Here is a 42,632-nt window from a genome sequence, read left to right on the forward strand (position 1 = left end):
GACCCGACTTCGGGGGCAATCAGCCACAAGATCATGCTGCGCAAGAGCGGGGACCACGGTGCCGATCATCTGATCCTGCCGGCCACGTCGATCCTTTATGTCGAACCCGTGCAGACCGATTCCACAATCGGACGGGCGATTGCGCAAATTCACTCGCGCTAGCACCTCGTATGGAAAGGGAACAGCCCATGGTCTGGATACTGGCCGTTGTCGTGCTGCTTGTCATGCTACTGGTAATCCGCCATTTCCGGTCGGCAGGGCGTTTTGCAAAAAGCGAGGCCCTGCCCGACGCAGTGGCAAAAGCGGAAGCCTACTTCAAGTCGATGTTTCCGGACCTGCAACCCTGGTACCACCCGCAGAAGCTGGTGGAGTTCGTCTCGGCGCGACGCCGGCGCCGCGCTGCCGCCAGCCAACGCGGTGAGCAATGGGAAAATCCGCCGGGGCTGGGCGTGGCCATGGCGCGGCTGAAGCGTCATGGGGGCCGGGAACGGGTTCGCCTGGCCGACACCAACGGTACGCCACTGACCGAGTTTGTCTATGAGGATCACCCCGGCGGTGGCGTTTTGCGCGTCGGCAAGGGCAAGTTCGTATTGCGCCTGCAGGATGCAACCAACCCCGAGGTCCGCTACTGGCACCCGGAGCGCGAATTCACCTGGACGCGCAAGGGAGGCTGGCGCTTCACGACTCGGGTCGCCGAGCAGTCGTTCGACGCCGACGACCATGGCGTCCGCTGGTCCAGCGACCGGGACAGCCGTTCGTCCTCATCGTCGTCGGGCAGCCGCTTCGATGACGACAGCAGCCAAAATGGCTGGTCCAGCGACCGGGAGAGCCGTTCGTCCTCATCCTCCGGAGACACCGCGCGGATCGCTTCCGCCGGCATGCTTGCCGCTGGCGGCGCATTCGGCGGTGCCGGTGCTTCCGAAAACTGGGATCGGAATGGCGCGGCCGAGACCCGCGAGGCGAACGATGCCACAGCTTCCAGCACAGCCTATTGACGACCTGCGATGAACTGATCCAATGAAGGCGTCAAGCGATCCACTGCTGGCACGCACCGTCGCGGGCCTCCTGCCAATATGCGACCGGCGTGAACCACTGCGAGTCCTGGTGGCATCGCTGGCGCTCGGGGGGGCCGAGCGGATCGTGCTCGAATGGCTGGGCGCCGAAGCAGCACGAAAACGAACGATCGAGCTGGCCGTACTGCACCCACGACGGATCGAGTGGACGCCGCCCACCGGAATTGCTCTGCGCATGCGCAGCCAGCAGACACCGACCGCATTTCTGACAGAACTGGCCGTGCAATGGCGAACGGCGCGTGCACCGGTATCGGTGCACCTGGTCAATGATGAACTGATCGACATCCTGTGGAACGCCGGGGTGCAAACCGTGCCGGTGGTACACAACGCGCGCGCCGGCTGGCGCAACGACCCGGTGCGCTGGCGGCCGGCACAGGTGCCGCTTGCCGTCGCCTGCGCCGACGCGGTTCGCCAGGAGATGCTGGCCGATGGCTGCCAGGTGCCGGTCATGACGCTGCGCCACGTGCCGGCACTCGACCCGGCGGCAATCGATCCGGCCCTCCGGGCACGGGTGCGCGCACAGTTGCGTGTCGGATCCGATACCCTGCTGGTGGCCGCGGTCGGCGCCTTCAAGGCGCAGAAGGACTACGCCCGTGCGATCGACGTCATGCGCCACCTACGGCGGCGGCGCGAGGCGGTCCTGCTGATTCTTGGCGGGGCGCTGGATGGCGACGGCCTGGCTGAACTCGACCGCGTCGTGTCGCGGGCGTGTGCGGCCGGACTTGTGGATCACTTGCGGCTGCCCGGCTTCGTGCAGCCGATCGGACCCTACTATGCGGCCGCCGACGTACTGCTCAACGTCAGCCGCTTCGAAGGCTTCTCCATGGCGGTACGCGAAGCGCTCGTCGCCGGTCTGCCGGTGCTGGCGACCGCCGTCGGCGGTCAGGGTGAACGGGCGCACGCCGGGCTGCACCTGCTGTCGCCCGACGCGCCCGACGCCCTCATCGCCGCGCACCTGGCCGCACTGCCGGTGCGTGCTACGCTGACCGGCGAGTCGTTGCCGCGCGCACCGCGTCTGTGGTCGCTGACCACGGCCTGGCAAAGGCCCGGCACACGCCGTGTCGAGACGCTGTTCATCACCGCCAACCTGAATGCCGGCGGCGCCCAGCGCTCGCTGGTCAACCTGGTCACGCAGATCGCCGCGCAGCATCCGCTGGCCGTGGCGGTCTGCGGCGAAACAACCCAGACGGCGTTTGCCAACACCCTGGCGCAGCATGGCATCGAGACCTTCCGGCCGGCAGCGCAGGTCGATCCGTATGCACTCGCCGAATCGCTGCTCGGCTGGGCCGGGGCGCACGCTCTCCGGACCCTCTGCTTCTGGAATGTGGACCCGAAAGTCAAACTCCTGCTGGCGCGCTGCGCACCGACCGAACTGTGTCTGATCGATGTCAGTCCGGGGCATGACGCGTTTGTGGAACTGGACGGGGCAGCCGACTTCGCCGCCGCCATCGACCTCGATGCGGCGGCTTACTACGCGCGGCTGGATGTGCTGGTCCTGAAGTACCACGCGACCGACACGCCGACCTGTCGGCGCACAACGGTCATTGCCAATGGCGTGGCGACCTCCGCGCGCGCGGTGCCGGCACCGGCAGTGCCACGCTTTCTGGTGAGCGGGCGAATCGCGCCGAGCAAGCGCCTGCAAACCGTGCTGGCGGCCTTTGCGCAAGTACAACGCGATCAACCCACTGCCGAACTGCATCTCGTCGGCCAGGCCGAAGCGCGACATGCCGCCTGTCTGGCCGAACTGCGCGCGCAGGCGTCCGGGCTTGCGGTGCACTTCCGAGGCGCGGACCCCACCACGAGCTACCTCTGCGAACCATTCACCGCCGCCATCGTGCTCGGGACCCACCAGGGATCGCCCAACGCCGTTCTCGAGGCCATGGCGGCCGGCCTGCCGGTCATCGCCAACGCCAGCGGCGGTACCGGCGAGATCGTCCGTTCCGGCGAGACGGGCTGGCTGCTCCCCGAGCACTGCACGGCGGCGGAACTCGCCACGGCCATGCGTGAGTCTTTCACGCAGCCCGCACGGTCAGCGTTGCTGAGCATCGCCGGCCGCGCCTACGTGCGCGCTCATCATGGCCTGGAGACGATGGCAGCGCGTTACCTCGACCTGCTCAGATCCCCGGCTTCCTCTCGTCCCCGATGAGGTCAGCCGCCTTCGCGACCCCGCCGGCGATCGCGATCGTAGATCTCGCGCCCGGCATCGCGAATGTCGCGACGCAGGTCGCGACGCTCATCCGGGCTCAGGCGACGCGCCGGTGCGTCATCACCGCGGTGGCCGTCGCGCACCTCCGGGCGGTCGCTGGCGCGCCTCTCTCCAGCCGGCGGATGCCGATCGTAAGCACGATCGGCCTCCTTGCCGGCGTACGCCGGCAAGGAGGCCGCCAGCGTACCCAACAGTACCCCGGCAATCCGAGTCGCGATGTTCATTTCTCACTCCGCAATGGCTGCTGATCGACCCCCCCCGGCCACGGCAGCGCGCTCGCTTGCCGCTCAGGTGCCCATCAGGCCCTATTCCCCGTGGTAACGGCCGCGCCAGTCGCCGTCGTGCTTCGAATGATAGATGCGCCGCGACGCGTATTCCAGATCATTCTGCAGATCGGCGAACTCCCGGCGATTCAGATAACCATCGGCCAGATACGCCCGCTCCTTGGCCGCAATCGCCCTTTGCCCGGCCATCAGCTCGCGCATCTCGCCGCGGGTCAGCTGGCCGGACTGCCGGATGCGGGCGTGTTGGCGCTCCTGACGAGCGTCGATGTCACCGCTGCGGAAATGTCCACCCCAGGGTGCCGGCGCGGCGGGATAACGCTCGGGCGGGTAATGACGTTCGCCGGCGTACTGGCGAACCTCTCCGATGTGCGCAGTCGGACGGGGAGGATTCTGCCATTCCCCCGCCATTGCAGGGTTTCCGCCGAGCATCGTGAGTACGGCGAGCAACCCCAGACCTGATGAGCATGATACGTTCATTTTGTGTTCTCCTTTCCAGAGGCACCCTGCGGGGCCATTGATCACTGCAAACGGCAGCGCGACGGTGAGCAGTTTCACCGTTGAATGTAAGCAGACGATGAGCCGCCGGCGCCGTTTTGTAAGGAATTGTTGTAAATTGTTGTAAACAATTGTTTCCGGCGCATCCGCACTTGCATCGCCACTCTCGATCCGCGTTAGCATTGCATACATGAACGAAAGGAAAGATCGCATCCTGATCGTCGACGATGATCGGCGCCTGCGCGACCTGTTGAGCCGGTATCTTGTCGAGCAAGGCTTTGCCGTCAAGGCAGTGGAAGACGGCGAGACGATGAACCGCGCACTCGCCGCCGAGCTGTATGCCCTGATCGTACTCGACCTGATGCTCCCGGGTGAGGATGGCCTGGCGATCTGCCGGCGGCTGCGCGGGCAGGGAAACATCCTGCCGATCATCATGCTGACCGCGAAGGGTGACGAGATCGATCGCATCGTGGGCCTCGAAATGGGTGCCGACGACTACCTGGCGAAGCCGTTCAACCCGCGTGAGCTGGTCGCCCGGATTCACGCCGTGTTGCGTCGGCGACCGCCGGCGGGTCCACCCGGCAGCCCCGGCCAGGCGGGTGAGGTGCTCGGATTCGGCCGCATCCGCTTGAATCTGGCGACCCGCCGCATGCAGCGCGACGACCAGGAGATCCCGCTCACGACCGGCGAGTTTGCCTTGTTGAAAGCGCTCGTCAGCCACCCGCGACAGCCGTTGTCACGTGACACGCTGATGGAACTCGCCCGTGGCCGGGAATACGAAGTCTTTGACCGGGCGATCGACGTCCAGGTATCCCGCTTGCGCAAGCTGATCGAGGATAATCCGACGCAACCACGCTATCTGCAGACAGTGCGGGGTTTCGGTTACGTCTTCGTCCCGGACGGACCAACCAGCCCCGCTCCCTGATCATGCGCAACGCTCAATGAGGCTGCTTCCGCGCACCTTGCTATGGCGCGTTTTTCTGCTCGTCGCACTGCTGCAACTGCTGGCGGTGCTCGCCTGGTCGGCGATCTACCGCCACTTCGCGCTCGAACCACGTGCCCGGCAGACCGCGCAGATGGTGGCCAGCGTGATCAATCTGACCCGTACCGCCTTGCTCACCGCGGCGCCTTCCTTGCGGCGCGAATTGTTACTCGAGCTTTCGGAACGCGAAGGCATCCGCGTCTACCCGGCGGAAGACGACGACCGCATCGCACCGCTGCCGGACGAGGCCTTGTTGCAACAGATCGCCGTCGAAGTACGCCGGCAACTCGGCACCTCGACCCGCCTGAGCCTCGAACGCGACGAGATGCCCGGTCTGTGGATCAGTTTCGCGATCGACGACGACGACTACTGGGTGATGATGCCGCGCGAGCGCCTCGACCAGACGTTCCCCGCGCAATGGCTCGGCTGGGGCGTCGCTGCGCTCGGTTTGTCGTTGCTTGGGGCCTACCTGATCGTCTTTGGAGTGACGCGACCACTGAAACGACTCGCCCGCGCCGCAGCAACGATCGGTCGCGGCCGCTGGCCGCAACCACTACCGGAACAGGGTGCCGACGAGATCATGCTGGTCAGCCGGGGCTTCAACCAGATGTTGCGTGACCTGCAACAACTCGATCACGACCGCAACCTGATCCTGGCCGGCATCTCGCACGATCTGCGCACACCGCTGACGCGCCTGCGGCTGGGCATCGAGATCAGCGACCTCGATGCGAGCGACTGCGCAGCAATGAACGAAGATATCGAGGAAATGGACCGGGTCATCGGCCAGTTTCTCGCCTTTGCCCGACACGATGCCGGCGAGCCCTTGCAGATCCTTGATTGCAGCGCCCTGCTTCAGGAAATGGCCGACAGCTATCGCCGCCGTGGCGCGCTGGTCGAGATCCGGCTTGCCACACCACTGCCCGAAATCGCCGCGCGCCCCCTGGCACTGCGACGCCTGTTGAGCAATCTGCTCGACAATGCCCTGCAGTATGCCGGTAGCGGACAGGCGCTCGAACTCGCTGGTGGAATCACCGACGGCCGCCTCTATCTTGAAGTGCGCGATCGCGGTCCAGGCATCCCGGCGGAACAGTGCGAACGGCTCAAACGCCCATTCACCCGCCTCGACGCGGCACGCAGCCACAGCAGCGGTGCCGGCCTTGGTCTGGCCATCGTCGACCGCATCGCCCGCGCCCACGGCGGCGGTCTCGACCTGCTGCCAAATCCGGGCGGCGGCCTGATCGCGCGCGTCGAATGGCCCCTTGTTTCCCCGACCAGCAGCGCTGGCTGAAGCCGGTTCGGGCAGCGCGGTATGGTCACGCCGGTGGCCCTGAATTTCCTGTCCCTGGGGGCAACTCTCCGGCAGGCCGATGATCGGAATCATGGGGAATGAACGCACACCGCGCGAATTCCTCGAAGCCCTTGGCCGGCAGCGGGCGGCTGAACAGGTAGCCCTGATAGACATGGCAACCCTGGCCGGCTAGGAAATCTCTCTGAGCCTCGGTTTCAACGCCCTCTGCAATGACCGCCAGGCCCAGACTTTCTGCCAGGACGACGACCATCCGGGCGATCGCGGCATCGTTGAGGTCGGTGAGGATGTTTCTGATGAAACTCTGATCGATCTTCAATTGATCGAGCGGCAAGCGTTTCAGGTAAGAAAGTGATGAGTAACCGGTACCGAAATCGTCGAGCGAAAAGTGAACGCCTTTCGCCTTGATGATGGTCATCTTGGTAATGATTGCCTGCACGTCGTTCACCAGCAGGCTTTCGGTCAGCTCCAGCTTGAGTCGTTGCGGTTGGATTCCGCTACGGGCCAGCGCCGCCAGCACCTGATCGACAAAGGCATCATCGTGGAACTGACGAGCGCTTACATTCACCGCCAGGGTGAGACCGGATAGTTCGGGTCGGGCGGCCCAGGCCGCCAGTCGATCGCATGCGGTCTCCAGCACCCATTGGCCAATGGGAAGGATCAGTCGGCTTTCCTCGAGGAGGGGAATGAACTCGGCCGGCGACACCAGGCCACGCTCCGGGTGCTGCCAGCGCAACAAGGCTTCGGCACCGACGACCCGGCCGGAGGAATCCACCTGTGCCTGGAAATGAAGAAGGAACTGCTCCTTCTGGACAGCTTCGTGCAGACTGGCTTCCAGAGCCGCGCGCGCCGTCACCACCGCCTGCATCGTCGGGTTGAAGAAGCGCAGGGTATCGCGGCCCGCCCTTTTGGCGTGGTGCATGGCCGATTCCGCTCGCTGCAGCAGTTCATCGACGACCTCCTGGCGATCGGCGAACAGGGCAATGCCAATGCTGACCGTGCTGTGGTGCGCGTAGCCAGCGAGCGGATAGACCTGACTGAGCGTGGCGAGAAGCTTCTCGCCAACGCTTTCGGCCTGTCTTGCCGCCTCCTGGCCGTCGTCGCTCAGATCTTCGAGCATCACCACGAATTCGTCACTGCCAGGGCGCGACACCGTGTCACTGGCACGCACACAACCCGCCAGCCGCTGGGCGACCTGTTGCAGCACCAGGTCGGCCTGGTCACGACCGACGATGTCGTTCAGACTCTTGAAATTGTCGAGATCGATGAACAGCAACGCGCCGCCGCGACCGGTTCGCGCACTGGCAATCAGTGCGTGCTGCAACCGGTCCAGGAGCAGTCGGCGGTTCGGCAGATCGGTGAGGGAGTCGTAGAAGGCCAGATGGTCTATTCTTCGCTCTGCCGCCTTGCGCTGGGTCAGGTCGGAGAACACCGCCACGTAGTGCGATACGATATTCTGCTCATCAAATACGGCGGTTATGCTCAGCCACACCGGAAAGATTTCGCCGTTCTTGCGACGGTTCCACAATTCGCCTTGCCAGTGAGTCTCGACTTGCAGCGCCGTCCAGAGCGTTGCATAGAATGCCTCGTCCTGGCGTCCAGAACTGAGAATGCTGGGCGTCCGGCCCACGATTTCGTCGACGCTGTAACCGGTCACCCGGGTAAACGCGCCATTGACGGCCAGAATCCGCTCATCGGCATCGGTGATCATGATGCCTTCCATCGCGTTGTCGAAGACTTCCGCCGCCAGCTTGAGCTGCTTCTCGGCGGCGCGCCGAATGTCGATCTCCTCGTTCAGAGTCCGGTTCATTTCATTGAGGGCCTGCGTCCGTTCCTGAACCCGGCGGTCGAGTTCCCGGTTGGCCAATTCGACACCTTTCAGCGATTCCTCCAGCTCGGAGGACTGACGGTCGATAATCCCCTGGGCGCGCGCCACCAGCAGATAGAGCCCGCCGTAGAGCAGCGCCAGGAGACCGAAGACAATGCCGATGACGATCAGGCGGGTCTGTTCCAGATGGGCGACGAAAGTGGTGACGTCGCCGTAGATCTCGATCACCCCGACAACCCGCCCGCTCTCGTCGCGAACCGGCAGATAGGAGGAAATGACGTCGATATCGGTGACCGTGCCCTCGAAGGTGTCCATCGTGTCACGATGGTTCAGAACGCTCTCGACCCTCCCCGCACGCGCCGCCAGGAAGCCGGCATTGCCGCTCTTGTCCTCACCGGTCTGCCGGGTATCGGTGGAAAATACCGTGACGCCGTTCAAGGCGTAGACCTTGACCTTGACGACATCCGTACCTTTCATGTGCTGCGCGACCAGTTCCTGGAGGTGAGTGTCCTGTGCGCGTGCGCGCAGGGCATCGGCCGTTGCGCCGGCACTGTCATCGACGAGGATGGAAAAGTGCGGCCACAGCGCGTTGGCAAGGGCATGAGTCAGGACGACGTTGCGGCTTTCGGCAAGGTCCTTGAGGTCGTCCAGGGCAAGATGCTGGTAGCTCCAACCCAGCACCACGGCAGTAAGAACCGTACACAGCAGGCTGCTCAGCGAAAAATACCGCTTGAGCGCGAAACGCGCCCGCCCCTGGCCTTCGATGCTTGCGTGCTCCACCCTGTGCCTCCTGCCAAGCGTTGTCCATCGACGATTATTGCTTCCAAGAGTATGGCAGGACGTGCGAAGAAGCACGCGAACGGTCAGATTTCCTGGTACTCCTGGTCCGTAGCCCAGACGCAAAAAGGCCTTGCCCTCGGGCAAGGCCTTGCTCTCGACGCCAGATGGCGGCGCCGTATCACGATCACCTACTACAGCTTCGGTTGTTCGACGACCACCGCCACCGTGATCGTCGCCATGACGTCGCCGTGCAGAGCCACTTCCAGTTGGCTTTCGCCAATCACCTTGAGCGGGCCGGCTGGCATGCGAATAGCCGATTTTTCGATCTCGAAACCAAGCGCGCGCAGCCCGTCGGCAACGTCAAAGTTGGTCACCGAACCGAATAGGCGGCCGTCGACGCCGGCCTTGCGGGCGATCCGGACGACCGCTCCGCCCAGCCTTTCTGCATACGCCTGTGCCGCCGCCAGTTTTTCACGAGCGGCATTCTCCAGCTCGACCCGCTTGACCTCGAATTCCTTCAGGGCGGCCGGCGTGGCGCGCTTGGCCTTGCCCGTCGGGATGAGGAAGTTGCGGGCGTAGCCATCCTTCACCTTGAGCAGATCGCCGAGGTTGCCGAGGTTGGCGACTTTTTCCATCAGAATGATTTGCATCGTCGTCTCCTCGGTTTACTGATGATTGTCGGTGTACGGCAGCAGCGCCAGGAAGCGGGCACGCTTGATGGCCACTGACAGCATCCGCTGATAGCCGGCCTTGGTGCCGGTCAGCCGAGCCGGCATGATCTTGGCGTTCTCGGCGATGTACTCCTTGAACAAATCGACATCCTTGTAGTCGATCTCTTCCATTTTTTCAGCAGTGAAGCGGCAGAATTTGCGCCGCTTGAACAGTCCGCTGCCACGCTTCTTGACGTTCTTGTCATCCTTCTTTTTGAAGAACCTTGCCATCTTGATTTCCTTCAACAAATTCGATCGTGGTGATATGCAGTCTTGGCTGCCTGCTGTTGCGGCTCCTGGCCGCGAGAAAGCCCGTCAGTTGCAGGGCTGCTCCGGGACTGGCCGCCTGCAGCCACTGGGCCGTTGCGCCCAAGGCAATCGCCTGGATTTCGTATTCGACACGGCGGCGGCTACCGGCTTCAAGCTGCTCCGACTGATGCCCGATCAGACATTCCATGACGGGCACGCCGGCCGGCGTAAAGCGTAGCGCCTTGCGCTCGATCAGGATTCCGCTGAGTTCGACGCGATTCAGCAGTGCCTCGACAATCAGGCCAATCAGGCCGTCGGCTGGGTGGTTTCGGTTGGCGCCGGTTCTCGGACTTCAAGCAATGACCTGGATTTCTCATCCTTCATCATCGGGGACGGTGTGCTGACCGCACGCTTGGTCTTGATCGTCAGATGCCGAAGAATCGCGTCGTTGAACTTGAAGCCATGTTCAAGTTCGGTCAGCGTTGTGTCATCGCACTCGATGTTCATCAGAACATAATGCGCCTTGTGCAACTTCTGGATCGGATAGGCGAGCTGACGGCGTCCCCAGTCTTCGAGACGGTGAATCTGCCCGGCGCGGGCAGCGATCAGTGATTTGTACCGCTCGACCATCGCCGGGACCTGCTCACTTTGGTCCGGATGGACGATTAGAACGATTTCATAATGGCGCACGAACACTCCTTCTGGATAAAGCCCCCCGCCATGCGAACAGTGGGGCAAGGTGGAAAAACCGTGCATTATAGTGGGCTGATGCTTCGCTGGGCAATCTGTTTCGTCTGATCGCCCTGATCCAAATCAGTGCAGGACGATCGGTCGCGCCGCACCAGCGCAGTACGCGTCGAGCAGCGCGTCGATCGATTCTTCGTCACGCTCGTTGTCGGGAATATCGTCTATGGCCTTGCGCAAATCACGGGCCACTGAACCCTGAACGAAGAGGCTGCGGCTGGCCGCCTTGTCCACCAGCTCGAAACCCTGCTGCACCGGGTAGGCAACGATCGCGTACTGCTGACTGTTATAGACGATGTTCATGTAGGTGTACTCCTTTCCAGGTGGACGGGAACGATGCAATGCCCCGAGGGCTTGCACGGGCCTTGCAAACGCTCTTCTTCAGAGACAACCATTAGCAAGCTTCGTGCCATCCAACATTCTTCTCGGCGGTGTCAAAACGCATGATGCCATTGTCACAGGCGACGCGAATCTTGTCGCCGGCAACAAAACGTCCCTCGAGAATCGCTTTGGCCAGGGGATCCTCAAGCTGTGACTGGATCGCACGCTTCAACGGGCGAGCGCCATAGACTGCGTCGAAACCGGCTGTCGCCAGTTCTGACAGGGCGCTGTCGGCCACTTCCAGCTTCAGTTCGAGTTGCGCCAGACGCTGCTCGAGGTAAGCGAGCTGAATTCTGGCGATCGACTTGATATGCTGCTCTTCGAGCGCATGAAAAACCACCACCTCATCGATTCGGTTGATGAACTCGGGCCGGAAATAGCTCTTGACTTCACCCATCACCGCCAGCTTGATCAACTGGTAATCGTCACCCGCCATCTGTTGAATCATTTGACTACCGAGATTCGAGGTCATCACCACCACGGTATTCTTGAAGTCGACGGTCCGGCCGTGTCCATCGGTCATGCGGCCGTCGTCGAGAACCTGCAGCAGAACATTGAAGACATCCTGGTGCGCCTTTTCGACTTCGTCGAGGAGAATCACCGAATAGGGTTTGCGCCGGACGGCTTCGGTCAGATAACCGCCCTCCTCGTAGCCGACGTAACCCGGCGGCGCACCAATCAACCGGGACACCGAGTGCTTCTCCATGAATTCGCTCATATCGACGCGAATCAGGTGCTCCTCGGAATCGAAGAGGAAACCGGCCAGCGCCTTGCACAGTTCGGTCTTGCCGACTCCGGTCGGACCGAGAAAGAGGAATGAGCCGTACGGCCGATTGGGATCCGCCAGGCCGGCACGCGAGCGGCGGATGGCATTGGCCACCAGACGCACTGCCTCATCCTGACCGACGACACGCTGGTGCAGGCGCTCTTCCATTTTCAGGAGCTTCTCGCGTTCGCCCTGCATCATCTTCGAGACGGGAATTCCCGTCGCACGCGAGACCACCTCGGCGATTTCCTCGGTGCCGACTTCGGTACGCAACAGCTTGTTGTGCTGACCGCCCTCGCCCGATTTCTCGGCGACCGTCAGTTGCGCCTCAAGCTGCGGCAGCTTGCCGTACTGGATTTCGGCAACCTTGTCCCATTTGTTGTCGCGCTGCAATTGCGCCAGTTCCAGCTTGAGCTTGTCGATCTCCTCCTTGATGTGCGCACTGCCCTGCACTTGGGCTTTTTCGGCTTTCCAGATTTCGTCGAGGTCGTTGTATTCGCGTTCAAGCTTGAGCAGTTCTTCCTCGATCAGGTGCATGCGCTTCTTCGACGCTTCATCACGTTCCTTGCGCACCGCTTCGCGCTCGATCTTGAGCTGGATCATGCGCCGGTCGAGCCTGTCCATCGCCTCCGGCTTGGAATCGATCTCCATCTTGATTCGCGCCGCAGCTTCGTCGATCAGGTCGATCGCCTTGTCCGGCAGGAAACGGTCGGTAATGTAGCGGTGCGACAATTCGGAGGCAGCGACGAGCGCCGGATCGGTGATATCGACGCCATGGTGCAGCTCGTATTTTTCGCGCAGGCCGCGCAGGATGGCGATCGTCGACTCGACCGTCGGCTCGTCGATCAGCACCTTCTGGAAACGGCGTTCAAGCGCGGCATCCTTTTCAATGTATTTGCGGTACTCGTCGAGTGTCGTTGCGCCAAGGCAGTGCAATTCGCCACGTGCCAGCGCCGGCTTGAGCATGTTGCCGGCGTCGATCGCGCCTTCCGCCTTGCCGGCGCCGACCATGGTATGCAGCTCGTCGATGAAAACGATGATGCGCCCTTCTTCCTGGGCAATTTCCTTGAGCACCGCTTTCAGCCGCTCCTCGAATTCGCCGCGATACTTGGCTCCGGCCAGCAGCGCCGCCATGTCGAGACTGAGCACCTGTTTGTTCTTGAGCGTTTCCGGCACTTCGCCATTGACGATACGCTGCGCAAGCCCTTCGACGATCGCGGTCTTGCCGACGCCCGGCTCGCCAATCAGCACCGGATTGTTCTTGGTACGCCGTTGCAGAATCTGGATGGCCCGGCGGATTTCGTCATCGCGACCGATCACCGGGTCGAGCTTGCCCTGGCGGGCGCGATCGGTGAGGTCGATGCAGTACCTGCTCAGCGACTGGCGTTGCCCTTCGGCTTCCTGGGAATCCACCCCCTGCCCGCCACGCACCGAAGCCACCGCCTGTTCCAGCGACTGCTTGACCAGTCCGTGCTGTTTCGCCAGTCGACCGCATTCACCCTTGTCGTCACAGAGGGCAAGCAGGAACATCTCCGAAGCGATGAATTGGTCACCGCGTTTCTGGGCTTCCTTGTCGGTGAGGTTCAGCAGATTGGTCAGGTCACGACCGACCTGCACCTCACCGCCATGCCCCTGCACTTTTGGCAGACGACTGAGCGCCTGCGCCAGTGCCGCCTTGAGCGCCTGCACATTGACCCCAGCGCGGGCCAGCAGGGACGAAGTCGAACCGTCTTCCTGCTGCAATAGCGCCAGCAGCAGATGCTGCGGCTCGATGATCTGATTGTCGTGTCCGACCGCAAGGCTTTGCGCATCGGCCAGCGCCTGCTGGAACTTGGTGGTCAGTTTATCCAAACGCATGCTGAAATCCTCGGCAGAAGTATGTTGATGCCCGGCAAATGGGGACGGAGCGCATGAATTCAAGGATCTTTAGGTTTTGTGGCACGCGCCGGCCCGGAGGTTCGGCAGGACGGATCAACCGATCTTGTCGGCAGGGATGGCAAAGTCATGCAGTTCCCGATGCAGGAGAACTGCCGGAGCGTTGACGCGCGGGCACTGGCGGCGACTGCCGAACGGCCTGAAACCCAACAGACGCTGATAGTAGCGGGCGTGGCGCGGATTGACTTCGATCACGACGTCACTGGCGGCAAAGAACTGCTTTCCGTAGGAATGGGCCGACTGAAGCAAGGAGAACAGCAAATCCGGCGAACGGAAATCCGGGTCTATGGCCAACCTCGTCACTTCACAGAGAACCCGGTCGGGACAGCGCAGGCGGCTCAGCTCCGATGCGTAAAGACCGTCCGCCAGCAGACCGGCAGGAGAATCGCGACCCAGGGTCAGTGTCGCCATGACTTCCCCGTTGTGCCAGGCCGCGAGCGTCAGCCGATTCGGGTCGTCCACCTGCCACCCGAGCGATTCGGTGTCGTAACCGCGCCAGGCATACATCCGGCGCACCAGCATGCTGGCCATGCCGTGCTCGTGCGGCGTTCGTGCCAGGCGGGTGTCGTAGCCAGCACGACCCGGCACGAGTGTTCCCGAGAGTCGATCAGGCTGCACTCGCCGGCACGCAGCACCGACCAGACAGCGGTTCGATCCGTCCGGTGCAAGAAGCTTTTCGGGAAAACTCATGGCGCCGATGGTCATTGGCCTAACGGTCATGACCTTTCCAGATAACCCTGATCATGAAAGTCATGGCCTTCCCTCTTCCCCGACCCATCCCCCGCAAATGGGGGGAGATTTGTGAGTCGCTAATGCGACTTTCAAAGCAAGACACTTCGATCCGACCAGGCTAATTCTGGGAAAGCAGGAACGATATTCGTGCCAGGATGGATTTCGTAGACGGGGCCTTGATGATTCTTGCCGGTTGAACGGCCGGCGACGGCTGAACGGGCGCTCTCGCAACGGGAGGGAGTTGAACGGCAGATGAATTCTGGGCAAGCTCTCTGGCGGCAGAGGCGATGCCGTCAGGTGTGAGCGCAACGGGCCGGGGGGTAGAACCGAGAACCGGATAAGCCTCACGGCGGGTAATCGGCTCGCTCGGGCGGCAGACCTTGGGTTTCTTGAACACGGCTTTTCCTTTTGGGCAGGGTGACGGGGCTGACCTCCAGAGAACAGAAGCGATATTCGTGCCAGAACACGTTTTCAAAATAAAACCGTTGCTTACGTCGGATTCTTGAATCATCGGTCTAACTTTGACCCGGAACATGTCGGGAAAAAGAGACAAGCTCACCGGGCTTTATCGAGAAAGCCTGCACGGACAAGGAGTTGCCTTGTCGTCAGCCAGCGACAAGCCTGGCAAGGCATTGATCCAGTGGGCATGACGGTTCCGAGTTGCGGTTTCTGCCGGCCTGCTCGATGGCAACTTGTTGCGCAAGCGCTCTTGCCGGCGGTGTAAACTGGCAGCCTGCTTCGCACTCGAGAAGCCCGGCGGCACGCCACCCATTGCCCTGGGCGGTTGATCCTGGCGTGGCATCGACTTTCGTCGCGCCGGGTGCTGGATACCGATCGGCGCTGCCGGCATTTTCGTCGTGTCCTGCACGAAGCAGGCCCATCGCTGTTGCTCCACCATTGCCCGGAGAAGGCCTTTGCCGTGATTCGCATCTCGTTCCGCCAGAGCATGCTGGCCGGATTCCTGTTGATTGCCCTGGTCCTGAGCTGGGCAGCCGTCAGCAGCTGGTTACTGCTGGAGCAGTTTGTTCAGCAAAGCCGGCAACACGGCGAACACGCTTTGCAACTCAGTGCCTCGCTCCAGGAACTCGCTGACCGGACGGTCGGACTCGAACGCAGCGCGCGGCAGTTCACGGTCCTCAACGAACCTGTCTTGCTCGAGCGCTTTGACGAGAATGTCGCCCATGCCCTGACCGCCATAAAACGTCTGGACTCGATTCCCGCAGCGAGTTTGGGGACGCTCCCTGGCGACTGGCGTCAGGCTGTCGAACGGCTCAGCCAGGAACTTCACCAATCCGCACCACACGCCGAATTGCTCCCTTTTCTGAATCGCCTTGCCGAACTCAACAGAGCGCTCGAGCATGCCGGCCAGCGCTGGATGGACCAGCAGAATGCCGGGCTTCTGGCGGAACTGGAACAGGGCCGCCGGAGACTCACCGAGCTGGTGGCCACGGCGGTCGTCGGAGCGTTTCTGGTCGCCCTGGCGATGAACTGGTGGCTGTCCCGACCAATCGGCAGTATCGAACGAGCGATCGAACGACTTGGGGAGAGTCGCTTCGACGAACCGGTGATGGTTCCCGGTCCGGCCGATCTCAGAAGGGTTGGGCGTCGCCTGGACTGGCTGAGACAGCGCCTGGACCAACTGGAATCCGAGCGCGAGCGGACCTTGCGACAGGTCTCGCATGAACTGAAAACACCGCTGACGGCCCTGCGGGAAGGCATCGCCCTGCTGCAGGAACAGGTGCTGGGGCCCCTTGACGGGTCGCAGCAGGAAGTGGTCGATATCCTGCAGCACAATGTGATGGGTCTCCAGGGGCATATCGAAAGCCTGCTGCGGCTCAATGCGGCGTCCTTCGAGGCTCGTCGCGCATGCTTTCGGCCGCTGCCGCTGCAACAACTGCTGGCTGATGTCGTACAGGGACGGGACCTGCAGATTCAGGCACGGCAACTGACGGTGCTCTGCAACGCGCCAGCAGTCACACGGGAACTCGACGCCGAGAAGTTGTTGGTCGTTCTCGATAACCTGCTCTCGAACGCGATCGATTTCAGCCCTCAAGCCGGCATCATCCGCCTGGAAGCGGCAGTCCTCGGCAAGATCGTCCGTATCGCCTGTATCGACCAGGGACCCGGGGTAGCCAGCGACGATGCCGAAAAGATATTCCAACCCTTCGTCCAGGGGTCCCGCGCCTCACCGACTCCACGCCAGGGCAGCGGCGTTGGCTTGTCGATTGTCCGCGAACTGATGACCGCGATGGGCGGGCGGGTGATGCTGCGGCCCGCTGACGGGAAGGCGCCTGGAGCACATTTCTGGATCGAGGTGCCGTGTGAATTGTCAGCTTGAGGAGACGACTCCATGAAGGCCTACGGCATGCACAGCGGCTGGCCAGGGCTGCTCGCCGTTCTACTGCTCAGTGGCTGCACCACCTCACCGGCACCGCCGCAGGAAGCGCTGCCGACCGCCGCCGTGGCCCAGACCGAGGAAGCGGAAGCGGCGATCTTGCCGCTACTGGGCTATCTCCCACTGCTCCAGCGCATGTCGCCACCGCAACTGCTGAGGGAACGCGCGACACTGACAGTGACCCCTCCCACCCCGATCACTCAGCTCCGCTTGGCCCTGCTCCTGGGACAGCCACGCGCTGTGCAGGATCTCGTCCGGGCACTAAGCTTGCTGGAAGCTGTGCTGAAAAGCAGCGACCCGGCGGCGACCAGTCTGCACCCACTAGCCCGTGTGTTGGCCAGTCAATACCAGGAACGGCTGAAACTGGCGACACAGAACGAGAAACTCCTCCAGCAGTTGAAGGAAAGCCAGCACCGCAACGGTGAGCTCCAGGAGAAACTCGATGCCCTGAGCGATATCGAGCGCTCGCTGCCCGTTCGTCCCAGCAGCGGAAAGAAACCGCCCGGAGCCCCGCGATGAACCCCGTTCCCAAACCCCATGCCGCCCATGTTCTGCTCATCGACGATGACCCGGACCTGCTGCGACTGCTCTCGATGCGTCTGCATGTCCAAGGCTTACGGATATCCACCGCAGCCTCTGCCGAGGAAGGTCTGGCACGCATTGCCGTCGAACCCCCGCAACTGGTGATCAGCGATATCCGTCTGCCAGGCAAGAATGGGCTGGCCCTGTTCGATGAGATCCGCGCCACCCGACCGACCCTGCCAGTGATCCTGCTGACCGCCCACGGAACGATTCCCGACGCGGTGCAGGCGATGTCACAAGGTGTCTTCGGCTATCTGACCAAGCCCTTCGACAGCAAGCACCTGCTCGAAAAGATTGCACAAGCGCTGCAACTCTCGGGCGCCGGTGCAGAACACGAAACAGGCAAAGACGAGGCCTGGCGTGAGGGCATTGTCTTTCGCAGCAGCCGCATGGCCGAGTTGATCGAGGAAGCCCGGGTGGTGGCCGCTTCGGACGCCAGCGTCCTGATTCGCGGTGAAAGCGGTACCGGCAAGGAAGTTCTGGCCCGCGCGATCCACCGCGCCAGCGCACGTGCCAAGGCCCCTTTCGTGGCCATCAACTGTGGCGCGATTCCCGAGCAACTGCTCGAGTCGGAACTGTTCGGCCATGTGCGTGGGGCGTTCACCGGAGCCACCGCCACGCACCCCGGCCTGTTTCAGTCCGCCAACGGCGGGACGCTGTTCCTCGACGAGATCGGCGACATGCCTCTGGCGCTGCAGGTCAAGCTCCTGCGGGTGTTGCAGGAGCGAGCCGTGCGGCCGGTGGGCGCCACGCGTGCCGAGCCTGTCGACGTGCGGGTACTTTCCGCCACCCACCGCGACCTTGAAGCCGCCATGTCCGAAGGCCAGTTTCGCGAGGATCTGTACTACCGCCTCGACGTTGTCACCATGACACTGCCGCGCCTCGATGAGCGGCGCGAGGACATCCCGCTCCTGGCGACCTGTTTCGTGCAGCAACTGGCCAGAAAATACGACAAGCCCATCGCCGGCATCGCCCCGGAGGCCCTCGAGGCCTTGGTCAGTGCGGCCTGGCCGGGCAACGTCCGCCAGCTTTACAACGTGGTCGAACAGTCTTGCGCTCTGGCCACCACGCCGCTGATTCCATTGGCTCTGATCCAGCGCGCCCTGCGCGTCCCGACCATGGAGGCTCTGTCCTACGCCGAGGCGAAGCAGCGCTTCGAACGGAACTATCTGGTGCAACTGCTGAAACTGACCGACGGCAACGTCGCCGACGCGGCCCGCATCGCCGACCGCAACCGTACCGAGTTCTACCGTCTGCTGCAGAAGCACGAGCTTACGCCGGCGATGTTCCGCGGCCTGCCCGGCCACCTGTAAAACTGTCGAGAGTTCGAGCAAGCTCCAGATTTTCGACAGGAGGAAGAGGAGTCACCCCCCGACAGATTGCTCAGGCAATCATAGCAGTGCGCTGTCGCTTGACTTGAAGTTTTAGCCCCGTATAATGCGCACTTCCTTGGAGTCGTCAGTCATGTCGATTTCAATGAAGGCGCGTAGCTCAGCTGGTTAGAGCACCACCTTGACATGGTGGGGGTCGTTGGTTCGAGTCCAATCGCGCCTACCAAGCGCATTCTGAGTGCTGCTTTGGCATTTCGCGGATGTCCTTGGGAAAAGTATTCAATCGCAAGAACTCATGAACCAGCCGCCTACAGGCGGCTTTTTTGTTGACTGCCGGCGGGTCGCGTGCGCACCAGACGGGAAGAAAAGTCATCGCTGGCCTGACTGCGCCTGGATATGATCCTGCTGCATGTCCAGCAATCGAGACTTTGCCGCTGCCTGGCCGTGCGACCATCGCTTCCAGGCTATGCCGCTGACGCGCGATGCGCTAACATGAACCGCTGAAGCCAGAAGCTAGGCGGATGGCTGCCGCGCCATCCGTATAGGCGGCCCGAGGTCGAACCAGCGTCCTCAAGCGCTTTCCCTGATCGGTGGTCGAACAGAAACTGAAGGAGAGATGAACATGGACGAGCTTGCCGGACGAGGTGACGCAGAAACCGAGGCGATGCTGTTGTCCGCCCCGTCGGAACAATACATGTCGCCCGAGCAACTGGCTTTTTTCCGTCGGCGACTACTCGAAGAAGAACAGGTCTTACTCTCGGCAGTGAAAAAAACGGCTGACCACCTTCAGGAGAGCGCAACCAGTTCCGACTGGAACGATCGTGCCAGTGCCGAGGAAGAGCACACTCTCGAGCTGCGCGTCCGAGACCGCGAGAGAAAGCTGCTCCAGAAAATTCGCGAAGCCCTGAGACGGATTGATGAAGGCAACTACGGCTGGTGCGAGGAAACCGGCGAGCCGATCGGCATTCCCCGGCTGCTGGCGCGACCAACGGCTGCCCTCTGCCTCGAAGCCCAGGAGCGACGTGAACTGGTGAAGCGCCGTTTCGGCTGATTTCCGATGCCACAGATCACTGCCAACAATCTTCAGATCGAATACGAATCCTTCGGCGCCGAATCGGCGCCGGTGATCCTGCTGATCATGGGACTGGGCGCGCAATTGGGGCGCTGGAACACCGAACTCTGTGAGGCACTCGTCGCCCGTCACTATCGCGTGCTCCGCTTTGACAACCGGGATTGTGGTCTGTCCAGCAAACTCGACGCCGCCGGCATTCCGGAAGTGGGCCGGGCACTGCGCACCGGCACACCGTTGGTCGCACCCTACACGCTTGAGGACATGGCGGCGGACAGCGTCGGCCTGCTCGATGCACTAGGGATCGAAAAGGCGCATATCGTGGGTGCGTCGATGGGCGGCGCGATCGCGCAGATTGTCGCGGCACGCTATCCGCAGCGCACCCTGTCGCTGACCAGCCTCATGTCCACCAGCAGCCATCCCGACCTGCCGCCACCGACGCGCGAGGCTGCACAGGCGTTGATGGCCCCCCTGCCGCCGACGCGTGACAAGGAAGCGCTGATCGAAGATGCCCTCCGACGCCAGCTGGCTGTCGCCAGCCCCGATTTCCCGAGCTGTCCGGAGCGTTTGCGGCAAGTACTCACCGAAGAGCATGCGCGCGGTTTCCACCCGCCTGGAGTGGCGCGGCAATTGGCTGCCTTTCTGGCCAGTGGTGACCGGCGCGCGCTGCTGGCAACGATCAAGGCGCCCACACTGGTCCTGCACGGCGCCGACGATCCGCTGATCCCGGTTGCCTGTGGCTACGACGTGGCAGCGCACATCCCGGGAGCCAAGATCCGGGTGATCGAAGGACTGGCTCATGACCTCCCGCTGGCACTCACCGAGGTGTTTGCCGATGCGATTGCCAGCGTGGCACAAGCGGCAGAACACTGATCGATCCCCCCATCCATGCTCACATTCTCCTCTGCGGCCGCTCTGTAGAGGGGGTTGTAGCGTGCTTGCGGACGTCCCGGCACAGTGACCAGTGAACGCCATTCTCGCACCCGAACCGCTGATTTTTGTCGACCTGGAAACCAGCGGCGCCAATTTGGCGAACGACCGGATCATTGAAGTCGGCCTGATCGAAGTCGACGCGAATGGCGCACAGGAATGGAGCGTCCTGGTCAATCCCGAAATCCCGCTTTCCTCTTTCATCACCGGGCTCACCGGCATCGATGACGCCATGCTCTGCTCTGCCCCCACGTTTCGGCAACTTGCCCCGGCTCTGCTCGACCGGCTGCGCGGACGCTTGCTGATCGCGCACAATGCCCGCTTCGACTACGGCTTCCTGAAAAGCGAGTTCGCACGGCTCGGCGTGGATTTTCGGGCATCCAGCCTGTGTACGGTCAAGCTCTCACGCAAGCTGTTTCCCGAGTACCACCGTCACAGCCTCGACATCCTGATGATGCGGCATGGCCTCAGCGTTGCGGGTGCTCGTCACCGTGCGCTAGCCGACGCGCGCGCGCTCTGGGACCTGTGGCAGTGCTGGTATCGGCAACTGCCCGCCGCGACCATCGCAAGTGCGGTCGCGGCGATTGTCGGTCGCCCCGAGTTGCCACCGCAAATCGATGCTGCGCTGATCGATGACCTGCCCGAAGCGGCAGGTGCTTATGCATTTTACGGCAGGGACGGGCACCTGCTGCTGAGCAGACGCAGCAGCAATCTCCGCCAGCAGGTCCTGGCACATTTCACGCCGGACAAACGCGACACGACCCTGATCCGCGACACCTGGCAGGTCGAGTGGCGTGCTGCAGCCGGCGAGTTCGGCGCGCACCTGCGCCAACTCGAACTCGCCCGCTCAGTGCCAGAGTCTCACCCGACGGTCGGAAGTCACGCTGTGCCGCGACATGCCGCGGCCAATGAACTCTGTTCGTGGCAACTCCGGCAACACGCTCAGGGCGATTTTCGGCCGCAACTCGTTTTTGCGGAAGACATCGATTTTGCGCTGGCCGACGATCTGTTCGGCCTGTACCCGACTCGTCGCGAAGCGCTGCGCAGCTTGCGCACGCTCGCCGACGCACACCGCCTGTGCCACCGGCAGCTCGGGCTTGAAGAAACGGAACCAGGGGAAGCCTGCACCTCCTACCGGCAGAAGAACTGCCGCGGCGTCTGCATCGGCAAGGAAAGCGCCGGGTTGCACAGCGCCCGCCTGCTGACCGGGCTGGCCAAGTTCAAAGTCAAGGCCTGGCCTTACCAGGGAGCAGTGGTGCTGATCGAGCGAGATGAATTCGGCATGCGCGAGGAACTGCATCTGATCGATCGCTGGCGCTGGCTGGGCACGCTGCACAGCGAAGAAGCCCTGCAGGCGTGCCTGGCCGATGGCCCGACTGCAAGCCGCTTCGACCCCGATATCTACCGGCTCATCCACAAGGCTCTGCAGGCGGGCAAACTGCGCGTGCGTCCCTGCCCCGGATTCTCACTTTGAGCGCTCGACAGCCTCCGGATTGCCGGGATGTCCACCGGCCTTGCGCAAGAGGTCGGCGATGTCGGTATTCTCGGTCTTCAGCGCCCAGTCGATGGCCGTCGCACCCCGTTCGTTGGCAAGATTCGGGTCGGCGTTGTTCTGCAGCAGGAGTTCGACGACCTCGAGATGTCCAAAGCGAGCGGCAAACAGCAGCGCCGTCGAACCATTGGCGGTCGTTGCATTGACCTCGGCACCCTTCTTGAGCAGATAGTCGACCACTGCCGCATGGCCGTTGAAAGACGCGTAGATCAGTGGGGGCCAGCCGTACAGGTTGACGTCTGCACCCGCTTCAACCAGACGTTTGACGAACGGCAGTTTGCCCTGGTAGGCCGCCAGGCTCAGCGCGGTCTCACCGTTGCGGTTGCGGGTATTGATGCGGGCGCGACGCTTGAGCAGATAATCGAAGAAATCCAGGTTACCCCGCTGGACGGTCTGCATCAGCAGCGTATTGCCCAAGGCATCGACCGAATTGACATCCATGCCACGGTTGATCAACTGAATCGCCCAAGGCGTGTCACCGGAAATCAGAGCCTCCTCCATGTCTTCATACGCCCCGGCCGTGGCCAAGGCGGGAAGCAGCAAGGCAAACAACAACGCAATCATTTTCATTGAGGGACTTTCGTACGGGCATCAGGAAAAAGTCGGAAAAAATTGTGGGTGGTGGCGTCGACCAGGTCCTGGTAGCTCAGGCCACGCAGTTTCGCGATCTCTTCGGCAACGTGTTTCACATAGGCAGGCTGGTTGGTCTTGCCCCGATACGGTACCGGCGCGAGATAGGGGGAGTCGGTTTCAACCAACAGACGGTCAAGTGGCACACGCCCTGCTACCTCCCGCACCGTCAGCGCATTCTTGAAAGTGACGATGCCGGACATGGAAATGTAGAAACCCTGATCAAGCGCCGCTTCGGCGACCTGCCAGGTTTCAGTGAAGCAGTGCATCACCCCGCCGGCCTCGCCGGCCTCTTCTTCCTTCATCACTTGCAGAGTATCGGCGGCCGCCTCCCGCGTATGGATCACCAGCGGTTTGCCAGCAACGCGGGCGGCGCGAATGTGCGTACGGAAACGCGCTCGCTGCCACTCCGGAGCATCCTTGTGCCAGTAGTAATCCAGCCCGGTCTCACCGATGGCGATGATGCGCGGATGGCGAGCCAGTTCCACGAGTTCGTCAAGCGTTGGTTCGCGAACCCCGGTGTTCTCGGGATGAACGCCGACCGACGCCAGAATCGTTGGCCAGGCCTCGGCCAGGGCCAGCACCCGCGGCAGGTCTTCGAGCGTGACGCCGATGCACACTGCACAGCCCACACCATTCTCGTGCATCGATTCAAGCACCTGCCCGATATGGGCAGACAACTTCGGAAAATCGAGGTGGCAGTGGGAATCGACCAGCATCCCCATCAGACGGTATGGGTCGGGCGACCGGACTGCATCACGCCGCCGAGCAGTCCTTCGATGCGTCTGCGCGCCTCGATGCCACTTTCGTCGTTCTTGAAGTGCACCCCAATCCCCTGAACCTTGTTGTTATGCGCGCCGACCGGAGTGATCCAGACGACTGTACCGGCGATCGGCAATTTGGCCGGGTCCTCCATCAGAGACAACAGCATGAACACCTCATCGCCCATGCCATAGTTGCGATTGGTCGGAATGAAGATTCCACCGTTACGCAGAAGCGGCATGTACGCCGCGTACAACGCCGACTTCGAGTTAATGTTCAGCGACAATACGCTCGGGCGCGGCGCTGCGGAGGCCACTGGCTTGCTGGAGTTTGCGTCTGCCATATCCTTCTCAGGAGGTTCGGAACAGCCGTGCGTAACTCAGGAAAAATTCTTCGAGAAACAGGCGGCTGTTCAAAGGTTGCTCGCATTGGGCCTTGTATTGTATCGCCTTTCGGTGCAATGCCAAGAGCTTGCGAAGGTCGGTGGTTTGCGCCAGACCTTGCAGCAGCGGCGTCTGCCCCAGGAAATAGCGTGGCGGCAGACCCTCGCTCGCCAGACTGAGGTCGAACAGCCACTTCTGCGCCCAGTCGACAACGCGTTTCAAAGGTGCCGGGCGTTTCTCGGCCTTGACCAGCTTGTCGAGGCTGGCGGCAGCGGCCAAAGGGTCGAGTCCCTGGCCCAGCGAAACCTGCGCGAGCAGTGAATCGAGCAGCACGCGCTCGCCACTGCTGCTCAGTGCCAGCGCCAGCAGCGGCGAACCGCCAGCCAGCGCCAGCCAGCTTCCGGCATCGCTGACCCCTGCATCACGCAGCCATTGCCCGGCAACATCATGCGCCGGGCTGCGCACGGGCATCATCTGACAGCGGCTACGGATCGTCGGCAGCAGGCGGTAAGATTCGCTGGAAACCAGGAGGAACAGGGTCGCAGCAATCGGTTCCTCCAGTGACTTGAGAAGCGCATTCGCGGTCGGGCGATTCATGGCCTCGGCCGGGTTGAGCAACACCACGCGCACGCCATGGCGGTGCGTACCGACATGCAGGAACTCATCGAGTTCCCGCACTTGATCGATCGTGATCTGCTGGCTGGGCTTCTTCTTGCCCGTCTCTTCGCCCTCCCCGGCTTCAGCCACCGCGTCGGCAACGAGCGCACTCGGCTGCAACAGGCGCAGATCCGGGTGGTTGCCTTGCGCCAGCCAGCCGCAGGCCAGGCATTTGCCGCAAGCCTTGCCGGAAGCAGCGAGGTCTTCGCAGAGCAGTGATTCAGCAAAAGCGCGAGCCAGCTCGAACTTGCCGATTCCCCGCTGACCGGCAATCAGCAGCGCGTGCGGCAGTTGCGCCCGCCGCGCGCGAAGTTGTTGCCAGACTGCTGAATGCAATTCGATGATATTCATAAACAGTATCTTGTAATCGTTTCCTGAATCAGTTTCCGGATCACCTCCGGAGCCTGGGCAGCGTCGATGACCTGCATGCGCTGTGGTGCTGCAGCCGCACGTTCCAGATAGGCTTGGCGCACGCGTTCATGAAAATCCGCCCGCTCCTGTTCAAAACGGTCAAGTTCGCGTCCCTGGGCAGCAATGCGCTGGCCAGCGATGGCCGATGGCACATCGAACAGCAGGGTCAGATCCGGCTGCAGATGGGGATGCACCCACTGTTCGAGCTGCGCGAATTTGAGCCTGTCGAGGCCACGTCCGCCACTTTGGTAAGCGTAAGTGGCGTCGCTGAAACGGTCGCAGATTACCCAGTCGCCGCGTTCGAGGGCCGGTTCGATGACCCGTTCGAGATGCTCGCGGCGAGCCGCAAACATCAGCAGCGCTTCCGTCTCAAGGTGCATCGCCTGGTGCAGCAGCAGTTCCCGGAGTTTCTCGCCAAGCGGCGTCCCTCCCGGTTCCCGGGTGGTCAGCACCGTCCGGCCATGGTGACCGAGAAAGGCCGCGGCGTCGGCCAGATGACTGCTCTTGCCGGCGCCGTCAATACCTTCGAAGGTGATCAATCTGCCGCGCGGTTTGTACTCACCCTGGCTCAAGGCTTGCCCCCTCTCTGATAGCGCGTTACCGCCTGGTTGTGTTCGGGCAGCGTATTTGAAAAATGGCTCGTGCCATCGCCACGGGCAACGAAATACAGCGCGTCGCTGAGTGCCGGGTGCAGTGTCGCGTGCAAGGCGGCCAGACCAGGCATGGCGATCGGTGTCGGCGGCAGACCAGCGCGTTTGTAGGTATTGTAGGGCGTATCGGCCAGCAGGTCGCTTTTGCGCAGGTTGCCGTCGAAGTTGTCGCCCAGGCCATAGATCACGGTCGGGTCGGTCTGCAGGAGCATTCCCTGGCGTAGACGGTTGACGAATACCGCGGCCACCAGCGAGCGATCCTGGTCGCGCCCGGTCTCCTTTTCGACGATCGAAGCCATGATCAAGGCCTGGTAGGGATCACGATAAGGCAGACCGACTGCCCGCGCGGACCATTCGCGTGCCAGATGCCGCTGCATTGCGCGGTAGGCGCGCGCCAGCAGTTCGACATCGCTGCTTCGTTTGGCAAAAAGATAGGTGTCGGGAAAAAAGAGCCCCTCGGCGGCCGTCTCCGATACCCCCAGCAGGCGCATGATCTCGGCTTCGGGAAGGCCGGTGGTTTCATGGCGGAGTTCCGGATGCGCGTCGAGGCGCTCGCGCATTTGCCGGAAGGTCCACCCTTCGATGAAGGCCAGTTCCGCCTGCGTGAAGTCGCCACGGGTCAGTTTCCTCAACAGCTGCAGTGGCGTCACGCCGTGGGTGATTTCGTAACTGCCGGCCTTGATCGAAGCTTCGACGCCGAGCATCCTGGCGAGCAGGATCAGCGCCCAGGAATCGAGTTCGACACCGGCCGCGGCGATCTCACGGGTCGCGGTGCGCAGGCTGCTGCCGGGCGTGATCGTGAAATCGACCGTCGTACGTTCCAGACTGATCGGCGTCAGCAGCACGCTGGCGAACAGCGCGCTCAGCAGCACGCAGACCACGACAAGAAAAACGAACAAGCGACTGAGAACTTTGCGCATCAATCCTGCGCAACCGGCAGGCTGCGGGGCGGGAACGAGGGAATCGACTTGGAGTGGCCCTATAATAGCCGAAACGCCCTGCCCTGAACCGGACTCGCGGGTTCCGGATCGCCGCCCGCGGGTGAGGACCGCAGGCCAGGGGCATTGACGGTCACGATTTGATGGAAATGAGGCAACAATGAACTTGATCTGGCAGGACATTCTGGGAGCTTCCGGCGCACACCTCGAAAACGGTTTCGTCTGCGATTTCGGCGATGCCGCCGCAGAGCTGGCGGCTGCCGCTACGACGACCATCGTTGCGCCCCTGAGCCACCTCGGCGTAATCAGGGTCAGCGGCCCTGAAGCGGCCTCTTTTCTGCATCATCAATTGACCAGCGACGTCAAGCATCTCGCCAGCGACGCGGCACAGCATTCGGCCTGGTGCTCGGCCAAGGGGCGGATGCTCGCCAGCTTCCTGATTTTCCGCATCGGCTCCGACTATCAGTTGCAACTGTCTGCCGATCTGCTGCCGGCGATCCACAAGCGTCTGCAGATGTTCGTTCTACGCAGCAAGGTGACCATCAGTGATTTGTCCGTGGCTTGCGTACTGATCGGTGTCTCCGGTCCGCAGGCCGAAGCGGTACTGCAAACCGTCCTGCTACCAGTTCCCGCCAATCCCTTGAACACCGCCGTTTTCGCGGCTGGAGCCGTTGTCCGCCTCGATGGCCGCCGTTTCGAAATTCTCGTCAATCGCGACGCCGCCCCGACGCTATGGCTGAAACTGCTCACCCAGGCCCGACCGGTGGGCACCGCCGTCTGGCAATGGCTGGATATTGAGGCCGGTGTGCCGCTGATCAGCGAGCGCACCAAAGAGGAGTTCGTTCCGCAAATGGCCGATTTCGAACAGCTTGGAGCGATCAGCTTCCACAAGGGCTGCTATCCCGGCCAGGAAATCGTCGCCCGCACGCAATACCTCGGCAAAGTCAAACGCCACCTCTACCGCGCCCACTCGACCACGCCGATGGCCACCGGCGATGCGATTTTCTCACCGGCCAGTCCCCAGCACCATTGCGGCATGATCGCCAACGCCGCACCGGCGCCGTCGGGCGGCTACGATGCCCTGGCGATCGTTCAGGAGAACTTCGTCGGCGCCGGGAATCTGGAACTCGGCGCTCCGGGTGGCCCACACCTTGACCTGCAACCCGTGCATCGCTCTGTCACCACGCCTTGAGTGCAGGCCACGATGTGCCTGATCGTCCTCGCCTGGCAAGCGCACCCCGACTATCCTCTGGTCGTCGCCGCCAACCGCGACGAGTTCTTCGCTCGCCCTGCGGCACCCGCCGCTTTCTGGCAGGAAGCCCCACAGGTGCTCGCCGGGCGCGACCTCGAGGCCGGCGGCACCTGGCTGGGAGTCAGTCGTGCGCAGCGTTTTGCCGCCCTGACCAACTACCGTGAAGGCGGCAAACCAGACCCCGCTGCGCGTTCGCGCGGTGCGCTGGTGGCCGATTTCCTGACCGGCAACGCCAGTTCGTCGGCGTACCTGGCCAGGGTCGCGGCCGCCGCCGCCGACTACAATGGCTTCAACCTGTTCGTTGGCGACGAGCAGCACCTCGGCTATTTCAGCAACCGTGGCGACGACCAGCCGCGCTGGCTCGAGCCGGGCCTCTACGGCCTCTCCAACCACCTCCTCGACACCCCCTGGCCAAAGCTTGCCAGTGCCAAGGCAACCTTTGCTGCGGCCCTCTCCGGACTGCCGGCACCAGCGCCGTTCTTTACGCTGCTCGCCGACCAGGAAATCGTCCCCGACGTCCACCTGCCCGAAACCGGCGTGCCGCTCGCATGGGAGCGCATCCTCTCGGCAGTTTTCGTTCGCTCCGAAAACTACGGCACGCGCGCCTCGACGCTGCTCAGCAGGCACCGCGACGGGCAGACCACGCTGATCGAGCGCAGTTTCGATGTCGACGCCCGGGCTACCGGCGAGGTCTGTGAGCGCTTTCAGTCCTCGCTGATATCGACCGGCGTGTAGGGCGGCACCAGATCGAACAGTTCGACCATGTCGGCGTTGCGCATGCGAATGCAACCGATCGATCCGGGGCGGCCCATCGGCGTCGTGTCCGGGCTGCCGTGGATATAGACGTAACGGCGCATGGTATCGACCCGACCCAGCCGGTTTCGACCGGGTTCGCAGCCGGATAACCAGAGAATGCGTGTGAGAATCCAGTCGCGCTGCGGAAACCGTTCGGCGAGTTCCTGGCCATAGATCTCGCCAGTTGGCCGACGGGCAGCAAAGACGGTGTTCACCGCTTCACCGGCACCAATCTTGGCGCGGATCAGGTGCCTGCCGCGCGGCGTGCAGAAGCTGCCCGCGACTTCGCCTGGGCCATTCTTTGCGGTGGATACCGGATAGCAGCGCAGCACCTGCCCGGAGTCGTCCGAGAGGGTCAGTGTCTGTCGTCTGATGGAGATCTGGATGTGCATGCTCACTCGCGGCTGCGCCGCGCTGCAAAAAAACCGGACAGCAACTGCCCGCATTCGTCGGCCAGAACACCACCGACAACCGCCGTGTGATGATTGAGACGCGGTACTGCAAAGAGATCGACGACACTACCATGCACACCGGTCTTGGGATCGCGCGCGCCGTAGATCAACCGGGCAATGCGTGCCTGCAACACCGCGCCGCCACACATCGCGCAAGGTTCGAGCGTCACGAACAGTTCGCAGCCAGGCAGACGGTAGTTGTGCAGATTGCGCGCAGCATCGCGTAGGGCCGCGATTTCGGCGTGCGCCGTTGGATCGTGTTCGCCGATCGGTGAATTGAAACCGCGGCCAACAATGACCCCATCACGAACCACCAGCGCGCCAACCGGGACTTCGCCGAGGCATTCGGCAGCGCGCGCCAGGGAGATCGCCTCGCGCATGAAAAATTCGTCGTTCATCGATGGCATTCTACTGCAGCACAGAAGCAGGCTGCAGCGAATACCCCGGCCTGAAACGTACTACCTTACCTGACGAAAGGAAGCGTTGGTATCCAGCGACCTCTGAACGTACTGCTGCGACACCTTCACCACTTTCAAATCAATTCCATCAGAGAACCGCAGTGTGCGTGTGCAGGCTCTCTTGCTTCATCATCAGCTCCTGAGCCACTTGCGCAGCATGTGATCGAGGACGATGAAAAGGATCATGCAAGCCATGAGCGCGAAGCTGGCGTTGGCAAACCCGTCGAAAAACTGGGGCGATGTAACCGGCGCTGCTTCCTTGATCGAGTAATGATACGACGCGCCTGCAGCCGAAAGACTACGTTCTGCCACCTGTCCGTAGGCTTCCTGGATATTGGCCGCCGCCAGTTTCATGGTCTCGGTTCCGCCAGGAGTTTCGATCGTCGCGATATAGGTTTTCATGGTTTCCTCAGACTCTCAACGCACACCATACATGGCATCAGAAGTGGCTATTGTTGTGCCATACGATCGGCATCAATTCAACAAGGCCTTGCTGCCCTCTCATACGAGAGCCATGTTTCAGCTGTGGGAAGGAAACCAAGTACCCGCACGAATGTGCCGGGAGCGAGGTAACCCAGCCACCCTCCCGTCGTTCCGGGTTAGGGTCTGCAGCTTTGCGTCCGGGGCTTTCACCCCGTTTGCCATTTGTCTCGTGAAGCCATTATAGGTCTGGACCGCAAACCTGCCGTGAAAATTCTCACGCCCTGACCAAGGGTTGGACGAAGTCTTCGATCAGCGAGCGTAGACCCTAGTGTTACGTCTTCCTCTCCCAGAGAGCTGAGGCGCTCGCTCATCCCGTGTACGGAGAGGGATCGAGAAGGAGCGCGTCCTGAAGAAGGCTGGGACGCTTCGGGAACAGGGTGGGCTGGAGTGAGGTTCCCTCGGTTTTCGTCTGCCAAAGGACGGATTTCATGCTACCACCCTTTCCTGACGCTGCTCGCTGATCCAGTTCTCCAGGAACTGAACGGGCGACTGGTAGCCGAGGGTCGAATGCTGGCGCTTCCGGTTGTCAAAAACCTCGATGTATTCAAAGGCGGCAGCCTTGATCTCGGCAGGCGTCGCGTCGTGAACACCCTGCAGCCGCTCGTTCTTGAAGCGGTTGAACCCGCTCTCCGTCGGCGCATTGTCCCAGCAGTTTCCTTTCCGGCTCATCGGGCAGGTCATGCCGTACGCCTTGAGCTTGTCCTGAAAGGCATGGCTGGCATACTGACTTCCCCGGTCGGAGGGGTGCAGCAGCCCTGGCACCGGACGCTTCCTGAACCCCGCCATGGTCAGCGCATCGGTCACCCGGTCTGCCGTCATGCGCGGCTTCAGCGACCAGCCAACGACTTCACGTCGGTGATGTCCGACGTCCAGACCGGATTGGGTGCCGTCGGCGTGAAGTTTCTGGCCAGCAGGTTGTCCGCCACCGGCAAGCCAGGCTTCGAGTCCGTCGTGACCGGGTCGCGCCGCTTGGGGCGGGCACGAATGTCGTTGTCGCGCATCCGCCGTTCAACCCGTTCCTTGCGCACCGAAAATCCCCGCGCACGCAGTTCGCGCACCCTGCGCGGGCTACCGTAGGCGCTTTTATGTTCGGCATGGATCGCGCAAATCAGGGCCCGCATCTGGGTATCGGTCAATTGCTTGCGATCCGGCGCGCCGCCACGTTGCCAGGCGCGATAGCCGATGACGCTGACCTCAAGCACGGCACCCCTTTCGGCCAGGGAAAACGACTCGGTCTGTGCGGCAATCCAGGCGGACTTCACCGAGCATCCTTCGCGAAGTACGCCGCCGCTTTGTTGATGATTTCAAGCTCCCGCTTGCGCCGGAGAGGCTCGGCGCGCAGCCTCGAAAGCGCCCTCTCTTCCGGGGTCACGACCCGGCCACCGACGCCGCTGAGCCGGCCTTCCACCGCCGCCTTGACCCAGTGTGCCTTGAACTCGGCCGTGTCGGCCTGCTTCGGTCTCTTCATTTCCTGCCTTCCAATAATGACTCCTCAATTTTAGGTCACCCTGGGCAGACGAAATTTCGGGGGAAGCTCACCCTGACAGGTGAGTCCAATCTGTGCTTGGGCGGCTGGTTGATTGGCTGTCACCGCCTGCCGATGTTCCACCCTGCGGTGTGGTCGGCGAGGTGACGATCGACGGTCAGGACTCGGCCCGATAGGGGTCCGGATATCCCAGCGCAGCCAGTACCCGGCGCTCCTGGTTTTCCATTTCACGGGCTTCCTTCTTGCCCGCTTCATGGTCGTAGCCCTGAAGATGCAGCACGCCATGGACGATCAGATGGGCGCAATGAGCTTCGAGCGACTTGCCCTGGGTGTTGGCCTCGAATGTGACGACCGGCGCACAGAGCACGAGATCACCGCAGAGCGAGGGTTGCTGCTGATAGGGAAAGGACAGGACGTTGGTCGCGTAGTCTTTGGAGCGGTAGGTACGGTTCAGGCTGCGGCCTTCGTCGGCGTCGACAAAGCGTACGGTGATCTGTCCGCCACTGCCAAAAGGGGCTGCTGCGGCGCGTGCCCAGCTTCGAACCTGCGATTTCCTGGGGAGGTCCGGCCAGTCGCCGGCGTACTGTACGCTGACTTGCAGCCGCCGCTCACGCTTCGCCATGCCCGGTCGGCGTGGCTGCATGGGCTTCCAGCGCAGCGGTGTGCGCTTCGTAGGCCGAGACGATGCGCGCCACCAGCGGATGGCGGACGACGTCTTCCTTGAGGAACTCGGTGAAGGCGATGCCGCGGACTTCCTTGAGGATCTGGCGGGCCTCGATCAGGCCGCTCTTCTGGCCTCGCTGCAGGTCGATCTGGGTAACGTCGCCGGTGACTACTGCCTTGGCGCCGATGCCGATGCGTGTCAGGAACATCTTCATCTGTTCGGGCGTCGTGTTCTGCGCCTCGTCGAGAATGATGAAGGCGTGGTTCAGGGTGCGGCCGCGCATATAGGCCAGCGGTGCAATCTCGATCGCACCGCGTTCGAACAGCTTGCCGACACGCTCGAAGCCCATCAGATCGTAGAGCGCGTCGTAAAGCGGTCGCAAATAGGGATCGACTTTCTGTGCGAGATCGCCCGGCAGAAAGCCGAGGCGCTCGCCGGCTTCGACTGCCGGACGGGTGAGCACGATGCGCTGCACCAGTTCGCGTTCGAAGGCGTCGACCGCCGAGGCGACGGCAAGATAGGTTTTGCCGGTACCGGCCGGGCCGATACCGAAGGTAATGTCGTGTTCCTGGATGTGCTTCAGGTATTCGATCTGGCGTGGCGTGCGGCCGTGCAGCTCGGTCTTGCGGGTCAATAGCGCCGGCGCCAGACCGCCGCCCGACGCGATGTGGCGTACCGGTCGGTTGAGCAGTTCGATCAAACCGAGCTGGATGTCGTCGACCGACAAGCTGTCCTTGGCCTGTGCGTAGAACTGCTGCAGCGCCTCGGAAGCGCGCGCCCGCTGTCCGGCTTCGCCGCGCAGCGTAAAACGCTCGCCACGGCGGGCGATCGAGACGTCGAGGGCGGTCTCGATCTGGCGCAGATTCTCGTCGAGGGCGCCGCACAGATTAGCCAGTTGCTTGTTGTTGACCGGCGACAGCAGCAGTTCGGTGGCCCGACTTTTCAGCGACGGGGAGTGCGCAACAGGGCGTTCGGAAGTATGAGTGTTCATGCGCTTGTACCGACGATCTCGCCGCGCAGCGAATGCGGCAGGGCGGAAGTGATGCGAACATTCAGAAAACGATCGAGAAGTGGCGTGCTGTCGCCAACCTTGCCGGCAAAATTGACCACCCGGTTGTTGTCGGTTCGCCCAGCGAATTCCCGGTGATTTTTCTTCGACATGCCTTCGACCAGCACCCGCTGGACGCTGCCGACCATCGCTGCCGAAACCGCCTGCGCCAGTTCGTCGATGCGCTTCTGCAGGCGCAGCAGACGTTCAAGCTTGAGCGATGGCGGCGTATCGTCGGCAAGCTCGGCCGCCGGCGTCCCTGGGCGCGCGCTGTAGAGGAAAGAGAACGAAGCGTCAAAGCCGACCTCATCGATCAGTTTCATCGTCTTTTCGAAATCATCGGCGGTTTCGCCCGGAAAACCGACGATGAAGTCCGAAGACAGCGAGAGATCAGGACGCGCAGCGCGCAGCTTGCGCACCAGGCTCTTGTATTCGAGCGCCGTATAGCCGCGCTTCATCGCCGCCAGAACCCGGTCGGATCCCGATTGCACCGGCAGATGCAGGTGCGAGACGAGCTTTGGCACCCGTGCATAGGCGTCGATCAGCCGTGCCGACATCTCGCGGGGATGCGAGGTGGTGTAGCGAATGCGCTCGATGCCCGGAATTTCGGCGATGTATTCGATCAGCAGGGCGAGGTCGGCCGCATCATCGTCAGCGAGTGCCTGCCCGCTGCCCAACATGGTGCCGCGATAGGCGTTGACATTCTGCCCGAGCAGGGTCACTTCCTGAACGCCCTGCGCGGCCAGCCCGGCGACTTCGGTCAGGACATCGTCGAAAGGCCGTGACACCTCTTCGCCGCGCGTGTAAGGAACGATGCAGAAAGAACAGAACTTGCTGCAGCCTTCCATGATCGAGACAAAAGCGGCAGCGCCCTCGACCCGTGCCGGCGGCAGATGGTCGAACTTCTCGATTTCCGGGAAAGAGATATCGACCTGTGACTTGCCCAGGCGACGCCGGTCGGCAATCAACTGCGGCAGCCGATGCAGGGTCTGCGGTCCGAAAACCACATCCACATAAGGTGCGCGGGCGACGATCGCCGCACCTTCCTGGCTCGCCACGCAGCCGCCGACACCAATCACCAGATCGGGATTGGCGAGTTTCAGCGGACGTACCCGGCCGAGGTCATGAAAAACACGCTCCTGCGCCTTCTCGCGTATCGAGCAGGTGTTGAAGAGGATGATGTCCGCATCGTCGGGTGTATCGGTGTGGACGATGTCTTCGGATGCAGCGAGCACGTCGGCCATCTTGTCCGAATCGTACTCGTTCATCTGGCACCCGAAGGTGCGGATGAAGAGTTTTTTGGCCATGTCTACTATGCTTGTTTTATGGTTTGCGTTAATGCGAAAACCGCGTCAGCGACTCACGGATCTCCCCTCTCCACGCACGGCAGAGGAGAGGGGGAAACGGTCATGACCGGGATGATCCGGGGTATCTGGAAAAGTCATGACCGTTAGCGTGGTCGCGATACCGAGGCTTCGCTCGGCGTCAGCATCCAGACGCGATAGATCGCGCCGGAAGCGTCGGTCAGATAGACGATTTCGACGGGCTCCTGAATCTGTATCGGCAGGACCAGCAGGTTTTGCCGATTACGAAACTGCGCCGTCGGGGCGAGTGGCCATTGCTGGCCATTGATGGTCAGGAAACCGTCTCCGGTTGGTGGCTGCAAAACCCCCTGCCTGGCCTCTTCAGGCAGTGTACGCGCCATGGCCATCGGTTCATGCAGCACCTGCGTGTCAGGAGAGGGCGTCAGTGCGGCTTCGACGATCGAGCTGAGAATGCTGTACAGGAGTGTGGTGGGGAGATCCATCGGCGCATTATAGACAAGCTGGCGCCCGGCTGTCAGCCCATCTTGAGCACAGCCAACCCTGACGCATGACTAACGAAGCCCTGCCGTACAAGCCCTTCAGACCACGATCCGCGTATTCGGGTTGCAAATGTGGAAACGGTCATGGCGGTTTCGTGAGTCGCATTCATGACTCTCACCTCCTGACCTTCAGCGTTGCAGATACGACAGCACCTTTGGCAGCACCACGTTGTTGCCGAAGCCATCCTCGCCGTAGCCAACCCTGGCCAGGGCATCCACATCGGCCAAAACGCGCTTGTCGCCGATGAAGGTGACGGTCAGGTCGGTGCGGATGTCGAGTTGTCCCGTGGCCTGCAGGCGTGCAATCTCGGCGACGGTGTTTTCGAGGACACTGCCCGCACGGCGACCGATCTCGTCGGAGAACTCAAGCGGCTGACGGTAGAGAATCACTTTGCCCTCGCCGGACAGCCGATGCACGATGGCCAGCACGGCGGCAGCGATCGCCGAGGGTTCCAGTGCGCTGTCCTGGTCGGAAAGGACGCGGGCGATTTCCGTCGCCAGCCAGCGCCGCTTGCGCGCATTGATGGTTTCGTTGGCGCGGAAGAGGTCGAGCGGCGAGCCGGCGTCAAACAATTTGCCGTCCAGATCCATCTGCACCTCGCTGCCGTAATGCGCGACGATGCGTGCCACCAGATTCGATGGCCGCACGTGGAAGCCTCGGTAGCTGGGCACCGGAACCTCCAGTCGCCCTGGCTCGGCGTAGCGGCGCAGGATGTTCTGGCTGAGGCGCTGGCCGCCGTCCAGAAAATCGCTCGAGAAAGCCATGGCGTAGGCGAACAGGGTGGCCATGATGGTGTCGGTATCGACCACCGGCCATTCGCGCAGCAGACCGTCGCCGGTCTGCGGGCTGACGTGCCGCTCGTAGTAGTGGGCCAGATCAGTGGCGATCTTGAGCAGATGATAAATGACGCTGGCGTGACCACGCAGGATCGACAGATCTGGATCCAAGCTCTCGACCCAGGTTCTGGAAACGTGGGTATCGTAGAGTGACTGCAGATTGTGGAAACGGAAGCTGAGCTGGCGCAGACGTTCCTCGCTGACCGGATCCGGGAAGCAGTGCGCATAGTCCTGCGGCGGCACACGGGCCGAAGTGCGCAACAGCTCGCTTGCCGCCGCCAGATTGAGGAACTCCGTTGCCAGGAAGGTAACGGTGGTGCTCGCGTCGGTAGTGATGCGGTCGTCGCGGTTGCGGGCCAGGCGACCAGACAGCAACGGTTCGGCAAAATCCTCTGGCATCGGGGCGATGTCGGCAATCTCGACGCCGAGCAAGCGCGCTTCCTCCAGCAGACCGGCGGCCACCGCGCTGACGACGCCACCCACCAGGCACAGGCGTTCGCCAGTCGCAGCGTGGAAATCGGCGTCCACTGCCAGCAGGCGGTAGGTCGGCAGGCGACGCTGCACATGCGCGAGTGTCCGGCCGATGCGCGCGAAGTTGCGCAGCGCCGCAACGAGGGCCCGCAAGCGGCTCCAACGGCGGTTCTGGGAAGCACCGTACTCGTCGAGCAACTCTTCCACCTGGCTCGATTCGAGCAGCAGCCGACCACTCAGCAGCCGCGTCAGGGCAAGCTCGCCGACGCCCCTGGCAGTCAGGCCGCGGGCGAGTTCGAGCAGTGGCCGGCCGCGTGCGCGGATCAGCTCGCAAAACTGCGGGTCGTCGATCAGCCGCTCTCCCGTCTCCGCGGCGAAGAAGTCGCAACCGCTTGTATCGTTCATGATCTACTTGCCCTCTGCTGGCGCGAAAGTCCGCGGGAATGGTCGGCATTTTCCAGGTTTCGCGCCAATGGGGCGATCGCTCAATCCTCAAGCTGATTAGGAAAACGAACTACTAGTGACCGCAAAACGGGGCCACGCCGTTGGCCCCCATAAGTGCCTGCCTTTGGTAGCTCGTGCGAACGATGCCGGTGGTGGCATCGAACAGCACGTCGAAGCGTGCGAGCTGATTCCAGGCATCGCAAAACTGCCACTCCCAGACCAGTTCGTCGCGTTCCTTGAAATAGGCGGTCCACTGTGGAGCGGGTGGACCAATCAGGCGTAGGACCGATTCCTGGTCGCTTTTTCCAGGCTCGATGCGAGCAAAATGCTCCATGTCGAGCACCGCTTCAATCTGCTGCAGCCGCCCATCCGGAGCAATGAAGACCATGAACGTCTGGGTTCCTGCTGGCCCGCGCGGATAGGCCAGTTGCTCGCTGCCGTCAGCATTTTTCCAGCGGAGTGCGGGTGTCCCCATGGTTGCCACGACTTCCGGCAAGGTCGTCACGCCGGGCTGCAGACCCCAGCCACGATAACCAGCACAAGCCGACAGCAGGGATACGCCCAGCACGGCCAACAGGTATTGCCACCTCGACCATTCAGTATTCATCTCGACCATGGACCATTGCCATTATGCTTAATCAGTACCAGCCGGCTCAGACCGGATCGGTGAGGCCTTCGAACAGTTTCTGTAATTCACCCTCTTCATACATTTCGCGCATGATGTCGCAGCCACCGATGAACTCGCCGCGTACGTAAAGCTGCGGAATCGTTGGCCAGTTGGCATATTCCTTGATACCGTTGCGAATCTCTGCATTTTCCAGCACATTCACGCTGAGAAAGCCGGACACTCCACAGGCTTTCAGAATCTGTACGGTAACCGCAGAAAAACCACACTGCGGAAATTGCGGAGTCCCCTTCATATAGAGAACCACCGGGTTATTCGTGACCTGCTCTTTGATCAGTTGCTGCACATCCATCATCAAACCTCGCCATTTCTATAGTTGATAAAAATCATAGGAATTAGTGTACCGATTGGCCACCCCATCGTCAATGCAGACAACCACCGCTGACTCGTTCGATCTTCGACAGATCCAGCCAGGAAGCCACATTGGAGAACCCTGCACTGCACAACAAATCGCGCACTCTGGCGGCCTGATTGTAACCGTGTTCGATCAACAACCAGCCATCCGGCAGTAGATGTCCGGCTGCACCGACGACGATTGCGCGAATGCAGGCCAGACCGTCGCCACCATCAACCCCGTCGCTGAGTGCCATCGGCGGCTCAAAGGGGAGACCGTTCTGCTGCAGATGCGGATCCGCATACTCAACATAAGGTGGGTTGGCAACGATCAGGTCGAAACGCGTTCCACCGAGAGGGGTGTACCAGTCACCCGCAAGGAAGCTGACCTCGACGGCATGCCGCGCGGCATTGATGCGGGCCACTTCGAGTGCCGCCGGAGACAAGTCGACCGCGCTGACAATGGCCGCCGGGTACAGGGACTTGAGGGTTACCGCCAGGACCCCGCACCCCGTACCGAGGTCTACGATCCGGGGCGCTTTTAATGGCTGCAATCGTTCAATCGCCAGTTCGACCAGCAGTTCCGTTTCCGGGCGTGGAATCAGGACCGCCGGGGTGACCTGAAAATCGAGCGAGTAAAATTCTGCCGAATTCACCAGATACGCCAGCGGTTCCCCGTCAGAACGACGCTTGACGAGTGCCCCAAGTCGCGCCCATTGATCAGTCGACAACGCTTGCGTCGGGCGTACCAACAGATCGACATGCGTACAACCCGTGACGTGCTGGACGAGCAAACGCGCGTCCAGCCGATCAATACTCAGGCTGGCCACGCGCCAGGCCTCGCCGATGCTCGTCACCAGTGGCTGCGACATTCAGCGCAGGCCCATTGACGCAGACCATTGCAGAAGGCACGGCATCAGCGTCAGAACGATCGCTTCACGCGCTCTCGGCGAGCATTGCCAGCTGATCAGCCTGATACTCGGCGGTCAGCGCAGCGATCAGGTCATCGAGATCGCCGTCCATCACAGCCTCCAGTTTGTACAACGTCAGGTTGATGCGGTGGTCGGTGACTCTCCCCTGTGGGAAATTATAGGTTCGAATTCGCTCCGAGCGATCACCACTGCCAATCAAATTCCTGCGCGCCGATGCGATGTTCGCCTGTTGCTCGCGCTCCTGCATGTCCCTGATACGTGCCACCAGCACTGACAAGGCCTGTGCCTTGTTCTTGTGTTGCGAGCGATCATCCTGACATTCCACGACAATACCCGTCGGCAGGTGAGTAATGCGTACGGCCGAATCGGTCTTGTTGATGTGCTGCCCACCTGCCCCGGAAGCTCGATAGGTGTCAATGCGAATTTCGGTTGGGTTGATCTGCACCTCCTCCAGTGCGTCGGCCTCGGGCATGACCGCCACCGTACAGGCGGACGTATGGATACGGCCTTGCGTCTCGGTATCCGGAACACGCTGCACACGATGAGCACCCGACTCGAACTTGAGTCTGGAGTAGACACCATGACCGATGATACGCGCAATGACTTCCCTGTACCCGCCGAGGTCCGAAACGCTTGCAGAAACGACCTCCACTTGCCAGCCCCGACGCTCGGCGTAGCGTGTGTACATGCGGAACAGATTGCCTGCAAACAGCGCCGATTCGTCACCGCCTGTGCCGGCGCGAATTTCAAGAAAGACATTGCGATCGTCCTTGGCATCCTTCGGCAGCAATAGTTTTTGCAGTTCTGCTTCGATCTCCGGCAGGCGTTCCCTGGCACCTGCCACTTCGGCCTCAGCCAACTCCCGCATCTCTGGATCAGCCAGCATATCGAGCCCCGCACACAAATCGGCTCGGATCTGTCGCCAGGCATGGTAAAGGGAAACTACCGGACCCAGTTCGGCATGCTCGCGCGATAGCTTGCGGTACTCGTCCATGTCGCGTGTTGCCTCGCCGCTGGCCAGCATGCGGTCGAGCTCGTCAAGACGACCGGCCAGATGCTCAAGTTTGTCGCAAATGCTTTGGTTCATGGGCAATGGGTTCAGACAGCGGTTCAGGCAAAAAGGCCGTGAAGAATTTTCCAGGAGTAGGTTGGCGCCCGCGAAAGATCCACTATTCGCCGAGGTGGGACTCCACATGCAGGTGAAAAAGCCTGGCTGCCAGAGACGGCAAGTCATCCCGGTCTCCAGCGGCATGGCTCAGCGCCTGTGTTGGTGCGTGCAGGAACTTGTTGGTCAGGCGCAGAGAAAATTGCTCGAGCACACGCGCCGGGTCGTCCCCTCTGGCCAACAATTTGAGTGCATGCTCCATTTCGTGCCGACGCGATCGTTCAGCCGCGTCGCGCAGCGCACGAATGACCGGCACTGTACCACGCGTTGCCAACCAGCGTAGGAATCCATCGACACGCTCGGCGATGATCGCCTCCGCGTCAACGACGGCTGCCTGACGCGACTCGAGTCCGGATGCAACCAACTGGGCAAGATCATCAACCGTATACAGGAAAACATCGTCCATCTCGCCCACCTCGATCTCGATATCGCGCGGGACTGCGAGATCGACCATGAACATCGGGCGGTGACGACGCGTCTTGATGGCACGCTCGACCATGCCCAGACCAATGATCGGCAGCGGACTGGCCGTACAGGAGATGATGATATCGAACTGTGACAATCGCTCGCCAAGCTCTTCGAGCCTGATCGCCGTTCCGCCAAAACGATCCGCAAGCGATTGGCCGCGCTCAACCGTCCGGTTGGCAATAAGCACCTGTTTCGGCCGTTGTACCGCGAAATGTCTGGCACACAGCTCGATCATCTCGCCGGCTCCAATCAACAGGAGCTTCTGGTCGGCGATCCGCTCGAAGATGCGCTCGGCCAGGCGCACTGCGGCGGCAGCCATGGAAACGACGTTGACACCGATTGCCGTGGTCGAGCGCACCTCCTTGGCGACGGCAAACGAATGCTGGAAAAGTTTGTGCAAGGTTGTACCGAGGGTGCCAGCTTCCTCGGCCACACGTACTGCCTCCTTCATCTGGCCAAGAATCTGTGGTTCACCCAGAACCATCGAATCGAGCCCACTAGCCACCCTGAAAGCGTGGCGAACGGCATCACGTTCGGGATAGGTGTAGAGGTATGGCTCGATTTCGTGGCGGGCCAGGCGATGATAGTCAGCCAGCCACTGGCTTGCCGCCTCTGGCGCATCGGTGGCGAAGTAAACCTCGGTACGGTTGCAGGTGGAAAGAATCGCTGCCTCTTGAACCGATTTTCCGCGTGTCAGGTCGGTCAATGCCTGGTGCACCCTTTCCGCGTGAAAGGCCACCTGCTCACGAACCGACAAAGGAGCTGTGTGGTGGTTGATACCAAGCGTAAACAGCGGCATTCTTGGCGGATGGCAGGCAGAAAAAGGCAGGATTGGACAGGGATTATATCATTGACAGCGCATGCCCCCGCGCGCCATGTGCATTCAGAGCACATCCTGCACCGGCTTGCCGATGAAATACCCTTGTGCGTAGTCCACACCAAAACCACGCAACATGTTCAACGCGCGTTCTTCTTCAACGAACTCGGCGACAGTCTGACAGTCTTCTTGCCAAATCCTCGTGCTACCTCGGTCAGTGCCCGGACAAAGACCTGATCATCTGGACTGTCGACCAGCGTGCGCACAAACGGATCCGTCAATCTTCACGTAATCAACAGGTAACTGATTAATATCATTGAATGATGAAAATCCGACACCAAAATCGTCGAGCGAAAACGAACAACCCAGTTCACGCACAGCCTGCATGAACGCGCGGGCAGCGGAAAAATCCGACACGGCAGCCGTTTCGGTGATTTCAAAGACGACATGGCTGGACAGCATCGGGTTGCGAGCAAGCTCGTCGCCATTCATATCGACTTCCGTGAAATCCCTGCTCACCCGGTCATCGGTATACCCAAAGAAATCGTTATCGGTGGTGTTCACCAGCGTCAGAGAAGCAAAGCCGTGCAACTGGAAATCTCCGCCCAGCAGGTTCAGTGCACGCACCGGTACAGCCCACAGCAAGCACACGCCAATCAGCGCCATGCAAGAACATGGCCCTAGCGAATCTTGAGTACACGCACATTCGGCTTAACCTCACCCACTTTGACGTAACCAATCGCCCCCGCTCTGGAGAGCATTTCCTACGTTGAAGCGACCTGCTCGGGGTATCGTCCCTGCCCGGAAAATACCTGCCGGTCCCAGGCCATTCGCAATTGCTGAGGAAAAACCTGCAACACGGTCTTGCTGAAGGTAGCATGCTCGGGCGCGTCATCCCTGAGAACGAATACCCTGATCAGGGTATCGGCTGGCCAGTTCTGCAAGCGCATGCCAAAGATGGCGCGCAGGGAGGCCCTCGGGATGGTCTCTTCGCTGGTTGCCGGATAGGCGATCGCGACCATCACCGGATCAGCCGTCTGGGCATGCGCCACGGCGGCAAGCAGCCCGTTTATCAGCAGGCAGAACAATAGTAAGTATTCGGTGAACCCGTAGTCGGAGGCGGCGGCCGATAGTCGGCGACTGAGCAGATGGCGGAGGGCTGGACACAGAAGCCGAGTTTGGGTAGACTTCGACGTATGGGCTCTGGATCGGACATC

General features: G+C 61.8%; 43 protein-coding genes, 1 tRNA gene, 2 pseudogenes and 1 riboswitch (1 of these 47 running past the window's edge). Of the genes and pseudogenes, 14 read left to right on the forward strand and 32 right to left on the reverse strand.

Going from position 1 to position 42,632, the window contains the following annotated elements:
• The 3 genes in view from V5B39_RS05245 to V5B39_RS05255 are tightly spaced (at most 26 nt apart) and all read left to right on the forward strand, a layout consistent with a single transcriptional unit that may run on beyond the window.
• On the forward strand, positions 1-162 hold the final stretch of the coding sequence (locus V5B39_RS05245) for a hypothetical protein (protein ID WP_332341870.1). Its footprint begins 216 nt before the window's first position; 162 of the gene's 378 nt are visible here — the last part of the coding sequence; the start codon falls outside the window, past its left edge; it ends in the stop codon at positions 160-162.
• A 26-nt stretch (positions 163-188) separates the two neighbouring features.
• Positions 189-995, forward strand: coding sequence for a hypothetical protein (locus V5B39_RS05250; protein ID WP_332341871.1), 807 nt, complete (start codon positions 189-191; stop codon positions 993-995).
• A gap of 22 nt (positions 996-1,017) precedes the next feature.
• Positions 1,018-3,219: a glycosyltransferase gene (locus tag V5B39_RS05255; protein ID WP_332341872.1), complete on the forward strand. Its 2,202-nt coding sequence runs from the start codon at positions 1,018-1,020 to the stop codon at positions 3,217-3,219.
• Positions 3,220-3,221: 2 nt separating this feature from the next.
• Here V5B39_RS05255 and V5B39_RS05260 read toward each other — a convergent pair whose 3' ends face one another.
• Entirely contained in the window at positions 3,222-3,503 is a 282-nt protein-coding gene (locus V5B39_RS05260; RefSeq protein ID WP_332341873.1) for a hypothetical protein, read from the reverse strand.
• A gap of 81 nt (positions 3,504-3,584) precedes the next feature.
• Positions 3,585-4,040: a hypothetical protein gene (locus V5B39_RS05265; protein WP_332341874.1), complete on the reverse strand. Its 456-nt coding sequence runs from the start codon at positions 4,038-4,040 to the stop codon at positions 3,585-3,587.
• Positions 4,041-4,248: 208 nt separating this feature from the next.
• Between V5B39_RS05265 and ompR the strand changes: the two genes are divergently transcribed.
• Both ompR and V5B39_RS05275 read left to right on the forward strand, forming a co-directional pair.
• Positions 4,249-4,983, forward strand: coding sequence for an osmolarity response regulator transcription factor OmpR (gene ompR / locus V5B39_RS05270; protein WP_332341875.1), 735 nt, complete (start codon positions 4,249-4,251; stop codon positions 4,981-4,983).
• A gap of 16 nt (positions 4,984-4,999) precedes the next feature.
• The gene (locus V5B39_RS05275) at positions 5,000-6,328 is read left to right on the forward strand and encodes an ATP-binding protein (protein ID WP_332341876.1); all 1,329 of its coding nucleotides are present in this window, start codon (positions 5,000-5,002) and stop codon (positions 6,326-6,328) included.
• A 25-nt stretch (positions 6,329-6,353) separates the two neighbouring features.
• Here V5B39_RS05275 and V5B39_RS05280 read toward each other — a convergent pair whose 3' ends face one another.
• The 8 genes from V5B39_RS05280 to V5B39_RS05315 all read right to left on the reverse strand — a co-directional run bounded on the left by V5B39_RS05280 (position 6,354) and on the right by V5B39_RS05315 (position 14,459).
• Complete coding sequence (locus tag V5B39_RS05280) at positions 6,354-8,954, reverse strand: putative bifunctional diguanylate cyclase/phosphodiesterase (RefSeq protein WP_332341877.1); 2,601 nt, start codon at positions 8,952-8,954, stop codon at positions 6,354-6,356.
• 191 nt (positions 8,955-9,145) lie between these two features.
• A complete protein-coding gene (gene rplI, locus V5B39_RS05285) occupies positions 9,146-9,604 on the reverse strand; it encodes a 50S ribosomal protein L9 (protein ID WP_332341878.1) in 459 nt (152 codons plus the stop codon).
• Between the two features lie 15 nt (positions 9,605-9,619).
• Entirely contained in the window at positions 9,620-9,895 is a 276-nt protein-coding gene (rpsR, locus tag V5B39_RS05290; protein WP_034923543.1) for a 30S ribosomal protein S18, read from the reverse strand.
• Entirely contained in the window at positions 9,867-10,223 is a 357-nt protein-coding gene (priB, locus tag V5B39_RS05295) for a primosomal replication protein N (RefSeq protein ID WP_332341911.1), read from the reverse strand. Before priB ends, rpsR begins: the two co-directional genes overlap by 29 nt.
• A complete protein-coding gene (rpsF, locus tag V5B39_RS05300; protein ID WP_332341879.1) occupies positions 10,220-10,603 on the reverse strand; it encodes a 30S ribosomal protein S6 in 384 nt (127 codons plus the stop codon). The genes priB and rpsF overlap by 4 nt, the downstream gene beginning before the upstream one ends.
• A 123-nt stretch (positions 10,604-10,726) precedes the next feature.
• Positions 10,727-10,960, reverse strand: coding sequence for a DUF3567 family protein (locus V5B39_RS05305; RefSeq protein ID WP_332341880.1), 234 nt, complete (start codon positions 10,958-10,960; stop codon positions 10,727-10,729).
• Between the two features lie 91 nt (positions 10,961-11,051).
• Positions 11,052-13,661 carry an ATP-dependent chaperone ClpB gene (gene clpB / locus V5B39_RS05310; RefSeq protein WP_332341881.1) on the reverse strand — a complete coding sequence of 870 codons (2,610 nt, stop codon included), beginning with the start codon at positions 13,659-13,661 and terminating at the stop codon, positions 11,052-11,054.
• A 114-nt stretch (positions 13,662-13,775) separates the two neighbouring features.
• A complete protein-coding gene (locus tag V5B39_RS05315) occupies positions 13,776-14,459 on the reverse strand; it encodes an N-acyl amino acid synthase FeeM domain-containing protein (RefSeq protein WP_332341882.1) in 684 nt (227 codons plus the stop codon).
• Between the two features lie 832 nt (positions 14,460-15,291).
• On the opposite strand from V5B39_RS05315, the gene V5B39_RS05320 reads away from it, so the two are divergent.
• The 7 genes from V5B39_RS05320 to V5B39_RS05350 all read left to right on the forward strand — a co-directional run bounded on the left by V5B39_RS05320 (position 15,292) and on the right by V5B39_RS05350 (position 22,252).
• Complete coding sequence (locus tag V5B39_RS05320) at positions 15,292-16,809, forward strand: sensor histidine kinase (protein WP_332341883.1); 1,518 nt, start codon at positions 15,292-15,294, stop codon at positions 16,807-16,809.
• A gap of 12 nt (positions 16,810-16,821) precedes the next feature.
• Complete coding sequence (locus V5B39_RS05325; RefSeq protein ID WP_332341884.1) at positions 16,822-17,385, forward strand: permease; 564 nt, start codon at positions 16,822-16,824, stop codon at positions 17,383-17,385.
• A complete protein-coding gene (locus V5B39_RS05330; RefSeq protein WP_332341885.1) occupies positions 17,382-18,761 on the forward strand; it encodes a sigma 54-interacting transcriptional regulator in 1,380 nt (459 codons plus the stop codon). The genes V5B39_RS05325 and V5B39_RS05330 overlap by 4 nt, the downstream gene beginning before the upstream one ends.
• A 167-nt stretch (positions 18,762-18,928) precedes the next feature.
• Positions 18,929-19,005: transfer RNA gene (locus tag V5B39_RS05335), tRNA-Val, on the forward strand.
• 396 nt (positions 19,006-19,401) lie between these two features.
• A complete protein-coding gene (dksA, locus tag V5B39_RS05340; RefSeq protein ID WP_434735651.1) occupies positions 19,402-19,830 on the forward strand; it encodes an RNA polymerase-binding protein DksA in 429 nt (142 codons plus the stop codon).
• A gap of 6 nt (positions 19,831-19,836) precedes the next feature.
• The gene (locus V5B39_RS05345; protein ID WP_332341887.1) at positions 19,837-20,721 is read left to right on the forward strand and encodes an alpha/beta fold hydrolase; all 885 of its coding nucleotides are present in this window, start codon (positions 19,837-19,839) and stop codon (positions 20,719-20,721) included.
• Positions 20,722-20,812: 91 nt separating this feature from the next.
• The gene (locus V5B39_RS05350) at positions 20,813-22,252 is read left to right on the forward strand and encodes a 3'-5' exonuclease family protein (protein ID WP_332341888.1); all 1,440 of its coding nucleotides are present in this window, start codon (positions 20,813-20,815) and stop codon (positions 22,250-22,252) included.
• On the opposite strand, the gene V5B39_RS05355 is transcribed toward V5B39_RS05350, so the two are convergent.
• Genes V5B39_RS05355 through mltG form a run of 6 tightly spaced genes read right to left on the reverse strand, consistent with a single transcriptional unit; the run spans position 22,244 to position 26,743 of the window.
• Complete coding sequence (locus V5B39_RS05355) at positions 22,244-22,900, reverse strand: ankyrin repeat domain-containing protein (protein ID WP_332341889.1); 657 nt, start codon at positions 22,898-22,900, stop codon at positions 22,244-22,246. The two genes, V5B39_RS05350 and V5B39_RS05355, sit on opposite strands and share 9 nt — an antisense overlap.
• Positions 22,897-23,679, reverse strand: a complete 783-nt coding sequence (locus V5B39_RS05360) for a TatD family hydrolase (RefSeq protein WP_332341890.1) — start codon at positions 23,677-23,679, stop codon at positions 22,897-22,899. The genes V5B39_RS05355 and V5B39_RS05360 overlap by 4 nt, the downstream gene beginning before the upstream one ends.
• A 5-nt stretch (positions 23,680-23,684) precedes the next feature.
• Positions 23,685-24,065 carry a PilZ domain-containing protein gene (locus V5B39_RS05365; RefSeq protein ID WP_332341891.1) on the reverse strand — a complete coding sequence of 127 codons (381 nt, stop codon included), beginning with the start codon at positions 24,063-24,065 and terminating at the stop codon, positions 23,685-23,687.
• Positions 24,066-24,072: 7 nt separating this feature from the next.
• A complete protein-coding gene (holB, locus tag V5B39_RS05370; RefSeq protein ID WP_332341892.1) occupies positions 24,073-25,113 on the reverse strand; it encodes a DNA polymerase III subunit delta' in 1,041 nt (346 codons plus the stop codon).
• The gene (gene tmk, locus V5B39_RS05375) at positions 25,110-25,745 is read right to left on the reverse strand and encodes a dTMP kinase (RefSeq protein ID WP_332341893.1); all 636 of its coding nucleotides are present in this window, start codon (positions 25,743-25,745) and stop codon (positions 25,110-25,112) included. The genes holB and tmk overlap by 4 nt, the downstream gene beginning before the upstream one ends.
• Positions 25,742-26,743: an endolytic transglycosylase MltG gene (gene mltG / locus V5B39_RS05380; RefSeq protein ID WP_332341894.1), complete on the reverse strand. Its 1,002-nt coding sequence runs from the start codon at positions 26,741-26,743 to the stop codon at positions 25,742-25,744. Before mltG ends, tmk begins: the two co-directional genes overlap by 4 nt.
• A 178-nt stretch (positions 26,744-26,921) precedes the next feature.
• On the opposite strand from mltG, the gene V5B39_RS05385 reads away from it, so the two are divergent.
• Together V5B39_RS05385 and V5B39_RS05390 are read left to right on the forward strand one after the other, a co-directional pair.
• On the forward strand, positions 26,922-27,953 hold the full coding sequence (locus V5B39_RS05385) for a YgfZ/GcvT domain-containing protein (RefSeq protein WP_332341895.1): 1,032 nt from the start codon (positions 26,922-26,924) through the stop codon (positions 27,951-27,953).
• Between the two features lie 12 nt (positions 27,954-27,965).
• Positions 27,966-28,748, forward strand: a complete 783-nt coding sequence (locus tag V5B39_RS05390) for an NRDE family protein (RefSeq protein WP_332341896.1) — start codon at positions 27,966-27,968, stop codon at positions 28,746-28,748.
• Here the strand turns inward: V5B39_RS05390 and V5B39_RS05395 are convergent.
• The 16 genes and pseudogenes from V5B39_RS05395 to V5B39_RS05470 all read right to left on the reverse strand — a co-directional run.
• On the reverse strand, positions 28,718-29,200 hold the full coding sequence (locus V5B39_RS05395; RefSeq protein ID WP_332341897.1) for a L,D-transpeptidase: 483 nt from the start codon (positions 29,198-29,200) through the stop codon (positions 28,718-28,720). The genes V5B39_RS05390 and V5B39_RS05395 overlap by 31 nt on opposite strands.
• Positions 29,201-29,202: 2 nt before the next feature.
• Positions 29,203-29,658 (reverse strand): tRNA adenosine(34) deaminase TadA, encoded by a 456-nt coding sequence (tadA, locus tag V5B39_RS05400; protein WP_332341898.1) that lies wholly within the window; start codon positions 29,656-29,658, stop codon positions 29,203-29,205.
• Between the two features lie 192 nt (positions 29,659-29,850).
• Positions 29,851-30,120, reverse strand: a complete 270-nt coding sequence (locus tag V5B39_RS05405) for a hypothetical protein (protein WP_332341899.1) — start codon at positions 30,118-30,120, stop codon at positions 29,851-29,853.
• A 163-nt stretch (positions 30,121-30,283) separates the two neighbouring features.
• A riboswitch (cyclic di-GMP riboswitch) is annotated at positions 30,284-30,371 on the reverse strand.
• A gap of 256 nt (positions 30,372-30,627) precedes the next feature.
• A pseudogene (locus tag V5B39_RS05410) lies at positions 30,628-31,669 on the reverse strand (IS3 family transposase).
• Positions 31,670-31,844: 175 nt separating this feature from the next.
• The gene (gene ybeY / locus V5B39_RS05415) at positions 31,845-32,309 is read right to left on the reverse strand and encodes an rRNA maturation RNase YbeY (RefSeq protein WP_332341900.1); all 465 of its coding nucleotides are present in this window, start codon (positions 32,307-32,309) and stop codon (positions 31,845-31,847) included.
• Positions 32,296-33,342, reverse strand: a complete 1,047-nt coding sequence (locus V5B39_RS05420) for a PhoH family protein (RefSeq protein WP_434735652.1) — start codon at positions 33,340-33,342, stop codon at positions 32,296-32,298. Before V5B39_RS05420 ends, ybeY begins: the two co-directional genes overlap by 14 nt.
• Entirely contained in the window at positions 33,339-34,706 is a 1,368-nt protein-coding gene (gene miaB, locus V5B39_RS05425) for a tRNA (N6-isopentenyl adenosine(37)-C2)-methylthiotransferase MiaB (RefSeq protein WP_332341901.1), read from the reverse strand. Before miaB ends, V5B39_RS05420 begins: the two co-directional genes overlap by 4 nt.
• 143 nt (positions 34,707-34,849) lie before the next feature.
• Positions 34,850-35,206, reverse strand: a complete 357-nt coding sequence (locus V5B39_RS05430) for a hypothetical protein (protein WP_332341902.1) — start codon at positions 35,204-35,206, stop codon at positions 34,850-34,852.
• Between the two features lie 186 nt (positions 35,207-35,392).
• Entirely contained in the window at positions 35,393-36,976 is a 1,584-nt protein-coding gene (locus V5B39_RS05435) for an HPr family phosphocarrier protein (RefSeq protein WP_332341903.1), read from the reverse strand.
• Between the two features lie 112 nt (positions 36,977-37,088).
• Positions 37,089-37,631, reverse strand: coding sequence for a hypothetical protein (locus tag V5B39_RS05440; RefSeq protein ID WP_332341904.1), 543 nt, complete (start codon positions 37,629-37,631; stop codon positions 37,089-37,091).
• 37 nt (positions 37,632-37,668) lie between these two features.
• Positions 37,669-37,992 (reverse strand): Grx4 family monothiol glutaredoxin, encoded by a 324-nt coding sequence (gene grxD / locus V5B39_RS05445; protein ID WP_332341913.1) that lies wholly within the window; start codon positions 37,990-37,992, stop codon positions 37,669-37,671.
• Between the two features lie 70 nt (positions 37,993-38,062).
• Positions 38,063-38,905 carry a peptide chain release factor N(5)-glutamine methyltransferase gene (gene prmC / locus V5B39_RS05450; RefSeq protein WP_332341905.1) on the reverse strand — a complete coding sequence of 281 codons (843 nt, stop codon included), beginning with the start codon at positions 38,903-38,905 and terminating at the stop codon, positions 38,063-38,065.
• 64 nt (positions 38,906-38,969) lie between these two features.
• Positions 38,970-40,052 carry a peptide chain release factor 1 gene (gene prfA / locus V5B39_RS05455; protein ID WP_332341906.1) on the reverse strand — a complete coding sequence of 361 codons (1,083 nt, stop codon included), beginning with the start codon at positions 40,050-40,052 and terminating at the stop codon, positions 38,970-38,972.
• Positions 40,053-40,134: 82 nt separating this feature from the next.
• Positions 40,135-41,397, reverse strand: a complete 1,263-nt coding sequence (gene hemA / locus V5B39_RS05460; protein WP_332341907.1) for a glutamyl-tRNA reductase — start codon at positions 41,395-41,397, stop codon at positions 40,135-40,137.
• An 84-nt stretch (positions 41,398-41,481) separates the two neighbouring features.
• Positions 41,482-42,081, reverse strand: a pseudogene (locus V5B39_RS05465) (EAL domain-containing protein).
• A gap of 98 nt (positions 42,082-42,179) precedes the next feature.
• Positions 42,180-42,632, reverse strand: a 453-nt coding sequence (locus V5B39_RS05470) for a hypothetical protein (protein ID WP_332341908.1), incomplete at its 5' end; no start/stop codon positions are given.

The organism is Accumulibacter sp. (genome assembly GCF_036625275.1).
Lineage (GTDB): Bacteria > Pseudomonadota > Gammaproteobacteria > Burkholderiales > Rhodocyclaceae > Accumulibacter.

Bases quoted from the DNA above. Each gene is read 5' to 3' on its own strand.
- V5B39_RS05250 (WP_332341871.1), top strand. From the start codon at position 189: ATGGTCTGGATACTGGCCGTTGTCGTGCTGCTTGTCATGCTACTGGTA.
- V5B39_RS05255 (WP_332341872.1), top strand. From the start codon at position 1,018: ATGAAGGCGTCAAGCGATCCACTGCTGGCACGCACCGTCGCGGGCCTC.
- V5B39_RS05260 (WP_332341873.1), bottom strand. From the start codon at position 3,503: ATGAACATCGCGACTCGGATTGCCGGGGTACTGTTGGGTACGCTGGCG.
- V5B39_RS05265 (WP_332341874.1), bottom strand. From the start codon at position 4,040: ATGAACGTATCATGCTCATCAGGTCTGGGGTTGCTCGCCGTACTCACG.
- ompR (WP_332341875.1), top strand. From the start codon at position 4,249: ATGAACGAAAGGAAAGATCGCATCCTGATCGTCGACGATGATCGGCGC.
- V5B39_RS05275 (WP_332341876.1), top strand. From the start codon at position 5,000: ATGAGGCTGCTTCCGCGCACCTTGCTATGGCGCGTTTTTCTGCTCGTC.
- rplI (WP_332341878.1), bottom strand. From the start codon at position 9,604: ATGCAAATCATTCTGATGGAAAAAGTCGCCAACCTCGGCAACCTCGGC.
- rpsR (WP_034923543.1), bottom strand. From the start codon at position 9,895: ATGGCAAGGTTCTTCAAAAAGAAGGATGACAAGAACGTCAAGAAGCGT.
- V5B39_RS05305 (WP_332341880.1), bottom strand. From the start codon at position 10,960: ATGAACATCGTCTATAACAGTCAGCAGTACGCGATCGTTGCCTACCCG.
- clpB (WP_332341881.1), bottom strand. From the start codon at position 13,661: ATGCGTTTGGATAAACTGACCACCAAGTTCCAGCAGGCGCTGGCCGAT.
- V5B39_RS05315 (WP_332341882.1), bottom strand. From the start codon at position 14,459: ATGACCGTTAGGCCAATGACCATCGGCGCCATGAGTTTTCCCGAAAAG.
- V5B39_RS05325 (WP_332341884.1), top strand. From the start codon at position 16,822: ATGAAGGCCTACGGCATGCACAGCGGCTGGCCAGGGCTGCTCGCCGTT.
- V5B39_RS05330 (WP_332341885.1), top strand. From the start codon at position 17,382: ATGAACCCCGTTCCCAAACCCCATGCCGCCCATGTTCTGCTCATCGAC.
- dksA (WP_434735651.1), top strand. From the start codon at position 19,402: ATGGACGAGCTTGCCGGACGAGGTGACGCAGAAACCGAGGCGATGCTG.
- V5B39_RS05345 (WP_332341887.1), top strand. From the start codon at position 19,837: ATGCCACAGATCACTGCCAACAATCTTCAGATCGAATACGAATCCTTC.
- V5B39_RS05355 (WP_332341889.1), bottom strand. From the start codon at position 22,900: ATGAAAATGATTGCGTTGTTGTTTGCCTTGCTGCTTCCCGCCTTGGCC.
- V5B39_RS05360 (WP_332341890.1), bottom strand. From the start codon at position 23,679: ATGCTGGTCGATTCCCACTGCCACCTCGATTTTCCGAAGTTGTCTGCC.
- V5B39_RS05365 (WP_332341891.1), bottom strand. From the start codon at position 24,065: ATGGCAGACGCAAACTCCAGCAAGCCAGTGGCCTCCGCAGCGCCGCGC.
- holB (WP_332341892.1), bottom strand. From the start codon at position 25,113: ATGAATATCATCGAATTGCATTCAGCAGTCTGGCAACAACTTCGCGCG.
- mltG (WP_332341894.1), bottom strand. From the start codon at position 26,743: ATGCGCAAAGTTCTCAGTCGCTTGTTCGTTTTTCTTGTCGTGGTCTGC.
- V5B39_RS05385 (WP_332341895.1), top strand. From the start codon at position 26,922: ATGAACTTGATCTGGCAGGACATTCTGGGAGCTTCCGGCGCACACCTC.
- V5B39_RS05390 (WP_332341896.1), top strand. From the start codon at position 27,966: ATGTGCCTGATCGTCCTCGCCTGGCAAGCGCACCCCGACTATCCTCTG.
- V5B39_RS05395 (WP_332341897.1), bottom strand. From the start codon at position 29,200: ATGCACATCCAGATCTCCATCAGACGACAGACACTGACCCTCTCGGAC.
- tadA (WP_332341898.1), bottom strand. From the start codon at position 29,658: ATGAACGACGAATTTTTCATGCGCGAGGCGATCTCCCTGGCGCGCGCT.
- V5B39_RS05405 (WP_332341899.1), bottom strand. From the start codon at position 30,120: ATGAAAACCTATATCGCGACGATCGAAACTCCTGGCGGAACCGAGACC.
- ybeY (WP_332341900.1), bottom strand. From the start codon at position 32,309: ATGGCGAAGCGTGAGCGGCGGCTGCAAGTCAGCGTACAGTACGCCGGC.
- V5B39_RS05420 (WP_434735652.1), bottom strand. From the start codon at position 33,342: ATGAACACTCATACTTCCGAACGCCCTGTTGCGCACTCCCCGTCGCTG.
- miaB (WP_332341901.1), bottom strand. From the start codon at position 34,706: ATGGCCAAAAAACTCTTCATCCGCACCTTCGGGTGCCAGATGAACGAG.
- V5B39_RS05430 (WP_332341902.1), bottom strand. From the start codon at position 35,206: ATGGATCTCCCCACCACACTCCTGTACAGCATTCTCAGCTCGATCGTC.
- V5B39_RS05435 (WP_332341903.1), bottom strand. From the start codon at position 36,976: ATGAACGATACAAGCGGTTGCGACTTCTTCGCCGCGGAGACGGGAGAG.
- V5B39_RS05440 (WP_332341904.1), bottom strand. From the start codon at position 37,631: ATGGTCGAGATGAATACTGAATGGTCGAGGTGGCAATACCTGTTGGCC.
- grxD (WP_332341913.1), bottom strand. From the start codon at position 37,992: ATGGATGTGCAGCAACTGATCAAAGAGCAGGTCACGAATAACCCGGTG.
- prmC (WP_332341905.1), bottom strand. From the start codon at position 38,905: ATGTCGCAGCCACTGGTGACGAGCATCGGCGAGGCCTGGCGCGTGGCC.
- prfA (WP_332341906.1), bottom strand. From the start codon at position 40,052: ATGAACCAAAGCATTTGCGACAAACTTGAGCATCTGGCCGGTCGTCTT.
- hemA (WP_332341907.1), bottom strand. From the start codon at position 41,397: ATGCCGCTGTTTACGCTTGGTATCAACCACCACACAGCTCCTTTGTCG.